Annotated in this window: 59 protein-coding genes (1 of these 59 cut by a window edge); 46 read left to right on the plus strand and 13 right to left on the minus strand. The window is 43.2% G+C overall.

Annotated features, from left to right (window positions below; all coding sequences use genetic code 11):
• The 3 genes from BSG1_RS08785 to gndA form a co-directional block, all read left to right on the plus strand.
• Nucleotides 1-411: chemotaxis protein CheW (locus BSG1_RS08785; protein ID WP_006836647.1), on the plus strand; the 411-nt coding region annotated here is incomplete at its 5' end.
• Between the two features lie 137 nt (nt 412-548).
• The gene (locus BSG1_RS08790; RefSeq protein WP_006836648.1) at nt 549-1,802 is read left to right on the plus strand and encodes a DNA polymerase IV; all 1,254 of its coding nucleotides are present in this window, start codon (nt 549-551) and stop codon (nt 1,800-1,802) included.
• A gap of 137 nt (nt 1,803-1,939) precedes the next feature.
• Nucleotides 1,940-3,352, plus strand: a complete 1,413-nt coding sequence (gene gndA, locus BSG1_RS08795) for an NADP-dependent phosphogluconate dehydrogenase (RefSeq protein WP_006836649.1) — start codon at nt 1,940-1,942, stop codon at nt 3,350-3,352.
• Between the two features lie 63 nt (nt 3,353-3,415).
• On the opposite strand, the gene BSG1_RS08800 is transcribed toward gndA, so the two are convergent.
• Nucleotides 3,416-3,976, minus strand: a complete 561-nt coding sequence (locus BSG1_RS08800; protein ID WP_006836650.1) for a winged helix-turn-helix domain-containing protein — start codon at nt 3,974-3,976, stop codon at nt 3,416-3,418.
• Nucleotides 3,977-4,133: 157 nt separating this feature from the next.
• On the opposite strand from BSG1_RS08800, the gene BSG1_RS08805 reads away from it, so the two are divergent.
• A complete protein-coding gene (locus BSG1_RS08805; RefSeq protein WP_044022650.1) occupies nt 4,134-5,384 on the plus strand; it encodes an MFS transporter in 1,251 nt (416 codons plus the stop codon).
• A 654-nt stretch (nt 5,385-6,038) separates the two neighbouring features.
• The gene (locus BSG1_RS08810; protein ID WP_044022531.1) at nt 6,039-7,490 is read left to right on the plus strand and encodes an IS1182-like element ISBsp4 family transposase; all 1,452 of its coding nucleotides are present in this window, start codon (nt 6,039-6,041) and stop codon (nt 7,488-7,490) included.
• Between the two features lie 152 nt (nt 7,491-7,642).
• Here BSG1_RS08810 and BSG1_RS08815 read toward each other — a convergent pair whose 3' ends face one another.
• Nucleotides 7,643-8,263, minus strand: coding sequence for a cyclase family protein (locus BSG1_RS08815; RefSeq protein ID WP_006836652.1), 621 nt, complete (start codon nt 8,261-8,263; stop codon nt 7,643-7,645).
• A gap of 20 nt (nt 8,264-8,283) precedes the next feature.
• Nucleotides 8,284-9,753, minus strand: coding sequence for a glucose-6-phosphate dehydrogenase (gene zwf / locus BSG1_RS08820; protein WP_006836653.1), 1,470 nt, complete (start codon nt 9,751-9,753; stop codon nt 8,284-8,286).
• A gap of 737 nt (nt 9,754-10,490) precedes the next feature.
• On the opposite strand from zwf, the gene rnz reads away from it, so the two are divergent.
• Both rnz and BSG1_RS08830 read left to right on the plus strand, forming a co-directional pair.
• On the plus strand, nt 10,491-11,414 hold the full coding sequence (gene rnz / locus BSG1_RS08825; RefSeq protein WP_006836654.1) for a ribonuclease Z: 924 nt from the start codon (nt 10,491-10,493) through the stop codon (nt 11,412-11,414).
• Nucleotides 11,415-11,465: 51 nt separating this feature from the next.
• Complete coding sequence (locus tag BSG1_RS08830) at nt 11,466-12,011, plus strand: histidine phosphatase family protein (protein WP_006836655.1); 546 nt, start codon at nt 11,466-11,468, stop codon at nt 12,009-12,011.
• Between the two features lie 595 nt (nt 12,012-12,606).
• On the opposite strand, the gene namA is transcribed toward BSG1_RS08830, so the two are convergent.
• Both namA and BSG1_RS08840 read right to left on the minus strand, forming a co-directional pair.
• Complete coding sequence (gene namA / locus BSG1_RS08835; RefSeq protein ID WP_044022662.1) at nt 12,607-13,623, minus strand: NADPH dehydrogenase NamA; 1,017 nt, start codon at nt 13,621-13,623, stop codon at nt 12,607-12,609.
• 139 nt (nt 13,624-13,762) lie between these two features.
• Nucleotides 13,763-14,065 carry a glycosyltransferase gene (locus BSG1_RS08840; RefSeq protein WP_006836658.1) on the minus strand — a complete coding sequence of 101 codons (303 nt, stop codon included), beginning with the start codon at nt 14,063-14,065 and terminating at the stop codon, nt 13,763-13,765.
• 180 nt (nt 14,066-14,245) lie between these two features.
• On the opposite strand from BSG1_RS08840, the gene BSG1_RS08845 reads away from it, so the two are divergent.
• The 4 genes from BSG1_RS08845 to BSG1_RS08860 all read left to right on the plus strand — a co-directional run bounded on the left by BSG1_RS08845 (nt 14,246) and on the right by BSG1_RS08860 (nt 19,023).
• Nucleotides 14,246-15,208: an MBL fold metallo-hydrolase gene (locus tag BSG1_RS08845; RefSeq protein ID WP_006836659.1), complete on the plus strand. Its 963-nt coding sequence runs from the start codon at nt 14,246-14,248 to the stop codon at nt 15,206-15,208.
• 12 nt (nt 15,209-15,220) lie between these two features.
• The gene (locus BSG1_RS08850; RefSeq protein ID WP_006836660.1) at nt 15,221-16,015 is read left to right on the plus strand and encodes an SDR family NAD(P)-dependent oxidoreductase; all 795 of its coding nucleotides are present in this window, start codon (nt 15,221-15,223) and stop codon (nt 16,013-16,015) included.
• A 1,261-nt stretch (nt 16,016-17,276) separates the two neighbouring features.
• On the plus strand, nt 17,277-18,539 hold the full coding sequence (locus BSG1_RS08855; protein WP_006836661.1) for a Y-family DNA polymerase: 1,263 nt from the start codon (nt 17,277-17,279) through the stop codon (nt 18,537-18,539).
• 145 nt (nt 18,540-18,684) lie between these two features.
• Complete coding sequence (locus BSG1_RS08860) at nt 18,685-19,023, plus strand: YolD-like family protein (protein WP_006836662.1); 339 nt, start codon at nt 18,685-18,687, stop codon at nt 19,021-19,023.
• Nucleotides 19,024-19,081: 58 nt separating this feature from the next.
• Here the strand turns inward: BSG1_RS08860 and BSG1_RS08865 are convergent, their stop codons facing one another.
• The gene (locus tag BSG1_RS08865; RefSeq protein ID WP_044022653.1) at nt 19,082-19,300 is read right to left on the minus strand and encodes a CDGSH iron-sulfur domain-containing protein; all 219 of its coding nucleotides are present in this window, start codon (nt 19,298-19,300) and stop codon (nt 19,082-19,084) included.
• A gap of 209 nt (nt 19,301-19,509) precedes the next feature.
• Between BSG1_RS08865 and BSG1_RS08870 the strand changes: the two genes are divergently transcribed.
• A complete protein-coding gene (locus BSG1_RS08870; protein ID WP_006836664.1) occupies nt 19,510-19,833 on the plus strand; it encodes an iron-sulfur cluster biosynthesis family protein in 324 nt (107 codons plus the stop codon).
• 42 nt (nt 19,834-19,875) lie between these two features.
• On the opposite strand, the gene BSG1_RS08875 is transcribed toward BSG1_RS08870, so the two are convergent.
• The 3 genes from BSG1_RS08875 to BSG1_RS08880 form a co-directional block, all read right to left on the minus strand.
• On the minus strand, nt 19,876-20,799 hold the full coding sequence (locus BSG1_RS08875; protein WP_006836665.1) for an alpha/beta hydrolase: 924 nt from the start codon (nt 20,797-20,799) through the stop codon (nt 19,876-19,878).
• Between the two features lie 193 nt (nt 20,800-20,992).
• On the minus strand, nt 20,993-21,124 hold the full coding sequence (locus BSG1_RS21560) for a hypothetical protein (RefSeq protein ID WP_006836667.1): 132 nt from the start codon (nt 21,122-21,124) through the stop codon (nt 20,993-20,995).
• 64 nt (nt 21,125-21,188) lie between these two features.
• Nucleotides 21,189-22,085, minus strand: a complete 897-nt coding sequence (locus tag BSG1_RS08880; RefSeq protein WP_198008220.1) for a hydroxymethylglutaryl-CoA lyase — start codon at nt 22,083-22,085, stop codon at nt 21,189-21,191.
• Nucleotides 22,086-22,277: 192 nt separating this feature from the next.
• Between BSG1_RS08880 and BSG1_RS08885 the strand changes: the two genes are divergently transcribed.
• The 5 genes from BSG1_RS08885 (at nt 22,278) to BSG1_RS08905 (ending at nt 26,151) form a co-directional block, all read left to right on the plus strand.
• Nucleotides 22,278-23,462: an acetyl-CoA C-acetyltransferase gene (locus tag BSG1_RS08885; protein ID WP_006836669.1), complete on the plus strand. Its 1,185-nt coding sequence runs from the start codon at nt 22,278-22,280 to the stop codon at nt 23,460-23,462.
• Between the two features lie 26 nt (nt 23,463-23,488).
• Nucleotides 23,489-24,178 carry a CoA transferase subunit A gene (locus BSG1_RS08890; protein WP_006836670.1) on the plus strand — a complete coding sequence of 230 codons (690 nt, stop codon included), beginning with the start codon at nt 23,489-23,491 and terminating at the stop codon, nt 24,176-24,178.
• 28 nt (nt 24,179-24,206) lie between these two features.
• Nucleotides 24,207-24,869, plus strand: a complete 663-nt coding sequence (locus tag BSG1_RS08895) for a CoA transferase subunit B (RefSeq protein ID WP_006836671.1) — start codon at nt 24,207-24,209, stop codon at nt 24,867-24,869.
• A gap of 503 nt (nt 24,870-25,372) precedes the next feature.
• Nucleotides 25,373-25,624, plus strand: a complete 252-nt coding sequence (locus BSG1_RS21650) for a YqkE family protein (RefSeq protein ID WP_044022654.1) — start codon at nt 25,373-25,375, stop codon at nt 25,622-25,624.
• Nucleotides 25,624-26,151 carry a GrpB family protein gene (locus tag BSG1_RS08905; RefSeq protein WP_006836673.1) on the plus strand — a complete coding sequence of 176 codons (528 nt, stop codon included), beginning with the start codon at nt 25,624-25,626 and terminating at the stop codon, nt 26,149-26,151. The genes BSG1_RS21650 and BSG1_RS08905 overlap by 1 nt, the downstream gene beginning before the upstream one ends.
• A gap of 119 nt (nt 26,152-26,270) precedes the next feature.
• On the opposite strand, the gene BSG1_RS08910 is transcribed toward BSG1_RS08905, so the two are convergent.
• Together BSG1_RS08910 and mciZ are read right to left on the minus strand one after the other, a co-directional pair.
• Complete coding sequence (locus BSG1_RS08910) at nt 26,271-27,194, minus strand: aldo/keto reductase (RefSeq protein ID WP_006836675.1); 924 nt, start codon at nt 27,192-27,194, stop codon at nt 26,271-26,273.
• Between the two features lie 67 nt (nt 27,195-27,261).
• Complete coding sequence (gene mciZ, locus BSG1_RS08915) at nt 27,262-27,399, minus strand: Z-ring formation inhibitor MciZ (RefSeq protein WP_006836676.1); 138 nt, start codon at nt 27,397-27,399, stop codon at nt 27,262-27,264.
• 185 nt (nt 27,400-27,584) lie between these two features.
• Between mciZ and BSG1_RS08920 the strand changes: the two genes are divergently transcribed.
• Together BSG1_RS08920 and BSG1_RS08925 are read left to right on the plus strand one after the other, a co-directional pair.
• Nucleotides 27,585-28,139 (plus strand): NUDIX hydrolase, encoded by a 555-nt coding sequence (locus BSG1_RS08920; protein WP_006836677.1) that lies wholly within the window; start codon nt 27,585-27,587, stop codon nt 28,137-28,139.
• Nucleotides 28,136-29,302, plus strand: coding sequence for an endonuclease Q family protein (locus BSG1_RS08925; protein WP_006836678.1), 1,167 nt, complete (start codon nt 28,136-28,138; stop codon nt 29,300-29,302). Before BSG1_RS08920 ends, BSG1_RS08925 begins: the two co-directional genes overlap by 4 nt.
• A gap of 433 nt (nt 29,303-29,735) precedes the next feature.
• On the opposite strand, the gene BSG1_RS08930 is transcribed toward BSG1_RS08925, so the two are convergent.
• Nucleotides 29,736-30,323, minus strand: coding sequence for a GNAT family N-acetyltransferase (locus tag BSG1_RS08930; protein ID WP_006836680.1), 588 nt, complete (start codon nt 30,321-30,323; stop codon nt 29,736-29,738).
• A gap of 156 nt (nt 30,324-30,479) precedes the next feature.
• Here BSG1_RS08930 and spoIIM point away from each other — a divergent pair, with 156 nt between their 5' ends.
• The 17 genes from spoIIM (at nt 30,480) to BSG1_RS09020 (ending at nt 47,250) form a co-directional block, all read left to right on the plus strand.
• Nucleotides 30,480-31,136 carry a stage II sporulation protein M gene (spoIIM, locus tag BSG1_RS08935; protein WP_156791449.1) on the plus strand — a complete coding sequence of 219 codons (657 nt, stop codon included), beginning with the start codon at nt 30,480-30,482 and terminating at the stop codon, nt 31,134-31,136.
• A gap of 114 nt (nt 31,137-31,250) precedes the next feature.
• Nucleotides 31,251-31,715, plus strand: coding sequence for a ferric iron uptake transcriptional regulator (fur, locus tag BSG1_RS08940; RefSeq protein ID WP_044022656.1), 465 nt, complete (start codon nt 31,251-31,253; stop codon nt 31,713-31,715).
• Between the two features lie 532 nt (nt 31,716-32,247).
• On the plus strand, nt 32,248-32,478 hold the full coding sequence (locus BSG1_RS08950; RefSeq protein ID WP_442852155.1) for a YqzK family protein: 231 nt from the start codon (nt 32,248-32,250) through the stop codon (nt 32,476-32,478).
• 6 nt (nt 32,479-32,484) lie between these two features.
• Complete coding sequence (gene xerD / locus BSG1_RS08955; protein WP_006836684.1) at nt 32,485-33,378, plus strand: site-specific tyrosine recombinase XerD; 894 nt, start codon at nt 32,485-32,487, stop codon at nt 33,376-33,378.
• A 246-nt stretch (nt 33,379-33,624) separates the two neighbouring features.
• Nucleotides 33,625-34,818, plus strand: coding sequence for a phosphopentomutase (deoB, locus tag BSG1_RS08960; protein WP_006836685.1), 1,194 nt, complete (start codon nt 33,625-33,627; stop codon nt 34,816-34,818).
• A gap of 1 nt (nt 34,819) precedes the next feature.
• Nucleotides 34,820-35,635: a purine-nucleoside phosphorylase gene (locus BSG1_RS08965; protein WP_006836686.1), complete on the plus strand. Its 816-nt coding sequence runs from the start codon at nt 34,820-34,822 to the stop codon at nt 35,633-35,635.
• 59 nt (nt 35,636-35,694) lie between these two features.
• On the plus strand, nt 35,695-37,005 hold the full coding sequence (locus BSG1_RS08970; RefSeq protein WP_006836687.1) for a pyrimidine-nucleoside phosphorylase: 1,311 nt from the start codon (nt 35,695-35,697) through the stop codon (nt 37,003-37,005).
• Between the two features lie 411 nt (nt 37,006-37,416).
• Nucleotides 37,417-38,580, plus strand: coding sequence for a D-alanyl-D-alanine carboxypeptidase family protein (locus BSG1_RS08975; protein WP_006836688.1), 1,164 nt, complete (start codon nt 37,417-37,419; stop codon nt 38,578-38,580).
• Nucleotides 38,581-39,295: 715 nt separating this feature from the next.
• Complete coding sequence (spoIIAA, locus tag BSG1_RS08980; RefSeq protein WP_006836689.1) at nt 39,296-39,646, plus strand: anti-sigma F factor antagonist; 351 nt, start codon at nt 39,296-39,298, stop codon at nt 39,644-39,646.
• Between the two features lie 2 nt (nt 39,647-39,648).
• Nucleotides 39,649-40,089, plus strand: coding sequence for an anti-sigma F factor (gene spoIIAB, locus BSG1_RS08985; RefSeq protein WP_006836690.1), 441 nt, complete (start codon nt 39,649-39,651; stop codon nt 40,087-40,089).
• Nucleotides 40,090-40,101: 12 nt separating this feature from the next.
• Nucleotides 40,102-40,863, plus strand: a complete 762-nt coding sequence (gene sigF, locus BSG1_RS08990) for an RNA polymerase sporulation sigma factor SigF (RefSeq protein ID WP_006836691.1) — start codon at nt 40,102-40,104, stop codon at nt 40,861-40,863.
• A gap of 946 nt (nt 40,864-41,809) precedes the next feature.
• Nucleotides 41,810-42,430, plus strand: coding sequence for a stage V sporulation protein AA (locus tag BSG1_RS08995; RefSeq protein ID WP_006836692.1), 621 nt, complete (start codon nt 41,810-41,812; stop codon nt 42,428-42,430).
• Entirely contained in the window at nt 42,420-42,842 is a 423-nt protein-coding gene (locus BSG1_RS09000; protein WP_006836693.1) for a stage V sporulation protein AB, read from the plus strand. Before BSG1_RS08995 ends, BSG1_RS09000 begins: the two co-directional genes overlap by 11 nt.
• A 20-nt stretch (nt 42,843-42,862) precedes the next feature.
• Complete coding sequence (locus BSG1_RS09005) at nt 42,863-43,435, plus strand: stage V sporulation protein AE (protein ID WP_006836694.1); 573 nt, start codon at nt 42,863-42,865, stop codon at nt 43,433-43,435.
• Entirely contained in the window at nt 43,425-44,909 is a 1,485-nt protein-coding gene (locus tag BSG1_RS09010; RefSeq protein WP_006836695.1) for a spore germination protein, read from the plus strand. The genes BSG1_RS09005 and BSG1_RS09010 overlap by 11 nt, the downstream gene beginning before the upstream one ends.
• Before the next feature lie 77 nt (nt 44,910-44,986).
• Entirely contained in the window at nt 44,987-46,294 is a 1,308-nt protein-coding gene (gene lysA, locus BSG1_RS09015) for a diaminopimelate decarboxylase (protein ID WP_006836696.1), read from the plus strand.
• 590 nt (nt 46,295-46,884) lie between these two features.
• Nucleotides 46,885-47,250 (plus strand): GNAT family N-acetyltransferase, encoded by a 366-nt coding sequence (locus BSG1_RS09020; RefSeq protein WP_006836697.1) that lies wholly within the window; start codon nt 46,885-46,887, stop codon nt 47,248-47,250.
• A gap of 41 nt (nt 47,251-47,291) precedes the next feature.
• On the opposite strand, the gene BSG1_RS09025 is transcribed toward BSG1_RS09020, so the two are convergent.
• Nucleotides 47,292-47,801, minus strand: coding sequence for a DUF309 domain-containing protein (locus tag BSG1_RS09025; RefSeq protein WP_044022658.1), 510 nt, complete (start codon nt 47,799-47,801; stop codon nt 47,292-47,294).
• A gap of 152 nt (nt 47,802-47,953) precedes the next feature.
• Between BSG1_RS09025 and BSG1_RS09030 the strand changes: the two genes are divergently transcribed.
• From BSG1_RS09030 to ccsB, 10 genes are all read left to right on the plus strand, one after another.
• Nucleotides 47,954-48,715 (plus strand): segregation/condensation protein A, encoded by a 762-nt coding sequence (locus BSG1_RS09030; protein ID WP_006836699.1) that lies wholly within the window; start codon nt 47,954-47,956, stop codon nt 48,713-48,715.
• Nucleotides 48,702-49,295 (plus strand): SMC-Scp complex subunit ScpB, encoded by a 594-nt coding sequence (gene scpB / locus BSG1_RS09035; protein WP_006836700.1) that lies wholly within the window; start codon nt 48,702-48,704, stop codon nt 49,293-49,295. The genes BSG1_RS09030 and scpB overlap by 14 nt, the downstream gene beginning before the upstream one ends.
• Nucleotides 49,296-49,499: 204 nt before the next feature.
• Nucleotides 49,500-49,991 carry a YpuI family protein gene (locus tag BSG1_RS09040; protein ID WP_044022659.1) on the plus strand — a complete coding sequence of 164 codons (492 nt, stop codon included), beginning with the start codon at nt 49,500-49,502 and terminating at the stop codon, nt 49,989-49,991.
• Between the two features lie 614 nt (nt 49,992-50,605).
• Nucleotides 50,606-51,760: a D-alanyl-D-alanine carboxypeptidase family protein gene (locus tag BSG1_RS09045; RefSeq protein ID WP_006836703.1), complete on the plus strand. Its 1,155-nt coding sequence runs from the start codon at nt 50,606-50,608 to the stop codon at nt 51,758-51,760.
• Complete coding sequence (locus BSG1_RS09050) at nt 51,753-52,346, plus strand: nucleoside recognition domain-containing protein (protein WP_006836704.1); 594 nt, start codon at nt 51,753-51,755, stop codon at nt 52,344-52,346. Before BSG1_RS09045 ends, BSG1_RS09050 begins: the two co-directional genes overlap by 8 nt.
• Nucleotide 52,347: 1 nt before the next feature.
• Complete coding sequence (locus BSG1_RS09055) at nt 52,348-52,878, plus strand: spore maturation protein (protein WP_044022661.1); 531 nt, start codon at nt 52,348-52,350, stop codon at nt 52,876-52,878.
• Nucleotides 52,879-54,043: 1,165 nt separating this feature from the next.
• Nucleotides 54,044-54,775, plus strand: coding sequence for a pseudouridine synthase (locus BSG1_RS09060; protein WP_006836708.1), 732 nt, complete (start codon nt 54,044-54,046; stop codon nt 54,773-54,775).
• Nucleotides 54,776-54,944: 169 nt separating this feature from the next.
• A complete protein-coding gene (gene resA, locus BSG1_RS09065) occupies nt 54,945-55,478 on the plus strand; it encodes a thiol-disulfide oxidoreductase ResA (protein WP_006836709.1) in 534 nt (177 codons plus the stop codon).
• A 57-nt stretch (nt 55,479-55,535) separates the two neighbouring features.
• Entirely contained in the window at nt 55,536-57,170 is a 1,635-nt protein-coding gene (gene resB, locus BSG1_RS09070; RefSeq protein ID WP_006836710.1) for a cytochrome c biogenesis protein ResB, read from the plus strand.
• Between the two features lie 77 nt (nt 57,171-57,247).
• On the plus strand, nt 57,248-57,472 hold the beginning of the coding sequence (ccsB, locus tag BSG1_RS09075; protein ID WP_006836711.1) for a c-type cytochrome biogenesis protein CcsB. 951 nt of this gene lie beyond the right edge of the window; only the first 225 of its 1,176 coding nucleotides appear in the window; it begins with the start codon at nt 57,248-57,250; the stop codon falls past the right edge of the window.

The following is a 57,472-nucleotide window of genomic DNA, read 5'->3' on the forward strand; positions in this document are numbered from 1 at the left end:
ATCCCGGTCGGCCATGTGATTTCAATTGAGAAGCCCGAAAATATCACCTCCATTCCCCAGCTGCCTGATTATGTATTGGGCATTACAAAGGTAAGGGGTGAGCTTGTTCCCATCATTGATTTTGCGAACATTCTATATGGCCAACAAGAATCCACAGAGGATAAGAAATTGATTGTCTTAAAATCGGAAGTACTTTCGCTGGGAATCGTTGTCCATGAAGCGAAAGAAATATTAGATATTCCTGAAGGGGCGCTTACTCAGGTAGGATTGATGGCTTATTCACGAACAAAGTTTTTCTCTGGTGTGATCAATCTGGAAGACAGACTGATCACCATGATCGATCCAGATGTTCTTGTAGAAAGCCTGGACGGAATCAGAGAGATTCAGGATTATATGAAGACTTATCAATAAGGAAAAAAGTGCATGTCATGCGGCGTGCACTTTTTTCAGGCTCGAACAAGTGTGCTTGCGTGCTGGTTGTAGTACACTTAGAGAAAGGGGAAAGCTGCTTTCTCCCACAGAGTATTCGGAAAAAGGGCTGGTTTATCATGCATCCTCACTATCCTAAAAATGGAAGAGTTATTCTTCATGTTGATATGAACAGCTTTTACGCTTCAGTCGAAGCCGCATATAACCCTGAACTGAAAGGGAAGCCCCTGGCCATTGCAGGAAACCCTGATGAAAGGCGTGGGATCATTGTGACCTGCAGTTACGAAGCGAGAGGGTATGGAGTCAAGACCACCATGCCATTATGGGAAGCGAAAAAGCTTTGTCCCCAGCTGATTATCATGCGGCCTAATTTTGATCGATACCGTGCCGCATCACAGGGAATGTTCGAGATCTTAAGGCAGTACTCCCAGCTCGTGGAACCGGTCTCCATTGATGAGGGATATGTTGATATAACAGACAGTTATTCTTTGGGAAGCCCATTATTTATCGCAGAATCAATCCAAAACCAAATTCTCTCCCAGCAGGATTTGCCTTCAAGTATCGGCATTGCTCCAAATAAGTTCCTTGCCAAGACGGCTTCCGATATGAAAAAGCCGATGGGAATCACCGTATTGCGAAAGAGGGATTTGCCGGAAAGGATTTGGCCTCTCGATGTCAAAGAAATGCACGGAATCGGGGAAAAGACTGCCCAAAAGTTGTATTCCATGGAGATCCATACAATAGGAGAACTGGCAAAAGCCAATGAAATAGTTCTGAAATCTCAACTCGGAATCAACGGTCTGCGGTTAAAAGCAAGAGCAAACGGCACAGATGACAGACCTGTGGATCCTGACTCCGTATACGATTTTAAAAGTGTAGGGAACTCTACTACGCTTCCAAGGGATACGGCCAATCAAAAAGAATTGTTAAATACCTTGAACCAGCTTTCAGGAAAAGTCGCTTCCCGGATGAAATCAAAAGATATCCTGGCCTTAACGGTGATGCTGACGATGAGATTTAAGGACCGCAAGACCATTACCAGGAGCAAAAAGTTAAAGAATCCTGTCGGTTCACAGGATGATATTTTTGCAGCAGCCAAAGCGCTGTTCCTCCAACACTGGAACGGTAATTCGATTCGGCTTCTGGGAGTGACGGGCCAGGATCTCGTTGAACGGGATGATGCTGCCTTGCAGCTCGACATCTTTTCATACGAGGAGCATGCCAAGAAAGAACCTTTGTACCAGACAATCGAAAAGCTGCAGGATAAATTCGGTAAACAGATGATTCAAAGAGGAATTTCCGCGAAGCAAGACAAAAGGGACCCTCACCAGGATACGAGCTTTAACAAAGATTTTCTGCGGGAAGATAAATAGAGTATTTTCCCCGGTTATTTTCCCCGCGGCAATGTCACAATAAGATAAGGTGTATTGTTTGCACTTCAGACGAAAACTTTGTTAAATTTATAAGGATTGTTTACTTAACTAAATACAATAGGAAAGGACGTTTGAACATGTCGAAACAACAAATCGGTGTGATCGGCCTTGCTGTAATGGGTAAAAACCTGGCATGGAATATCGAAAGCAGAGGATATTCAGTGTCTGTTTATAATCGTTCACGTGAAAAAACGGATGAAATGCTTCAAGAATCCGAAGGAAAAAATGTAGTTGGTACATATAGCATTGAAGAATTTGTTCAGTCTCTTGAAAGTCCCCGTAAGATTCTTCTTATGGTGAAAGCTGGAGGACCTACTGATGCTACAATTGAGCAGCTTAAGCCTCACCTTGATAAAGGGGATATCCTGATTGATGGAGGAAATACTTTCTTCGAGGACACTCGCAGAAGAAATCATGAGCTTAGCGAATCGGGTATCCACTTCATCGGTACCGGCGTTTCAGGCGGGGAAGAGGGTGCCCTTACAGGTCCATCCATCATGCCTGGCGGACAAAAGGAAGCTTATGAGCTTGTAGCGCCAATCTTCAAAGATATCGCTGCAAAAGTAAACGGCGACGCTTGTACGACTTACATCGGTCCGGACGGTGCCGGTCACTATGTGAAAATGGTGCACAATGGGATTGAATACGGTGACATGCAGTTGATTGCCGAGTCATATTTCCTGCTGAAGAATGTATTAGGATTCAACGCAGAAGAACTGCATGAAACATTTGCTGAGTGGAACAAAGGAGAGCTTGACAGCTACCTGATTGAAATCACGGCTGATATCTTTACTAAAAAAGATGATGAAACAGGCAAGCCGATGGTTGATGTCATCCTTGATAAAGCAGGACAGAAAGGAACAGGGAAATGGACGAGCCAAAGCGCGCTTGACCTTGGCGTGTCCCTTCCGATCATTACTGAATCCGTATTTGCACGCTTCATCTCCAGCATCAAGGATGAACGCGTGAAGGCAAGTAAAATCCTTTCAGGACCAGAAGCAAAACCATTTGATGGTGACAAAGAAGCTTTGGTTGAGTCCATCCGAAAAGCTCTGTATATGAGCAAAATTTGTTCTTATGCTCAAGGTTTTGCGCAAATGCGTGCAGCTTCCGAGGAATACGGCTGGGATCTTAGCTACGGAGAAATCGCCATGATCTTCCGTGGTGGTTGCATCATCCGTGCCCAATTCCTGCAAAAGATTAAAGAAGCTTACGACAAGGAGCCTGGCCTTTCCAACCTGCTGCTTGATGATTACTTCAAAGAAATTGTTGAGAGTTACCAATACGCTCTCCGCGATGTAATCTCGACTGCCGTTCAAAATGGTGTTCCTGTACCAGGCTTCTCAGCAGCACTTTCATACTATGACAGCTACCGCACGGAAACTCTGCCTGCGAACCTTATCCAGGCGCAGAGAGATTACTTCGGTGCCCATACGTATGAGCGTACTGATAAAGAAGGAGTCTTCCACACTGAGTGGATGTCTGAATAAAAATCTAAAAGCTCTCCGGCCGAGGCTGGAGAGCTTTTTGTTATTGAGTAATAGTAAATTACATTAACCTTCTTCATCTTTATAAGAAAAGAAAATCATTTTGTAAGGTTTCACTCCGTCTTCTTTTACGTTCTTCATCTCCCGCTTGTCCACCAGCTTCCTTACCTCTTCATTCAGGTGCTGCCATTCTTCAGGGGTTAGCTCTAAACCGTATTCTGTAAACATTGCGTTGTTCTCCTGCCTTGATGGGTCCCCCTCCAAATCGTTTTTTAATACATTTAAACCCTTATTCAAACTGAACATAACCTTGGAGATCAGAAACTCCTTGTGTTCTATGGCGAATTCACCTTCGAAATTGAAGGTGATGTCATCCTCATAAAGATGCTTGGATGAATAATATTTTTCAATGATATTTCCTGTTTTTCTTTCTTCTGTAACCATAACTAAACCGAGATTTTGGAGCTTTTGTATCGGATAGTACAGGCGGGATTGTTTTTCACCCAGCTCTGAAGAAATTTCTTTGACGGTCTTGCTGCTGAATTTGATACTTGTGATAATCTTCTCCAGCTTTGGATCAAAAATGGCTTTTGCCACTTCCAGATTATCAATCTTCAAGCCAATCACCTCTCACTTTAATTACCTATATTTATTTTAACAGATTGTGATGCTAAAAAATAATGAATCGTTAAAAAAATTTTTAATGGTTCGTTTTACAAAATATATTTTATCGTTTAAAATTATTTTAACGATAAAATATATTTAATTAATGGAGGTAAATATATTGATTAATCTGCTTAAAAATCGGTCTTATCGTCGTTTATGGTTTGCTCAGGTAATATCTGAATTAGGAGACGGAATTTCACATTTACTGATTTTGTTTCTTGCTTCCCAGTTAACTACCAATCCCATGATTTTTGGTTATATCCTTATTGCCCGCCATCTTCCGGGTATGTTGTTTGGAACGTTAGTAGGCCCATTGGTCGATCAATTTTCTAAAAAGTGGATAATGATCGCATCCGATTTATACCGGTTTTTGATCGTTTTATTAATGATTGCCGGCCAGTCATCCATCGAGCTTCTGCTTATCCTGATTTTTCTCCAGGGAATCGGGGCAGTTTTCTTTGAACCAGCGAAATCCGCCGTCATTCCAAAGATTATGAAAAAAGACGAGATACCAGCAGCGGTGAGTCTTTCACAATCAACTTACATGATGATGATGGTCATCGCTCCTTCCATTGGAGGTTTTCTCTTGCTGATGGAAAATATTTCATTAATTTTCTTGATAGATGGAGCTAGTTTTTTCCTTTCAGGGTTAATCTTGTTTAGGTTGAAGCTTAAGAAGGGGGAAGGAGAGAAGCAGCATGAAAAGTCCGATGAATCCTACCTCATGGCTCTGAAGCAGGGCTTTCACTCAGTATCCAACAATAGGTTCATCACAGGAATATTCATCCTTCTTACCTCTGCAGTTTTTGTGCTAAGTATTGTAAGTGCAAATGCGTACGCTATTATCCTGAATGTTTTTGAGGTCAATCAGGTTCATTTCGGCATGCTGGAATCTCTTGAGGGTGTTTTCGGCATCCTTGGTGCTCTCGTCGTTCCATTATTCATGAAAAAGGTAAACAATAAAACCCTTATCATGTATTCTTTTGGCTTGTCCGGACTATTAGCGGCTTTAGTCATTCCGGTGTTTGACTTACATAGAATGGTCCCGCTGGTTTCCCTATATATATGGATGAGTGTTATTGGGGCCACTAATCCATTCATTAACATTCCTTTGAACAGCATGCTGATGCAGGGCGTTCCGGAAGAACTTCTCGGAAGGATATCTGGGATACTGACTGCTAGTATTAACGGAAGCCTTCTTGGAGGTCTCCTGCTTGGTGGCTGGCTCGCCTCTCTCGTGGGTCCATTATTGACGGTAACCGCAGGCGGCCTGAGTCTGGTTGCTGTCAGTCTAATCTTTCCACTCTCCAAATATTATGGTTATCTTACGGTAGCGGTCTCTGCTGAAAATGCTGAAAAAGTGGGGTGAAGAGAGGAAAATTTAAATAGCGAAACATGAATGACTTGGTGGCTCAGTTATTGATTGGAAGATTCTATTGTGAATCTATGTTGATTTAGCTTCAAATTTCCACTAAATGGTGCAAAGACAGTGAAATTGATTATGTTCAATAAACAAGAGTTAAATTGCTGTAATGAGTTCATATATTAAAACATAAGAAGAGGCGATATTCGCTCAATTTCGTCCTCTTCCTATGTTTTTAGAATTTAACTACATACATTTTACTAATAACATGGAGTTAGGTACCTAAAGCGGAAATTCTTTACATATCATCAGACAGCAATATCTACGAAAAGAGCTTAACAAAAAAACAGCCTCCACAAAAGGAGGCCACTGAAAAAGTCCAAAAAAATAGGAAAAGGCAGAGTCGTTCACTAAAAAGAGCAACCCTGCCTTTTTTACTACCGATTTTACGAAAAAAGTGTTGATTTCCGTTCCAGGTGCACGACTCCGCGGGGCGGGCGTTGAGCCTCCTCGGCTTCGCCTGCGGGGTCTCACCTGTCCCGCTAGTCCCGCAGGAGGTCGCGCACCTTCCACTCCAATCAACGTTGAGAAAAAAGAATACTATCCGCTAATAAAGCCTTACTTTATAATAGAATCATTAATATGAGTGGGTGGCTACCAATGATACAACAACAACAATCAATAACGTTTAGTAAATATATGGATCTTTATGATATTGTCGTTCCTCAGGACAATATGTTACGGAGAATAGTCGATTTAATCGACTTCACCTTCATTTTTGAAGAGTTAAAGGATAAATATTGTCATGATAATGGACGGAATGCGATTGACCCTATCCGGATGTTCAAATACTTATTTTTGAAAACCATTCACGATGTATCAGATGTTGATATTGTTGAACGTTCGAAATATGATATGTCTTTCAAGTATTTCTTAAATATGGCTCCAGAAGAAGCGGTTATTGATTCAAGTTCATTGACTAAATTTCGTAAACTTAGGTTAAAGGACATGAACTTTTTAGACATGCTTGTCAACAAGACGGTGGAGATTGCCATAGAGAAAGAAATCATAAAAAGTAAGTCCATTATTGTCGATGCCACCCATACTAAGGCCCGCTATAATCAAATGAAACCAAAGGAAATCCTCATGGAGCGCTCCAAGAATCTTCGGAAATCGATTTATAAGGTTAACGACGGTATGAAGGATAAATTCCCTGTGAAGCCCAACAATGATGTGTTGGAAGATGAGATCGCCTATTCACAGGAGCTCATTGAGGTAATAGAAAAGGAAGAAACCCTTTTAGAATATCCCAAAGTTAAGGAACAGCTTAATCTTCTGAAAGAAACGGTCGCCGATGATATTGAGCAGCTACAGTCCATGAACGATCAGGATGCCAAAGTGGGACACAAAACAGCAGATTCCTCTTTCTTCGGCTACAAAACCCATCTTGCGATGAGTGAAGAACGTATTATTACAGCCGCAACCATCACCACCGGAGAAAAAAGTGACGGGAAAGAACTGCAGACACTTATTGAGAAAAGTAAAACTGCGGGCATGAAAATTGAGACGGTTATTGGGGATGCGGCATATTCCGAGAAAGACAACATTGAATATAGCAAGGGAAATGGAATCAAATTGGTTTCAAGATTGAATCCTCTAATCACTCAGGGTGCTCGAAAAAAAGAGGATGAATTCGAGTTCAATAAGGATGCGGGTATGTATGTTTGCAAGGCAGGACATATGGCTATACGGAAAGCTAGACAAGGTAAAAAAGGATTAGGTAGAAACCAGGTTGACACCTACTATTTTGACGTGGATAAATGTAAGAGATGCCCTCTCAGAGAGGGGTGCTACAAGGGAGGAGCCAAAAGTAAGACGTATTCCGTTTCCATAAAGTCCGACCAGCATTCCGACCAGGCAAAATTCCAGGAAAGCGATTTCTTTAAGGAAAAAGCAAAAGAACGTTATAAAATAGAAGCAAAAAATAGTGAGTTAAAACACAGACACGGGTATAATGTGGCAGAATCCTCGGGTCTAATTGGCATGGAATTACAAGGTGCGATGGCAATATTTGCGGTAAACATTAAAAGGATTCTAAAGCTAATGGGATAGAAAGAGCATTATGGACGAAGCTTACCAAGAAAAAAGCCGACCCTCCTTCCTTTTTTAGGGAGTAGAGTCGGCTTTTTCTTTATTAATCAACACTATGTTCTAGAAATCGGAAGATTTTCAGTGCCGTCCACAAAAGGGAGGCTGTCTGAGCATTAACCAATCAATTCGTCCATTAGGATAACGCGTGCAGGAGATGCATCCGTTCCCTGAATCTTTAACGGTGCAGCTACCATGAAGTAGGTTCCTTCTTCAATATCTTTCAACTGAAGGCCTTCCATGATGATGATTCCGCTGCCCATTAGTGCTCTGTGTGTCGGATGTCCTTCCTGGGCTCTTTCGATACCAAGCGAGTCAATTCCCGTACCTGCAATTTTCTTCTCTTTGAGATACTCGGCAGCATCTTCTGCTACATAGATGAACTCAAAGTTGAACTCGGTATCCCATGAGTTCTTTGTTTTGAAAAGAAGGAAATCATTTTCCTGGATATCTTGGTTCTCGATATCCTTCTTTGTGATTTTTTCTTCTACAGACGTTAAATCCAGTACTTTTACAGGGCGGACAAGTTGTTGAATATCGATGCTTTCAATTGTTTCGCCGTCATTGATCATGTGCAGGGGTGCATCCACATGAGTTCCTGTATGAACATCCATGGAGATTCTGGACTCTGTCACATGACCGTTTGTATTCGTGTTGATTTCCGGCTGTTTTTCCGGTTTGTTTTTATACACCGGCATACCGTTATAAATCGGCGCAGTAATATCATAGATTTTCACAAGAAATCATCCTTTCTGAATTAGCATTCGTCAACTTCAAGTTCAGAGAATGGCCACCAGAAGAAACCGTCTTGTGCAAGCAGTTTATCTGCTGCCAATGGTCCCATCGTTCCCGCTTGATAATTAGGGAACTCCTCTTCTGTTGTGTTTTCCCATACGTTGGAGATTGTATCCGTAAATGCCCAGGAAAGTTTCACTTCATCCCAGTGAGTGAAATTCGTTGCATCTCCACGCATACAGTCATGCAGGAGTTTTTCGTAGGCTTCAGGTGTATTCATTCCATCCACACCGTTATTGACATAGTTGAGTTTCACCGGTGTCGTTTCGATGTTTTGTCCTGTCTTCTTCGCATTCAGGTGAAGCGTAATTCCTTCTTCCGGCTGGATGTGGATGACCAGAAGGTTCGGTGACAGCTGCTTATCTGTATTGTAATAGAGGTTCATCGGAATATCCTTGAACTGAATGACAATCTTGGTGGACTTGGCTTTCATTCTTTTTCCTGTACGGATATAGAATGGTGTGCCGGCCCAGCGGAAATTATCGATCATCAGTTTTCCGGCAACGAAAGTTTCTGTATTGGAATCAGGATCAACATTACTGCCTTCACGGTAACCTGGAACATCAGTCCCTTTCATTGATCCGGCATCATACTGGCCGCGGACGAAATAGTCCTTGACCTCTTCCTGTTTCATCGGACGGAGGGCTCTTAGCACCTTGACCTTTTCGCTTCTGATTTCATCCGTCGTCAGCTTGATCGGCGGCTCCATGGCGAGAAGGGCAACCATCTGCATCATATGGTTTTGGACCATGTCTCTTAATGCGCCGCTCTTCTCGTAGTATCGGCCGCGGTCCTCTACACCTAGTTCTTCACTGGAAGTCACTTGGATGTTGGAAATGTAACGGTTGTTCCATAAAGGCTCAAACAGGGCATTAGCAAATCGGATAACTTCGATATTTTGCACCATTTCTTTTCCAAGATAATGGTCGATACGATAGATCTCTTCTTCAGAGAAAGAAGCACGGATTTGGTTGTTCAGAACCTCTGCTGATTCTAGGTCGTGTCCAAATGGTTTTTCAATGACTAGGCGTTGGAATCCTTCCGTGTCAGTCAGGCCATCTTGTTTAAGATGATCAGTGATTGTTCCGAAAAATTCCGGAGCCATGGCAAGGTAAAAAATCCTGTTGCCTTCCAGCTTATATTTTTCATCCAATTGTGCTGCCAATTGGTTTAACTCTATGTATGAATCACTGTCGGAAACATCGTTGGACTTATAATAGAAATGAGAGATGAACTCTTCAATGTTTTCATCTCTGCCGATGGATGTCAGGACGGAATCCTTTACATGTGCCTGGAATTCTTCATTTGACAGTTCACGGCGGGCAACTCCTATAACGGCAAAGTTTTTCGCGATTTTCCCTTTGCGGAAGAGATGATACAGAGAAGGGAAAAGCTTACGTTTGGCCAAATCGCCGGTTGCACCGAAGATCATTAGTAAAGTAGATGGTGTATCATTATGTTTCACATTAAGACCTCACTTTTTTCCTATAGACTAGCTGTTTGTAAAATTGATATCCCTCTAAGCAGTTTCCCGGATAACAATCATTACTCAAAGCTTTTAGTTAAATGTTTTGCTCGTACCTATCCTGAAATGAACTCCATACAAGTACTTAATTTTAAAGACTTAAGCGTCATTTAGCAAATCATATGCTGTAGGTTTTCCGGACAGGCCCTACTATATATTACACAATAATTCATTTTAGTGACATACTATTTTAAAAATAGGCTCTGTTAAAGAAAGGTGTTGTTAAAAAAAGTATGTTGATTTCCGTTCCAGGCGTGCGACTCCGCGGGGCGGGCGGTGAGCCTCCTCAGCTTCGCTTCCGGGGTCTCACCTGTCCCGCTGCTCCCGCAGGAGATCGCACACCCTATACTCCAATCAACGCTGCGATAGGAAGAACCAAATGAAAACACGATCCGGTTCTCTTTATAATTGGTATATCCTCTTCAAAACCCAAACAAATAACCACAATAATCACTAACAAAGCGTAAAAATAAGTTACTTTTTATAGGGATGTCTGCCTGTCTATTCATTATATTGTCTCCAAATAGTGTTCTTATTACTTGTTGAACGACATTTTAATGAGTCACTATCACTCATTACGTACGTCGACATTCGTGTTTATGCTATTATGGAATGGATAAAAAGTCAGGAGAGGAGTGAAGATAATGGACCTGCTTTTTCTGGGAACGGGTGCGGGAGTGCCTGCTAAATCAAGAAACGTGACATCAATTGCTTTAAAACTCTTAGAGGAAAGAGGTTCTGTCTGGCTGTTTGATTGCGGGGAAGCGACACAGCATCAAATTCTACATACATCTTTAAAACCGAGAAAAATAGAGAAAATTTTCATTACCCATCTCCATGGAGATCATATCTTTGGTTTGCCGGGATTATTGGGGAGCCGTTCCTTCCAAGGGGGAGAGACGGCATTGACGGTTTATGGGCCTCCGGGCATCAGGGAGTTTATTGAAGTTTCATTATCTGTCAGCGGAACCCGTCTTCTTTATCCTTTGCATATAGAAGAGATAGAGGAAGGATCCATCTTTGAAGACGATCAGTTTTCCGTAGAAGCCTGCAAACTGGATCATGCCCTTCCTTGCTTTGGCTATCGAATTGTGGAAAAGGACAAGCCGGGGGTTCTTCAGGCGGGCAAATTGAAAGAGCTGGGGATAAAACCGGGACCAATCTTCAAAAAGCTTAAAGAAGGGGAGAGAGTCACGCTTGAAGATGGCAGAATGATTGACGGTACCGAATTTCTGGGACCTCCTATCAAAGGAAGAATCGTCACCATCCTTGGTGATACAAGGCCTTCAGCAGCGGGTGTCAAGCTAGCTGAAAATGCTGATGCCCTTATTCATGAAGCCACTTTCAGCAAAGAACAGGAAAGAATGGCGCATGATTATTTTCACTCAACAACTAAGCAGGCTGCTGAAACAGCCGTGGCGGCGAATGCCCGAAAGCTGTTTTTGACCCATATCAGTTCCCGCTTTACAGAGGAAGAGTGGCCTGAACTGGAAGGGGAAGCACGCGAAACATTTCCCGAAAGCTACATAACCAGTGATTTTTTTGAGGTGTCGATAACGAGAGAATAGATTTCCTTGCTTACCTGAGCGCTTATTGTGTAAAAGGAGAGGACGGTTACATTGAAACATTTATATATCGTGCGTCATGCGAAAGCAGGAGGGCAGCCCCCCGAAGCAAAACTTACTGAGCTTGGTAAAAAACAGGCAGAGTCCCTGGTAACATTTTTTCAAGGGCGGGAAATCAATGCAATTTACAGCAGCCCATTTTTACGCGCTGTCAAGACGATTCAACCTCTTGCACTTGAGAGAGGGCTTCCTGTCATTCAAGATGAACGTTTAAGTGAGAGGGTATTGAGTGAGACGGCACTTGAGGATTGGATGATGCACCTTGAAAAAAGCTTTGAGGATTTTGACTATTTCCTTGAGGGGGGAGAGTCTAATCGATCAGCTTTCGAAAGGGCATCCTCCTTTATTGAAGATATCATGACCAGCCCTGATGACCACATCATTGCTGTCAGTCATGGTAATCTGACAACGTTGCTTCTAAACTATTTCGATGATCGATTTGGCTATAAAGAGCTTATGGAATTGTCCAATCCTGATGTTTATCATATTATCCTTGAAGACGAAAAGAATGATGTAAATAGGATTTGGAAGGAAGAATAGTGTAGGGAGGGGAAGTTCCATAGTACGTCAAAAACCGTTTAATGATGCATTGAAATATCAGCAGACAATTGGAGGCGGCGGTGGTGGCAGGGTGAACTATAAGCGCCTGCCATTAGGAATCAGGATCATCGGATATTTTATCCGGTTTTGTGTGATTACCGCTGTCGTGATGCTGCTGTTTAATTGGGTAATCAGCTATTTTTAAATATTGTAGAGGAGGCTGGGCTAATAGGTCCGGTCTCTTTATCTATGGCTTCGTGAATTCCGAGCGCCATGCTTGTTGTTCCAGGCTGTCAGGTCTTTGGGGGATTGGTCTATCACGGCGGTTCTATAGAGCTCTTCAAGCAATTTAATAGGCTCTTTTCTTAAACTTTGTTGCTATTTAATATGAATTTCGAAAAATATAGACATCATTCACACGAAATATCCTAGTATGGCAGGAAGAAAAGAGCTAATCTCCCTGTTCAGAGAGAAGAAACCTTGTACCAGGGGAAAAATCCGGCACTAGGGATTTTTCCGTCCGAAAGCAACAATCTATACGAAAACAGCCATTTAATAAGAGTGCAGACATTGTGTCTGCACTCTTGCAAAGGTTTTACCAGGCTCTGTCATATTGTTTCGGAGGTTGTATTTCAACACCGAGTTCCAGCGCCGCTGTTCTTGGCCAATAAGGATTTCTCAGGAGCTCCCTTGCGAGCAGGATGAGGTCCGCCCGTTCGTTTTGCAGAATCTCCTCAGCTTGAATTCCTGTTGTGATCAGGCCTACTGCACCGGTAGGAATATCTGCCTTATTCCTGATTGTTTCACCCAATTTAACTTGATATCCGGGGTAAACATCGATTTTTGCCGGGACGACTGCTCCGGAACTGACATCGATCAGGTCGACTCCCTGTTCTTTCATCCAGGATGAAAAGACTGCATAATCTTCCGCATCCAAGCCGCCATCCGCATAATCTTTAGCGGAAACACGTACAAAAAGCGGTCCATCCCAGACACTGTTAACTGCTTCAATGACTTCCTTGAGGAAGCGGTAGCGGTTCTCGGCAGATCCGCCATATTCATCAGTGCGTTTATTTGAAAGAGGGGAGAGGAACTCATTGATCAAGTATCCGTGTGCTGCATGGATTTCAATAAGATCGTAGCCGGCTTTCTTTGCTCTGACCGCTCCTTGTTTAAAGGCTTCGACTGTTTCTTTTATATCTTGCAGGCTCATTTCCAGTGGAGTCTTCATCTTTTCGTTGAAGGGAATGGCTGATGGGGCGATGATGTCCCCTTCAAGCACAGCCTTTCTTCCTGCATGAGCCAGCTGAATGCCTGCATGTGCCCCTTGTTCCTTCATAAGGGATACCAACCCGCTTAAACCTTCAATATGATCATCGCTCCAGATGCCCAGGTCCTGAGGTGAAATCCTGCCTTGAGCAGTGACAGCGGTTGCTTCCTGGATGATAAGGCCGACACCGCCGACTGCTCTGCTTGTATAGTGGGTTCTATGCCAATTCTCCACCTTGCCGTCTTCATTGTGGGAAGAGTACATGCACATAGGTGCCATGACAATTCTGTTCTTTAAAGTGATATCTTTGATTTTGTATGGCTCAAATAATTTGGCTGACATGGAATCCGCTCCTTTCAATATTTCGCCTTCCTAAATACATGCTTATTATATCAGCAGCGAATTCTCCGAAAAAGGATTTTGACTTACTCCTCGATTCTGCTGCGAAGTTCCTTTAAGGAGTACTTGGTGCCTCGCCAGACTACACCTCCGCGTACAAATGTAAGCATGCGGCGATCTGTTCAATCTCGTCCCCCGTTTTATCCGTCGAGCGGTCATTCACGATGATCCATTCAACATTCTCATAGTTCAGGTCAAGCTGTGACTGAATGCTTTTCCGGATTGTATGAGCTTCATTCCGGGCAGGTACAATAATAGAAATAAGGGGCCCTTTATGATCGCCGTCAGCATCCTCCAAGGCTTCTATCTTTCGTAATCCCCAAAATATATTAAAACTTATAATGAGCCATCCAATTATATTGATCGTCAATAATATGAAAAGCATAGGTCAGTTCTCCTGTACACTTGCGATTTTTATCTATTGTAGCAATTCATGTTTTAATATGCAGTTTTCGGTGTTTATTTACTTTTTAAAACGGTTTCCCATGACATCCTTTGAGAAAAGAAGTAAAATAATAGAATGAATGATCATTCATTTTAAATACATAAAAAGTGGTGAATATGTATGAATGCCAATTGGGCTGGAGATATAGCGAAAATAGTGCTGCCGACTCCTTTTGCGGTGGGGGATGTCAATGTCTATCTTGTAAAAGGGGAGGCGTTGAGTCTGATCGATGTCGGTCCGCAAACCACAGAGGCGAAGGAAGTCTTGGATTTAAGTCTCGCGGAATTGGGGTATTCCATAGAAGATATAGAACAGGTCATTTTGACTCATCATCATCCTGATCACGCAGGGATGCTTGACTGGATGCCTGATCATATAGAGATTATAGGCCACCCTGCTAATGAAAGATGGCTGGTAAGGTCAGAGGAGTTTTTTGAAGAACATGATCGATTTTTTGTGAATTTATTTCTGCAGGCGGGATTACCCCAGGAATACTTTCCTTTTATCAAAAAGCTCAGATATCCTCTGAAATTCATGGGAGACAGAGGGTTATCCCGCACAATACAAGAAGGGGACATGATTCCCGGGATGCAGGAGTGGACGGTACTGGACACTCCGGGGCATGCCCAAAGTCATCTTTCTTTTTGGCGGGAAAAGGACGGAGTGATGATTGCCGGGGACCATATTCTGGCTGAAATCTCTCCAAATCCGCTGATTGAACCTCCAGAAAAAGAAGGAGGGGAGAGACCGCACCCACAGCTGCAGTACAATCAATCCCTGGAGAAACTTTTGCCATTGGATATCAGCCTTGCGTATACAGGCCATGGGGAAGAAATATCCGGTGTTCAGCCACTTATCCATAAGCGGCTGAAAAAGCAGCATGAGCGGGCCATGCATGTAAAAGAATTAGTGAAAAATGATCCACAATCTCTTTTTTCACTTTGTCAAAAGCTGTTTCCAGCTGTTTACCGGAAAGAACTGGGCCTGACATTGTCTGAAACACAAGCTCAAATTGATTATTTAACAGCGAGACAGGAGATCGTCCATGAAGAACGGGACGGAGTTTTATATTATTACTGTTAAGAAGGTGAAACCGTGTACCAGCGTCTAAAGAATAAAAACATCGTCATTACAGGAGCTTCCGGGGGCATAGGAGAAAAAATCGCTCTTAAAGCGGCAGAACGGGGAGCAAATGTCGTGCTGCTTGCCCGCAATGAGGAACGCCTTAAAGAACTACAGAATAAAATTCAGGAAGAATATAAGGTGAAAGCCTTCATTCACAGTGTGGATGTGTCCGACTTTGAATCCCTTCCTTCCGTATTTCAGTCAATTTACAGGGAGATTGAGAATGTCGACATCCTCGTCAACAATGCCGGCTACGGGATTTTTGATGAGGCAGACCAGGCAAGCTTCGAGGACATCAAAGGAATGTTCGACGTCAATGTCTTGGGGCTTATCGCCTGTACAAAGCATGTCCTGCCGATCATGAAAAAGAGAAACTCTGGCCATATCATCAACATCGCCTCTCAGGCCGGCAAGCTCGCGACCCCGAAATCAAGTGCTTACTCTGCATCTAAGCATGCAGTGCTTGGATTCACAAACAGCCTCCGGATGGAAGCGGCCTCTTCCGACATCCTCGTCACGGCTGTCAACCCTGGACCGATTGCTACGAATTTCTTCAATGTTGCAGACCGGTCCGGCACATATGCAAAAAACGTTGAACGGTTCATGCTTGATCCAGATGCGGTCGCCGAAAAAATAGTGGACAAGATGCTGACCAATACGCGGGAAATCAACCTGCCCCGCTGGATGAATGCCGGCAGTGTCCTGTATACCCTTTTTCCAGGAGTCATCGAGCGTCTCGGGAAAAATGCATTCTTCAAGAAATAGACTGTAAACCCAGCCGGGAGTCCTCGGCTGGGTTTGTTTTGGAGGTCCCCGCCCTTCTGGAGGGAGGAACATCTGCACGTCGATAAAATTTTATTGCCGGGTCCATTATAGAGGACGTTATAATCGTGACTAGTGAGTTAACGTACCTCTACAGAGTAGAACGGAGTCGTCAAATGGTGCGATTAATGAGTAAACGTACCTCTACAGAGGAAATCGGGTCCGTAATGGTACGAATAGCTTGTAAACGTACCACTCTAGAAGGGGAATCGGGCTTCTAATGGTGCGAATAGCTTGTAAACGTACCACTCCAGAAGGGGAATCGGGCTTTTAATGGTGCGAATAGCTTGTAAACGTACCCCTACAGAAGGCAAATCGGGCTTCTGATGGTACGGTTAGCGAGTAAACGTACCACTCCAGAAGGGGAATCGGGCTTCTAATGGTGCGAATAGCTTGTAAACGTACCCCTACAGAAGGCAAATCGGGCTTCTGATGGTACGATTAGCTTGTAAACGTACCCCTACAGAAGGAGAATCAGGCTTCTAATGGTACGATTAGCAAGTAAACGTACCACTACAGAAGGAGAATCGGGCTTCTAATGGTATGATTAGCAAGTAAACGTACCCCTACAGAAGGGAAATCAGGCTACCACTACAGAAGGAGAATCAGGCTTCTAATGGTACGATTAGCAAGTAAACGCACCCCTACAAAAGGGGAATCGGGCTTCTAATGGTACGATTAGCGAGTAAACGTCCCCCTACAGAGCAGAACCGAATCGTCAAATGGTACGATTAGCGAAAAAACGTGCTCCTACAGAGTAGAACCGAGTCGTATAGTATGATTAGCCAAACACAATCCCCGCCTAGGCAGCTTCATTACAACGAAATATATTTTCATCGTAATGAAGCTACGCCCACCTTTCGCAAGTAAATTCCCCCGCGAATTACCGCATTGAATGTCGCTAATATCAGTCAGCTGCAAGGAATAATAGCCTTCTCCCGCCCAGCTGTCCTTTTTACATACTTTTAAATAGTAATAATACTGAGGCACAATATCCTGGAATCAAATTCCAAGCAGTATCGTTTTTTAACCCAATTTCACTTTTCACCACTACTGTTCATTTTTTGCTAATTCTCCTTTTTTGTCCAAAACCTCATAAATTTTCTCGACGTACCAACAAAAAATAATTGTAAACGAACGTATATTCGTATACAATTTTAGATAAAATAGAACGAATGTTCCCTTTGAGAAAGGAGTGAAAAGAATGACTGTCGACTACGGTGAGCTTCCCGACCAGAAGATTTTATGCATCGATATGAAGAGTTTTTATGCGAGCTGTTCGGCTGTCATGCTGGGACTCGATCCATTGGAATGCTACTTGGCAGTGGCGGGAAAGTTGGATCGGCCCGGGAGCGTCATTCTGGCTGCTTCCCCAAAATTGAAAAAGGAATTCGGTGTCAAAACCGGTTCCCGTCTGTTCGAAGTGCCAAAGGACCCCAAGATCCAGGTGGTTGAACCCGCTATGGCTACCTACATCCGGATTTCCACAGAAATTACCCGCTTATTTCACAGGTATGTTCCCAAGGATGCAATCCATACTTACAGTGTTGATGAAAGCTTTTTAAAAATAGATGGAACTTCAAACCTTTGGGGTGACGCCCATACGATAGCATGGAAGATCAAACAGGATATCGAAAGGGAATTCCAGCTCCCTTGTGCCATCGGAATCGGCCCCAATATGCTTATGTCGAAGCTGTGCCTCGACTTGGAAGCGAAAAAGCATGGGGTTGCAGAGTGGACCTATGAAGATGTCCCTGAAAAATTATGGCGGGTTTCCCCGTTAAGCGAAATGTGGGGAATCGGCAGACGACTTGAGAAAACCCTCAACCGGATGGGGATTTTCAATGTCGGCCAACTTGCTAAATATGATTTGGAGAAGCTGGAAAAAAAGTTCGGCATCATGGGCAACCAGCTTTACTATCATGCCTGGGGAGTCGACCTGTCGGAAATTGGAGCACCGATCATGGAAGGGCAGGTCAGCTTCGGAAAGAGCCAGGTCCTTCTTCGCGACTACAAAGAGGAAGAAGAGATCAAAAGCGTCATTCTTGAAATATGTGAAGAAGTAGCACGGAGAACACGCAATCACCGGCAGGCAGGCCGGACAATCAGTTTGGGCATCGGTTACAGCCAGGAGGAATTCGGCGGAGGATTCCATCGGTCACGATCCATAGAAGAGCCTACGAACATCACAATGGACTTGTATAAAGTCTGCCTCGAGCTTTTTAAAGAAAACTACAACGGCAAAACCGTCCGCAATATCTCCATCAGCATCAGCAATCTCTTTCCGGATGAAAGCATGCAGGTCAGCTTGTTTGAACCTGACCGCTGGAAGAAAAGGGAGCTCGGCTATGTCGTAGATCAAATCCGTCACAAATATGGATCGGGTGCACTGCTCCGGGCCATTTCCTACACTGCTGCCGGGACTGCGAAACACCGTGCGACCTTGGTGGGTGGGCATAAGGCATAGGACCCCGGCTGGCTGATGTGTAAGCGTACCAATCGAATCTGATTTTGAGGGGGATTTTAAACCACACACAAATTCAGGCTGAGCAGATATTCCCAACATGCACAACCTGAAATAAATCAAATGCAAGAGAAAGAAGGGGATAAACATGAACCGCGACCGTGGGAGAATTAAGTGGACCTCCATGATGCTTCCGGAGCACGTGAAAGTGCTGCGGGATTGGGCGAAGGAAGACAGTTATGAACAGCGGAAGGAGATCGATGAACAGCATCTCGAGGAGCTGAGTGAAATTACGGCGGAAGCCATGGAGTACGGCCGGCTGGTCACCATTACGCATTATGTAGGCCGGCGCCATGAATTACTCATCGGCCGGATTCATTACTACGATGGATTAAACAGCAAGCTTCATGTCGTTGACCGCTTTGAAAACCCTTCCTATCTGTCAATTCGGGATATTGTTGATGTTCGTTTTACGGAAGAGTACTGAATAGTAAAAAAGCCTGAAACAAGAGGAGCACGACTCCTGTTGTTTCAAGCTTTTTCACTTATTCTTTATCATCGAGGACTTTTTCTGCACGAACGCAAGATTCGAACTTCCCTTTATGAGAAGCGTCGCAGAAAGGCATTCTGGAAGACAATCCGCAGCGGCAAAGAGAAAATACGCTCTTCGTCGGAACGACGTTGCCTTCTGCGTCTACAAGTTCTACATCGCCTGTAACTTTTAATGATCCATTATCGTTTACTTTTATTTGTGCTTTTGCCATAGAAAACCATCCTTTCCAAATGTAACAAAGATTCCCCACTTTGATAGTAAGTGGAAGGGCAGAAAATTGCAACCGTTTCAATGGATTTTAAAGGATGGTGAGCGGGAGTAACTACCATTCATCTTGTGTAACAGTATCAATCCGAAAAAAATGAAATGACTCTTCCGCTATGATAAACTCAAGTCATAGCAGAACATCAGGGAGGTTTAATGTTGAACATCACGATAACGAGTGAAGCACAAGAAGTTTTGAAAACAAAAATAGGCGATAAAAAAGGCTGTTTAAAAATAAAATACGAAACAGAAGGATGCGGATGTGTAATGAGCGGCATCCCTGTTTTAGAATATGTAGATGAAACTGGATTTGATGATATCAAAATCGATACAGGTTCCATGCCGGTATTAGTGGAAAAGTCGAAACAGGTTTTTTACGATAAAGAGTTGAAAATCGATTTTTCGACATCATCTAAAATGTTTCAATTAAAAAGTCCCGGTCAAATTATTAACGGGAGGATGAATTTCATCATCCGCTAGCTAAAGAGGGATGACTCCATAAACAGAGTCATCCTTTTTGCTCTAAGAAACATGATGAACCGCAGAAACTTCCTCCAAAAATTCATCTATCGCTTTTTCATATTCTTCCTTATTTTCATTATAGGACTGGGCATGAAGTCCGTTCACTGCAAAAAATAATTTCTTTCTTCCGTTTTTTTTATCAAATAGTTCCTGCGTCATGGAAGCAAGGATGTAATCATCCGGAATGCTGTGAATAAAAAGCACCGGCTTTTCAATGTTTTCAATGACAGAGCGCGGTGAGATATCCCTCAAGTTGTAGCCTTCGCGAAGCTTAAGAAATAAATCGGCCAGCGGAAGAAGCACCTTTCCGACCGGAAGTTTAACCTCTTTCGACATCCGGTATAAAAGCTGTTCGCCGAAGTCGGAGTAAGGACAATCCGCAATATAGAAATCGGCACGGTCTTCCACAGAGCCGGCATATAGCAGCATGGTCGCGGCTCCCATCGATTCGCCGTGAATGCCAAAATAAACATCTTCTCCCTGGCGTCTGATCAGCTCATCCACAACCGCCTTCAAATCCTGTTTTTCAAAGAATCCATAGCTGGAGGTTTTGCCTCCTGATTCTCCGTGGCGCCGATGGTCATAAACTACTGCGTTAAATCCCCTTTTCAGAAAAAGATTCATATATTTTAAAGAATTGAGCTTATTCTCTGTTACCCCGTGACAAAAGATCATATATTTATTCCCAGGATTGGGGTGAACAAACACCGCCTTGATATCGTAACCAAAAGGAGAAGGGATGCTGACTTCTTCCTTTGGAAGGGCATTATACTCTTCAAGCTTCAGGCGTCCTGCTGATATTTCCCGTTGAAGTATAACGTGTTCGTCTTTCTTTTTCAGATACATAAACTGGTTGGTTAAAAAAACACCGAGTCCCGCGGCAGCTGCAAGAGCTCCGCCGACGGCCGGCAGCCACTTTTTCATATGAAATCCTCCACAAATAAGTTAACAATATTTTATCATCACTTTCGTAGTCAGGCATAAAAAAACTTATTTAATTAGCTCAAAGAGAGAGGAAGGGTCAAGTCAGCACAGCCAGATCCGTCCTCACCATCCTCTAAAAAAGAAACACCGGCCTGCAAAAAGCTGGCCGGTACAAGAAGATTCATTTCAGTATTCACTGTTCGGAATTCTGGCGTTTTGTCGGGTGAACGGCTTTTTCAAGCTCTTCCTTTGAAATCACATTCTGTACACTGTCGGCATGGGGCTTCCCTTTTTGGCTGTATCCCTTTTCGCGCTTTTGGCTCATGCTACTCTTCCTTTCCTAATAGGGTATAGGATTAGGATGCTCAAGGGATTGCAGCCTATTCAGGTTACTGGGCAGATGTTTGCAGCTTGTAATAACCGGTGTCGATGGTACGGGAAAGATGAGGTGCGACAAGGTTGACTGCCGCTGTCAGGCTGTCAAGATCGACTCCTGTTTCAATTCCCATTTGGTGCAGCATAAAGACAACATCTTCTGTGGCTGCATTGCCCGATGCTCCGGGCGCGAAGGGACAGCCGCCGAGTCCGCCGGCAGATGTGTCGAAACGGTCGACTCCCGCCTGCAGGGAAGCCAGGATATTAGCCAAGGCCATTTTGCGGGTATCATGGAAATGGGCGGTCATCAAAACCTCAGGAAGCGTCTTCTTCAGCAAGGAAAACAGCTCGAAGGACTCCTTGGGATTTGCCATGCCGATTGTATCGGCCACGCTTAACTCATCCACCCCCATGTCAACAAATTCCCTGCATAGTTGAAGGGTTTCCTGAGGAGGAATTTTACCTTCATAGGGGCAATAGAAAGAAGTAGAGATGCAGGCCCGGACAAAATAGCCTTTTTCCTTCAGTTCACCGACAATCGGTTTTAGCTCTTCAAGGCTTTCGGCTGTCGTTTTGTTGATATTTTTCTTGTTAAAACTGTTGCTGACACCGACAAAAACGGCCACGGCTTTTCCTTTGGTTTCAAGAACGCGGTCCACACCTTTACGGTTCGGCGCAAGCACAATATCACGTTCGCTGTTCAAACAGGATTCAACAATTTCACTTGCATCCTTCATTTGAGGCACCCATTTTGGAGAGACAAATGAAGTCAGCTCCATTTCTTTCAAACCGGCTTCCTTAAGTGCGCGGATGAATTGGATTTTTATATCCGTAGGAACAAAGTTTTTTTCATTTTGCAGGCCGTCCCGTGGGCCGACTTCAATCATCGTGACTTTTTTAGGTAAGTCCATTGAAATTCCTCCAGATCCAAAAATAAGTTCTATTACCATTGTAGAAAGATTCAGATTTAAAAATCAACTATAAAATTTTTGACGAAATAAGAGGATTTCAAGCGCTTACATAGAAAGCAATATAAGTAGATGAAAAATAGATAGGCGGCTTGCTGTATATCTTGCAAGCCAGGCATAAGGAGGACAAACGACATGACGAAAGAAGTAGTAATTGTAAGTGCAGTCCGTACTGCAATAGGCAGCTTCAACGGATCTTTAAAGGATATCTCAGCGCCTGAACTGGGAGCGATAGTGATCAAAAACGCACTGGAAAAGGCGGGAGTGTCGGCGAACGACGTAGATGAGGTCATCATGGGGAATGTCCTGCAGGCAGGTCTCGGACAAAATCCTGCAAGACAGGCGGCATTGAAAGCCGGCATGCCGGAGACGGTTCCGGCGCTGACAATAAATAAAGTATGCGGATCCGGTTTGAAGACTGTCCACTTAGCTGCACAGGCTATCATTGCAGGAGATGCCGACATCATTGTAGCAGGTGGAATGGAGAACATGAGCCAGGCACCGTACTTACTTAAGAATGCAAGAAACGGATATAGAATGGGAGACGGTAAAGTGGTCGACAGCATGATCTCGGATGGATTATGGTGTGCGTTCAATGATTACCATATGGGAATGACGGCGGAAAATCTTTGTGACCGCTACTCGATTTCAAGAGAAGAACAAGATGAGTTTGCGGCCTGGAGCCAGGAAAAGGCTGCAGCAGCTATGGAAAATGGAAAGTTTGACAGTGAAATTGTTCCTGTCGAAATTCCTCAGAGAAAAGGAGATCCAATTGTCTTCAAAACAGATGAATTTCCGCGTAAGTCTTCCACAGCGGAAAAATTGGGCGGCTTGAGAGCGGCATTTAGAAAAGAGGGAAGTGTAACAGCTGGGAATGCTTCCGGAATCAATGACGGAGCTGCTGCGGTCGTGGTAATGTCAAAAGAGAAGGCTGAAGAGCTGGGCATCACACCGTTGGTCACGATCAGAGGCAATGCCAATGCTGCGGTAGATCCTGCAGTGATGGGAATCGGGCCTGTATCTGCTGTGAAGAATGTATTGGAGAAAACAAGCCTTTCACTGGCAGACATGGATCTTGTGGAAGCGAATGAGGCTTTTGCTGCCCAATCGCTTGCAGTGGACCGTGAGTTAACATTCAATAAAGAAAAGCTGAATGTTAACGGCGGCGCCATCGCACTTGGTCATCCAATCGGTGCGAGCGGTACACGCATCCTTGTGACCCTGATTCATGAGATGGGCCGCAGAGATGCAAAGCTTGGATTGGCAACACTATGCATCGGCGGCGGACAGGGAGTCGCTACAGTAGTAGAGAGGGCATAAACTTTTTTTGCAGAGGAGGAAAAGGGATGAAACAAGTAAATACTTCTTTTGAAGAAGCGATTGCAGATATTCAAGATGGAGCGACGTTGATGGTCGGCGGATTCGGATTGTGCGGAATCCCGGAAAACCTTATTCTTGCACTTGTTGATAAAGGGGTAAAAGACTTAACCGTCATTTCGAATAACTGCGGAGTGGATGACTGGGGTCTTGGACTGCTTTTGCGAAATAAGCAGATTAAGAAGATGGTAGGCTCCTATGTTGGTGAAAATAAAGAGTTTGAACGGCAGGTTCTTTCAGGAGAAATTGAAGTTGAATTAGTGCCTCAAGGGACACTTGCCGAAAAAATCCGTGCAGGCGGTGCGGGAATCCCGGCTTTTTACACACCTGCAGGAGTAGGCACACCGATTGCAGAAGGTAAAGAAACCCGTATGTTCAATGGCAAAGAGTATTTGCTTGAAGAAGCCTATACGGCTGATTTCAGTCTTGTCCGTGCATGGAAAGGCGATAAGATGGGGAACTTGATTTACAACAAAACGGCCAGAAACTTTAACCCAATGATTGCTGCTGCGGGAAAAGTGACAATTGCTGAAATAGAAGAGCTGGTTGAAACTGGTGAATTGAATCCCAATGAGATCCATACACCGAGCATTTATGTTCAGCGTATTATTCAGGCCCAACAGGAAAAACGGATCGAAAGAAGAACGGTCAGCAAATAACTGGGATTCCCGGAAAGGAGAGAAGAGAATGGATCGCGCAAAAATGAGAGAAAAAATCGCCAGAAGAGCTGAAAAAGAAATACAGGATGGGTTTTACGTCAATCTTGGCATTGGTATGCCGACACTGGTTGCCAATTATATTTCTGACAACAAGCAAGTTGTCCTTCAATCAGAGAATGGACTGCTTGGAATCGGCCCTTATCCTTCTGAAGAAGAGGTGGACGCCGATTTGATCAATGCCGGTAAAGAAACCGTAACGGCTATCCCTGGATCAGCGTATTTTGACAGTGCGGAATCTTTTTCCATGATTCGCGGAGGCCATATAAATGTGGCCATCTTGGGCGGAATGGAAGTTTCCGAGAAAGGTAATCTTGCCAACTGGATGATTCCGGGGAAGATGATCAAGGGAATGGGCGGAGCCATGGACCTCGTGCATGGAGCAAGGAAAATAATCGTCATCATGGAACATGTGAACAAAAACGGCGAGGGTAAAATCCTTAAAGAATGCAGCCTGCCGCTGACAGGGGAAGGGGTTGTGGACAGGATCATCACAGACCGGGCCGTCATTGATGTTACGGAGAACGGCTTGGTATTGAGAGAAGTATCCAAGGGCTATACAGTAGAAGATGTGACGTCCACTACAGAACCCGAGCTGATCATTGATGACAATTTAATAATGGATGCATTTTAAGAGTTATTCAAGAGAGAAGCGATATGCTTCTCTTTTTTAATTTTTTTGATAAAATCATCTTTAACGGCAGGGGTTTTTTAGTGATCTCTATTTTCATAATAAAGAATTACCGTGCAAGATAGTGTGAAGGTTCCGCAGACCTCTTCGAATCAGTAAAAAAGCAAATCGGCACCGTTAGAAAGAGTTGACTTCCTGGTACATGGTCTCTAATTTCGACAGCGAAGACTGAGAATAGTCTGCTAATATTCAAGGGTTTTCATAAAGTTGGTGGCTGTTGGAAAGTTTAGATCGTCCTTTTTATATATCGAGTTGATTGGAGCGGAAGGTGTGTGAGCTTCTGCGGGATGAGCGGGACGTCTAGTTCCAGCACCAAGGAGAACGTAACCCAGCCCCTCGGGATCGCACACCGGGAGCGGAAATCAGCATACTACCTATCAATAGCAGCAATGTTTAAGAAAAGAGAGATATTCACTAAACGAAACCAGACAAAGGAGGAAAATAATATGAAGAAAAAACAAAAGCAGCAAAAGCGTCCATCTTCTAAAAACAATGAAGAACTGACACTGAAAGATACACTGCAGTCTGATATGTTTCAAGCCCTAAAGGATAAAAAGAAAGAGCTTGAAAAGGCAGAAAGCATACGAAAAGAAGAGGAAGAGAAACGTAAACGGGAAGAAATGAGGCAGCGCGAGAAAAATAAATCGTTTGAGGAACTGCTTGGCGAAAGCAGCATGAACTGGAAGGACTTCAAGTAGTGGACAGGAGAGTGGAGGTAGTACCCCATAATCCACAATGGAAAGAGCAGTTCTTCTATGAAAAAGAAAGACTGGATAAAGTATTTGATGGACTTGCCGCAATTCATCATATTGGTTCAACTTCTGTTGAAGGACTTGCAGCAAAGCCAATCATCGACTTCCTGATTGAGGTACCCCATATCCGAATTGCGGATGACAAGACTGCCGAGTTAGAGGACTTGGGTTACATAGGCAAAGGAGAAAATGGAATACCCGGACGCCGGTACTTCTTCTATGAAACTGGAGAGGGAGAAAGGCTGTACCATATTCATGTTTTTCCAAGCGGCAGCAAAGAAATTGAACGGCACCTGGTCTTTAGGGACTACTTGAGGGCTTTTAAGAACGAAGCAGAGAAATATGGCAAGTTGAAAACGGAATTGGCTGCCCTGTATCCAATCGATATGGATGCGTACATAGACGGGAAAAATGATTTTGTTCAGGAGATGGAACAGAAAGCCATGGAATGGGGAAGAAACACGACTAATTAAGAGTAGTCGTGTTTTTTTATTGTAAAATAAAATGAACTTTGCTTGTTTCCAGAATTCAAGTCCAGAGGGTCAAGAAATGACAAAACCATCCCTGCATGGAGGAATGGCCGGGTATTTGATCAGATGCGGTGCTGTTCATAAACACTATTCTTTGTTACTTCCTTCAGGAACTGTACTTCTTCGCTTGTTAAAGGTTCTGCCTTGACTGCACGTGCATTTTCCCGAACTTGCTCCGCAGAGCTTGCGCCCGGAACAACAGCGGATACTTCCTTGTGGCTCAGGATATACTGCAGTGCTGTTTGAGTCATGGACCTCTGGGAGCCCAGCTTTTCATGGATACTTCCAAGGACATCTTCAAGCTCGGAATAAGAGTAATCAAGATACCCATTCTCCTTGATTTTACCAGAAGCTTTTTCAAGCATTTGCTCACTGAGCAAGCCTTTTGCCACGGGTCCTCTTGTCACGACGCTGATGTTTTTTTCCTTCAGCCGTGGAAACACTTCTTCAGGGCGCCTGTCCAATAAGCTGTACTGCATCATGACCGATACAATATTGGAAGACTCGGAGAATCGCTTTATGACGTTCGGGCGGATGGAAGAGATTCCGTAATAGCGGATTATTCCTTCCTGTTTTAGTTCTTCAAATGCTTCAATGGTCTCTTCTGCATGGTCTTCCATAGTACCGCCGTGCAGCTGGTACAAGTCGATGTAGTCAGTTCCCAGCCTTTTTAAGCTGCGTTTCGCCGCTTCCTTGATATAGTGCTTCGAAGGGTCCCAGTGCCATCCATCCTCCACATCATCCCAGCGGTTGCCCGCCTTTGTGGCAATGATCACCTTATCTCTTACTGAGTGAAGTGCTTTTCCGACAATCTGTTCGTTTTCCCCAAAATCGTACAGGTCAGCCGTATCGAAGTAGTTAATGCCTTCTTCCAAAGCTGCTTCAATGATAGGCTGAGCCTTCTTCAAATCTTTACCGAGAGACATGCACCCCAGTCCCATTCTGCTTACATGTAAGTCCGAATTGCCTAAACGCCGTTTTTCCATGATTTACTCCGTCCTTTCCTCACGATGGTTAAGGCTATTGTATCGAATCAGGACAGAAGAAACCAATTTACTGTTTGGCATCGTTCGCGGCTTTAACCCAGTCCTCAACATAAGTGAATTTATTGCTGTATTCTTTCAGTTTGGCCTTGATTTCCCAGGCTTTCCCCTGAAGAATGAATCCTTTTGGGTGAACTATCACTTTCATCTAAAAAACCTCCACAAGAGAATTTAATATCTGAAACAGAGAAGGATAAAATGGTCAAAGTCCGAATGTGATTAATCTATATTCAAAAAAGGTAATAGTATGAGTGAAAGCAGGGATAATGGGAATGGAAAGAAATTTTGATATAATACTTTTATCAATGAGGCTCTAAGAAGAGGAGTGTAAATATGAAGAAATTTGAAGAAAAAACATTGAAAACAGAAAAAATCTACCAGGGGAAAATTATTGACTTGCAAGTAGATGAAGTAAGTCTCCCTGATGGCAAAACGTCTAAACGCGAATTGATTAAACATCCCGGAGCGGTGGCGGTCATTGCCTTGACGCCGGAAGGGAAAATCGTGATGGTCGAACAATACCGTAAAGCATTGGAACAATCGATAGTGGAAATTCCTGCAGGAAAATTGGAAAAGGGTGAGGAGCCAATGAAAACGGCGGAAAGAGAGTTGGAAGAAGAGACAGGTTACGCCTGTAAGAAAATGAAGCCTCTCATTTCCTTCTATACATCTCCCGGGTTTGCAGATGAATTGGTTCATCTGTTCATTGCAGAGGATATCTATCAATTGGAAAATGCAAGTGAGGCGGATGAAGACGAGTTTGTAGAACTACTGGAGGTAAGCCTTGAGGAAGCTCAAACAATGATTGAAGAGAAGCGGATTTATGATGCAAAAACAGCTTATGCTGTACAATACCTTCAATTGAAAGAAGCATTGAAAGGACAATGAGACAATACTTCGCAGACTTGCATGTTCATATAGGAAGGACTGCAAGCGGACGGGCGGTAAAAATCACCGGTTCACGGACATTGACCCTCAGTAATATTCTGCGATACTCAAGTTATCCAAAAGGTCTTCATATGACTGGAATCATTGATTGTCATTCACCGGAAGTCATACAGGAAATCGAGCTGCTGATTGAAAAAGGAGAGCTGACGGAGTTGGACGACGGTGGCTTTCAGCATGAAAGCGGACTGGTTCTTATTCCCGGAAGTGAACTGGAAATAAACGATGAGACCTGTAAGGGGCCAATTCATGTACTTGCTTATTTTCCGGATCTAAAGGCGCTGAAATCTTTCTCTGTTTGGCTGGGAGACAGGGTGACAAACGTTCACCTTAGTTCACAAAGGATTTATGCAGAAGGAAAAGAATTGCAGGAAAAGGTGAAAGCATTAGGGGGACTTTTTATTCCCGCCCATATTTTTACGCCCTTTAAGAGTCTTTATGGAAAGGGCGTAAGCACATCCTTAAGCGAAGTGTTTTATCCTGAAATGATAGATGCAGTTGAGCTTGGGCTGAGCAGTAATACGGCAATGGCTAATAATATTGCTGAGCTGCACGGCTACCCGTTCTTGACTAATTCGGATGCCCATTCCCTCGCGAAAATGGCGAGGGAGTACAATTCGATTACAATGGCCTCTCCTTCATTCAACGAACTGGCGAAGGCATTGAAGAATCAGGAGGGACGAAAGATTGCAGCCAATTATGGTCTGGACCCTCTCTTGGGAAAATACTATGAAACAACCTGCAACAGCTGCGAAATGATTATACCTGATAAAGCTGGAGAGTGTCCCGAGTGCGGTCACACCAGGAAAATCAGGGGAGTAAAGCATCGTATTGCCGAATTATCCGGAGACGCACCACCGCCAGTGAGACCGCCTTATATTCCGCAAATCCCGCTGGAGTACATTCCGGGTCTGGGGCCGAAGACATTAGAAAAATTACTGAATCACTTCGGTACCGAAATGGACATATTGCATTTTGTCCCACGGGAAAAAATTGCAGAAGTAACGACAATTCAACTTGCGGAAAGCATCCATAAAGCCAGGATAGGAGAACTGGTCATTAACGCGGGCGGCGGGGGAAGATATGGAAGAGTTTCTAAAACGTAAGTGATTTGGTGCATAACGAGGACAATGGCTGTATGAGCCATTGTCCTTTTTGGAGGAAAGCCTTGTATAAAGCATTACGGTGCGGTTGGGGTTGTTATAGTAAGCCGTACGTTAAACATTTTTCCAGTATGGCACCACCGTGATTTTAGCTTCTTTTTCTCAGTATCTCGCTGTACTGATCACTTTTTCAGTGTAAATGTGCTTTGGCAGAAGGACATTCTTTTTTAAACGCTGTTTTCGTATATATTGTTGCCCTCGGAAAAATCCAAAGAGCCGGATTTTTCCCCTTGGAGACAAGGGCTTTTTTCTCTGAACAAGGTGAATTAGCTCTTTTCTTCTTGTTTATCAGCTATTTTTAGTTAATTAAGTAAGTATTTTTTATAGTTCGTATTAAATAGCAACAAAGTTTACGAAAAGAGCCTTTTTAAAAGCTTTAATGATGATGGTAGTTCCATTCGGCTGCTAGGACCGAGTAAACACACGTATTTCTGAATTCTTTTCCATCTGCACTCAAGGCGTTGCGGCGCAGCACTCCATCGAGGGTGAAGCCAAGCCGTTCAGGGATCCGGCGCGAAGCCAGGTTCAACTCATCACAACGAATCTCCACCCTGTTAAAGGCGAACTGTTCAAAAGCAAAGCGGGTCAACTCCTTAACAGCTTCGGTAATATATCCTCTGCCGCCAAAGGAAGAGACGCCCCAATAACCGATTTCCACACTGCCTGTCTTCCAGTCAATACGATGATATCCGGTTGATCCGGCCAGTTCACCACTATCTTTCTTGTAAATATGCAGTCTGAAATCTTTTCTCAGAATAAATTGGGCGTATGACTCGCGTAAGCCTGTCTCTATTTCTTCAATCGTCTGTTCTTTTTGGGCAAAAGGCATCCATTCTGCCAGGGATTTAATAGAAGAATTGATAGCTTCATGAACGATTTTCCCGTCCCCTGGCTTACAGGGTTTAATGTAAAGTCGGTTTGTTTCAATGACGTCCGGAAAGTCAAATAATATAGGGGTTTCCATCGTATCTCCTCCAGAGTTTTCAGAAGATTATATCGAATATAACTGCGCACCGCAACTCCTGAGTATAAAAAAATAACCGGTATTTACCCCTTCTTCGCAACATAATTGATAGATTCCCAACATAGTATCTAGTAATAAGCAATGAGGAGGAAAACAATGCGAAAGGGAATCTCAGCAAAAAATCCAATAATTGATCATGTACAATCACATTCCTCTATCTATTTATTTATACTGACTTTATTCTTAATGGGGGTTATTTTCGGGGCAGTGGTCGTAAACAGTCTGTCGTTTACCCAAAAAGAAGACCTGTACTTTTACCTGGGGCAGTTTTTTGGAGAAATTGCTGACGGACAATTTACTTCTGCAGAAGACTTGTTTCGCCAGAGTTTTCTTCATAATGTGAAATATTTAGGCTTGATGTGGATTCTTGGAATATCCATCATAGGCCTTCCGCTTATTTTTATTCTATTGTTTATGAAGGGGGTCGTGATCGGCTTTACGGTCGGATTCTTAGTGAATCAAATGGGGTGGAGCGGATTTCTGCTTTCATTTGCTACTGTCCTGCCGCAAAATATTGTCATCATCCCGGCCTTCATTTATATAGGAGTGATAAGTGTCAGCTTCTCTCTGACGCTCATACGCAAAATCTTCATGAAGCTTTCTCCGCATCTGCAAGTGCAGATGGTGCCGTTACTCTCGAGATATGTCATTGCCTTTGTTCTGGCGATAGCCGTTATAACAGTAGCAGCCGGTATTGAAGCATATATCTCTCCAAGCTTGATGAAGACAATGGTTAACCTTTCTAACAAATGATAATTACTATTATATGATAACGATTATAATCCCTACTTTATAATGATTTTATTTTGCATATCCGTCCCTTTTTGTTATAATAATGGAGACATTGACGGGGGAGGGAGCCGGATTATGGAAAGCAGAATAGACCGTATAAAGAAACAGCTTTCTTCTGCCAGCTATAAGCTGACACCACAGCGAGAAGCGACAGTAAGAGTTTTATTGGAAAATGAAGAAGATCATCTTAGTGCAGAAGATGTATACCTCCTCGTTAAAGAAAAATCTCCCGAAATTGGATTGGCCACTGTCTATCGGACATTAGAGCTTTTGACAGAGTTGAAAATTGTAGACAAAATAAATTTCGGCGATGGTGTATCGAGGTATGATCTCCGTCAAGAAGGAGCCGCTCATTTTCACCATCACCTGGTGTGTATAGAATGCGGAGCTGTAGATGAAATTCAAGAAGATTTACTTGAAGATGTCGAAGCGATTGTAGAAAGAGATTGGAAGTTTAAAATAAAAGACCACCGTCTGACGTTTCATGGCATTTGCTATAGATGCCAGGAAAAAACAGAAGACGGAAATGAAAATGAATAAAACCGCAGAACTGGCCGTCGTGATGTCAGTTCTTTTTTTTGAGTTTTTTTAGAAAGTTTTTTGTAGACATTGAAAAATTCCCGCCAAAAGTGTCATGAGGGAGTTCAAGGACACGAACCGAGTGAATCTCCGTTATCATGAGGGGGTTTCTCAAGGACATAAACCGAGGCAAATCTCGTCAAAAGTGTCATGAGGGAGCTTCTCAAGGACATGAACCGGGGCAAATTCCCCCACAAGTGTCATGAGGGGGTTCCTCAAGGACATGAACCCAGCAAATTCGCGTCAAAAGTGTCATGAGGTCTTTTTCGAGGCCATGCAGAAATAGCCCTAATGTTGAATCATCAAGAGCACTTAACATATGAGAGAAGCCAGCCCCTTGAATCTCACCGCCCGTCACACGAAGTCGTCCACCTGCAACTGAAGCAATGCTTACGGTACCGCATATGAATATAGGATTTTTACTGAGTTGTGGTATAAATCACGCCTTTTTCGTCATAGCTTGTTAGAAAGAACGTTTATGGAGGACAGGCGTATGTTTCAAACAGGCATGAAGACAATTTGGCACACAATTAAGGTATTTATATTGTTTACAGGCTCTACGATTCTTTTTTACTATGGTATTATGTGTATAAGTGAAGAATATGAAAACTATCACAGATACGATGAGCCGGAAGGTGCGGCTGTAAAGGTATTCCAGACTGTATCAGAGGAGGACCGCAGCTGGACTGACCGGCTATTACTTTTTTATATGAATGGGGAGTAATGAAGCTTGGAGAGCCGACTACAAGATTATATCCATTTTTTGATTGTTGAAAAGGGTCTGGCAAAGAATTCGGTAGATTCCTATCAGCGTGACTTGAAAAATTATATGAAATTCATTCAAAACGTGGATTCAGCAGAAAGCTGGAATGATGTTCAGAGAGTCAATATTACCGGATTTCTTGGCCATTTGAAAAATGAAGGAAAGTCTGCCAAAACAGTTGCCAGGCATGTAGCTTCCATTCGGTCTTTTCACCAGTTCCTTCTGCGTGAGAAGGTAACGGATCAAGATCCTTCTATACATATTGAGTCACCCAAAATGGAACGTTCACTCCCGAAGGTACTCAGTATAGATGAAGTGGAAGCTCTCCTGGAAGCTCCGCAGGAAAGCTCTGCCCTTGGAATCAGGGATAAAGCGATGCTTGAGGTGCTTTATGCAACGGGAATCCGTGTATCTGAATTGATCAGGCTTAAGATGGATGATGTCCACCTGAAAATGGGCTTTGTCCGCTGTATAGGAAAAGGCAATAAGGAACGGATCATCCCTATTGGAAAGGCCGCCATTACTGTGCTGGAAAAGTACCTTTTGGAAGGACGGCCGAAATTGGTCAGTAAAAAGCATAAAGACGATTCACTCTTTTTGAATCACCATGGAAAAGGATTATCAAGGCAGGGCTTCTGGAAAATTTTAAAGGGACTGGCTGCCGAAGCGAAGATTACTAAAGAACTGACACCTCATACCCTCAGGCATTCATTTGCTACACATCTGCTAGAGAATGGGGCTGACCTGCGTGCTGTGCAGGAAATGCTCGGACATGTGGATATTTCTACAACTCAAATTTATACACATGTGACAAAGACGAGAATGAAAGACGTTTATTCAAAATTTCACCCGCGGGCTTAACTTTGCCGGCGGTTTTTCTTTTTCGGCAGCGAATAATGGAGCAGATGCAATATGGATGAAAACGCTTGTATTTTAAAAGTATCACCTTTAAAATAAGGTTGTCTGACTTCTGACGAATCTTCTTTTGGTTACAACCCGGTAATCGGGGTAATATAAACGTATTAATGACCAAATATAATAAGTGGAGGAATGGACTCCATAAAACAGTTAAAAGAGGGAACAAATTATTAAAGGAGGAAGAGACAAATGAGCAATTATACATACAAAAGAATTCACCTGGTTGTCATGGACTCTGTTGGAATCGGCGAAGCGCCTGATGCTAAAGATTTCAATGATGAAGGGGCAGATACATTAGGGCATATTGCTGAGCATATGAATGGGTTGAATATGCCAAATATGGCGAAGCTCGGTTTATCAAATATCCGAGAAATAAAAGGGATCGAAAAACAGGAAACTCCTTTGGCTTACTACACAAAGATGGAAGAAGCTTCTGTAGGGAAAGACACGATGACAGGCCACTGGGAGATCATGGGGCTGAATATCAGCCAGCCATTCAAAGTATATCCGGATGGGTTCCCTGAAGAATTATTGAAAGAACTTCAAGAAAAAACGGGTAGGGGAATCATAGGCAATAAGCCGGCAAGCGGAACAGCCATTCTAGAGGAACTTGGCAAGGAGCATATGGAAACAGGTGCATTGATCGTTTATACATCAGCTGACCCTGTGCTTCAGATTGCGGCTCATGAAGACATTGTTCCAATTGAGGAATTATATAAAATTTGTGAAATCGCCCGCGAACTGACAAAAGACGAAAAATATCTTGTTGGCCGGGTTATCGCAAGACCATTTGTTGGTGAACCGGGGAATTTCAAACGTACTTCAAACAGGCATGATTATGCATTGAAGCCGTTTGAACGAACAGTCATGAACGAACTGAAAGATTCAGGATACGATGTCATTGCCCTGGGGAAAATCTCTGATATTTACAATGGGGAAGGTGTGACGGAATCTGTTCGAACCAAGCATAATATGGACGGAATGGATCAAATGGTCAAGTCTTTCGAGCAGGATTTCACCGGACTGAGCTTCTTGAATCTCGTGGATTTCGATGCATTGTTCGGTCATCGCCGCGATCCTGAAGGTTATGGTAAAGCCCTTGAGGAATTTGATGCCCGTCTTCCGGAAGTATTTGAAAGGATGACTGAAGATGATTTATTGATCATTACAGCAGACCACGGTAATGATCCAGTACATCCTGGAACAGACCATACAAGAGAGTACGTACCTTTGCTGGTTTACTCTAAACGAATGAATGGCGGAAAAGAAATCCCTGTTCGCAAAACATTTGCAGACGTTGGAGCAACTGTTGCAGATAATTTTAATGTGAAGATGCCGAAATACGGCGAAAGTTTCTTGAAAGAAATTACTAAGGAGTCTTGAGATGAAATTTGAACAAATTGAAAATGCAGCTAACTTTTTAAAAAATAAATATACAGGGAAACCGGCAATCGGCCTCATTCTTGGGTCCGGCTTAGGCGTTCTCGCCGACGAAATTGAAAACCCGGTAGTTGTACCGTACAAAGAAATACCAGACTTTCCGGTCTCAACAGTAGCCGGGCATGCAGGACAATTAGTATTCGGAAGGCTGTCAGGAAAAGAAGTCGTAGCCATGCAAGGCAGGTTTCATTTTTATGAAGGCTACGGGTTTGATAAAGTGACCTTCCCTGTACGTGTGATGAAGGAATTGGGCGTGGAAACTCTTATTGTTACAAACGCAGCAGGTGGGGTGAATGAATCCTTTGAGCCTGGTGACTTAATGATCATTTCCGACCATATCAACAATATGGGAGGGAACCCGCTGATTGGACCGAATGATGACCGTCTTGGCGTTCGATTCCCGGACATGTCAGAAGCCTATAGTAAATCACTTCGTGAGCTGGCAAGATCGACAGCTGAAAAGATCTCTCTCAAAGTAAGAGAAGGTGTGTATGTCGGCAACACTGGCCCGGTGTATGAAACACCTGCCGAGGTGCGTATGATCAGGACGCTTGGCGGAGATGCAGTGGGAATGTCGACTGTTCCGGAAGTGATTGTGGCAAGGCACTCAGGAATGAATGTGCTCGGAATTTCTTGTATTTCAAACATGGCAGCAGGAATTCTCGATCAGCCCCTTACTCACGATGAAGTAATTGAGACAACTGAGAAGGTCAGGGCAGACTTCCTCAACTATGTAAAAACCATCGTTAAATCGATGTAACAAACTGAGATTACAGGAAATAAATCTGTAAGATGACTATGTTTTTGAGGTGATTGGAAATGAGAATGGTTGATGTGATCGAAAAGAAACGGGATGGCCAGGAGCTTACCTCGGAAGAAATCAATTATTTTGTTGAAGGATATACAGATGGAAGCATACCGGATTATCAAGCAAGTGCTTTGACTATGGCAATTTTCTTTCAGGGAATGACTGAAAGGGAACGAGCAGACCTTACAATGGCAATGGTCAAATCCGGCGACCAAATCGATTTATCGGCGATTGAAGGGGTTAAAGTCGATAAGCATTCCACAGGCGGTGTCGGCGATACGACCACTTTGGTCCTTGGACCGCTAGTAGCAGCTGTTGGCGTTCCTGTAGCTAAGATGAGCGGAAGAGGTCTTGGCCATACCGGCGGAACGATTGATAAATTGGAAGCAGTACCTGGGTTTCATGTGGAAATAGATAACGATGAATTTATTCGTCTTGTGAATGAAAACAAAATTGCCGTCATCGGACAAAGTGGAAACCTGACACCGGCAGACAAGAAATTGTATTCACTTCGGGACGTAACGGCAACGGTTAACAGCATTCCGTTAATTGCGTCTTCCATTATGAGCAAAAAAATTGCAGCTGGTGCAGATGCAATCGTTCTTGATGTTAAAACAGGAGCAGGCGCCTTCATGAAAGATCTGGAAGATTCACAGAAACTGGCACAGGCGATGGTCAACATCGGCAACAATGTCGGCCGCAGAACTATGGCTGTCATTTCTGACATGAGCCAGCCTCTTGGATTTGCAATCGGAAATGCCCTTGAAGTCAAAGAAGCGATTGACACTTTAAGAGGTGAAGGTCCTGAAGACTTGACACAATTGTGTTTAACTCTTGGAAGTCATATGGTTTATCTTGCAGGAAAAGCGGAGTCCCTGGAGGAAGCACGTGAAAAACTGGTTGCTGTTATGAAGGATGGATCCGCTTTGAACAACTTTAAGCTTTTCTTGAAATCTCAAGGGGGCGACGAGTCGGTAGTGGATGATCCTGAAAGACTCCCGAAAGCAGCTCATATTTTCGAACTGGAAGCTAAACAGGACGGCTATGTATCGGAAATCATTGCCGATGCCGTTGGAACTGCTGCCATGTGGCTAGGTGCAGGAAGGGCCACTAAAGAATCTGACATCGACCTCGCTGTAGGGCTGGAACTACGAAAGAAAATTGGTGACAAAGTTCAAAAAGGTGAATCTCTTGTAACCATCCACAGCAATACTGGTACTATAGATGACGTTAAGGACAAACTTTACGAAAGCATCAAAGTGACAGAAAGCAAAGTGGAAGCTCCAATTCTCATCCATGGAGAAATCAAAGAAACTGAATAATTACGGACATTAACGGTGCAAGGTACAAATGCATATAAATGTTCCTTAAATCACCTAAAGGCAGATGGTCAACATGACCATCTGCCTTTTTTGACGTTCAAATAGCGGCTGCAACGACTAAGTTTTTTGTATTTAGAAAGTGTAAATCGTCCTTTTGTTTAAATGAGTTGAATGGAGCGGAAGGTGCGTGACCTCCTGCGGAACTAGCGGGACAGCCGAGGAGGCTCAACGCCCGCCCCGCGGAGTCTTGCACCTGGAGCGGAAATCTGCATACTACTTATCATTAGCATAATGTTTAAGAAAAGAGCGATTTTACAAAATGATTGGTAAACCTTGTATAAAAAAGATAAGGATGGAAAAAATGGGGCTATGTATGTTATGAAATTTTTCACATTGAATGGAGGACCAGTAATGAGACGAATTATATCGGCCATCCTTATGTTAGTATTGATCACTTCTGCCTTTGCGCCGTTTGCTTCGGCAGAGGAGAAAAAGACAGAATTGGCTGCGGGGGCTAAATCTGCTATTTTGATTGAAAGAGATACGGGAACGGTGCTATATGATAAAAATAGTCATGAGAAACTTCCGCCGGCATCCATGACAAAAATCATGACCATGATCTTGATTATGGAAGCCCTCGATAAGGGCCAAATTAAATGGGAAGATGAAGTAAGAACAAGTGAATACGCTGCATCCATGGGCGGTTCACAAATTTTCCTTGAGCCTGGAGAAGTGATGACGGTTAAAGAGATGCTGCTTGGCATTTCAATCGGTTCTGCAAATGATGCGTCAGTTGCGATGGCAGAACACATTGCAGGCAGTGAAGAGGGCTTCGTAGAAAAAATGAATAACAAAGTGAAAGACCTTGGGCTTAAAGATACAAATTTTAAAAATCCAACAGGCCTTCCAGCAAGCGAACATTATAGTTCCGCACACGATATGGCAATGATGGCCAAGGAATTATTAAAATATCAGGAAATCACCAAGTATACGGGAACTTATGAGTCCTACTTGCGTGAAGATACAGATAAAAAATTCTGGCTGGTGAATACGAATAAGCTGGTCCGTTTTTATCCGGGCGTGGACGGACTGAAAACCGGATTTACAAACGAGGCGAAATACTGTCTGACAGCTACTGCGAAGAAAGACAATATGAGGGTCATTGCCGTTGTATTCGGAGAGCCGACACCGAAGGACCGCAATGCAGAAATAAGCAAGATGTTCGATTATGCATTCAGTCAGTATCAAACACAGCCTTTGTTTGAAAAAGGGGCAAGTGTCGGAAAAGCTGAAATATCAAAAGGGAAAGCAAAAGAAGTTGAAGCGATGACGAATGAGCCGATTTCCCTTTTAGCGAAAAAAGGTGAAAAGCTTGACGGTATCGAGAAAAAAGTGAAACTCCAGAAGTTGAAAGCTCCTGTTAAAAAAGGTGATACAATCGGGAAACTTGTCGTTGAAAAGGATGGGAAAACACTTTCCGAAACACCGCTGATAGCGAAAGAAGATGTTCCACAGGCAAGCTTTTGGCAGTTGTATAAGCGTGCATTCGGCATGTTTACGAAGAGCGGAAATTAAGATATCTGCCTCCTAAATAAAAGGCTTTGTTAATTGATAGTGATGTTATTTAGAAAAAAGATAAATTATATAACTTCAAAGGTACTATCTTGTTCGAGTGAAGCGGAAGGTGTGCGACCTCCTGCGGGACTAGCGGGACGTCTAGCTCCAGCGCCAAGCCCCTCGGGGTCAAATAACCCTAAGAGAATAAAAGGAAGATCGCCTTTTTTTCTCTTAGGAACATTTGCCTGTCGGGGCTAATCATGGCGCTTCCACTTTTGATGACAGGTGCGACCAAGGTTACGTACCCACCGGAACGTAACCCCACAGGGGCAGCCGAGGGAGGCCAATCTAGCTCCAGCGGCCGAGGGTCCGTACCCACTGAAACGGACTTAGTGACTAGCAGGTTTCGGTCTCTCTCTCCTTACGATAAGTCATTATCGAATCGCTAACGCTCTTCGTGATTCCTTTATCTCATACAAGAGCCCTGAAATCTGTACGTCACTGAACGGCCGCTTCCGCTTTTTAGTTCACCGCCCGCCCCGCTGAGTCGTGCGCCTGTAGCGGAAATCTAACCATTATTATGCTTAAGAAATCAACATTACACTTTTAACACAGCCAAATAAGAAAAACAGCATAAAATGTCTAAATTCTTCTAGTTTTGTCTTCTAGAAGGATATTGGCTATACAGAGTAGAATTGACTCACTATACGACAGAGAAGGAGGCCTGTGAATAGTGAGTCTTACTATTGGTCTAGAAGTAAAAAGTGATGTTCTTTGCATTCGTCTTAGCGGAGAACTGGATCATCACACAGCAGAACAGTTGAGGCAGCAAGCCTCTCAGTTGATTGAAGAGTATGGAATCAAGCACATCGTACTGAACTTGGAAGCCCTTGGATTTATGGACAGCTCGGGACTTGGTGTGATTTTAGGGAGATATAAACAAATTAAGCAAAAGCATGGAGAGATGGTTGTTTGTGCAATTTCCCCGGCAGTCAAACGATTATTTGAAATGTCAGGTCTTTTCAAAATCATTCGTTTAGAGCCGTCTGAAGAAAACGCATTACAAAGTTTGGGGGTTGCATAAACATGAAAAATGAAATGAACATTCAATTCAGTGCTGTGAGCCAAAATGAATCGTTTGCACGTGTTACTGTGGCTTCATTTATCGCGCAGCTTGATCCAACGATGGACGAATTAACGGAAATCAAAACCGTGGTTTCAGAGGCAGTGACGAATGCCATTATCCATGGCTATGATAACAATCCCAATTGTTTTGTCTATATCTCGGTCAAGATGGAAGATGGGTTTATCGACTTGGAGATCAGAGATGATGGGGTCGGCATCCAGGATGTAGAGGAAGCGCGGCAGCCGTTATTTACAACCAAACCTGAACTGGAACGTTCGGGAATGGGCTTTACGATAATGGAAAACTTTATGGATGAAATTGAAGTGAATTCGCAACCGGGAGCAGGCACAACCGTTCGTTTAAAAAAGCATTTAGCTAACAGTAAAGCGCTATGCAATTAAGGAGCCATGCTTATGGATGTGGAAGTTAAGAAGGACAAAGAGCAGAGCTTTTTAAAAGATACAGAAGTTAAAGAGCTCATAAAACGAAGCCAGGAAGGTGACCAGTCAGCCAGGGATACCATCGTTCAAAAAAATATGAGGCTGGTATGGTCGGTCGTTCAGCGGTTTTTGAACCGAGGGTATGAACCTGACGACCTGTTTCAGATCGGATGTATCGGACTGCTGAAATCAGTTGACAAATTTGACTTGTCGTACGACGTTAAGTTTTCAACTTATGCGGTGCCCATGATCATCGGCGAAATCCAAAGATTTATCAGGGACGACGGGACTGTGAAAGTAAGCAGATCTTTAAAGGAAATGGGCAATCGGATCCGAAGGGCAAAAGACGAATTGTCAAAAACCTTTGGAAGAGTCCCGACCGTTAATGAAATTGCAGCCCATCTTGAACTGTCACCAGAGGAAGTCGTGATGGCACAGGAAGCGAGCAGGTCACCGTCCTCGATTCACGAAACCGTATATGAAAATGACGGTGATCCAATTACACTTCTTGACCAGATTTCCGACACTTCAGACCAGAAATGGTTTGACAAAATCGCTTTGAAGGAAGCCATCAGGGAACTGGACGAAAGAGAGCGGCTGATTGTCTACCTCCGCTACTACAAGGACCAGACCCAGTCGGAAGTCGCCGACAGGCTTGGAATATCCCAAGTTCAGGTCTCGAGGCTCGAAAAAAAGATCCTTCATAACATGAAAGAAAAACTGAATCTGACTTAGAAAAAGCAAACCGCGCTGGCGGTTTGCTTTTTGATTGTGTAAGAAATATGGATGGGCCTCTAAGGTGCTAGGCCAGAATTCGTTGGTGTGTTTTTTAGAGGTAGGAATCCAGGGTCATTAGATCATCAAATCGAAGAAGTGTAGGAATGATGTAGGAGTGCAGGGGTAATTAGAGCATCAAATCGGAGAAGTGAAGGAATGATGTAGGAATCCAGGGTAATTAGAGCATCAAATCGGAGAAGTGAAGGAATGATGTAGAAATCCAGGGTAATTAGATCATCAAATCGGAGAAGTGAAGGAATGATGTAGGAATGCAGGGGTAATTAGAGCATCAAATCGGGGAAGTGAAGGAATGATGTAGGAATCCAGGCGTAATTAGAGCATCAAATCGGGGAAGTGAAGGAATGATGTAGGAATCCAGGCGTAATTAGAGCATCAAATCGGGGAAGTGAAGGAATGATGTAGGAATGCAGGGGTAATTAGAGCATCACATCGAAGAAGTGTAGGAATGATGTAGTAGTGCAGGGGTAATTAGAGCATCAAATCGGAGAAGTGAAGGAATGATGTAGGAATCCAGGGTAATTAGAGCATCAAATCGGAGAAGTCTAGGAATGATGTATGAAACAAGGTTAGGACACCAAAGTTGAACTGACTAGGAAATGATTTGTTGCACCTCGCCCCTTTTTTTGATATTGAACATACAGACTCTGCCAAAACTGCCTTCCAGTGTTTCTCAAACTCTCCCCCATATAAGTGATCCTTTATTGGTTGTTAAAATCTCTCCTCTAACAATTTTATATCTCCCCCAATTAAGGCCATTTGCGCTGAAACCCAGCTAATCCACATCTTTCAATTAGTTAGCAATTATTGGCTTCATGAAATTTTTGTCTGAAATCCATACTATTTATACAAGCAGGAAAATAATGTTGACCAGGAAGTGAGTAGGATGGAAGGTTCAGTATATATTCGGCTTAGGCACAGTCTGCAAGTAAGACCGGAAAGCAGTATCCTGCTTGAAAATACTGCCCAGATTATCGCCCCTGAACATTATCTTCAGGCCATTAGAAAGATTGTTCTCCATAAGGTTACCAAAGAGGATAAGAACATTATCATTCTGGATCTTATGAGAGTGATTTCGCAGATAAAGGCTGTGCTTCCTGATGCAGATGTTCAGACGATTGGCCCTTCTCAGACGATCGTAGAAGTGGTGTATAAGCGAAAGAAAGTTTCACCCGCGCTTTTTGCAGGTGTCTGGCTCCTTTTGTTTATTGGTGCTGCTTTGGCCATCATGAATTTTCATGAAGATGTCAGCATGCGGGAGGTACATCAGCGGCTGTACCTCATGGTGACAGGGAAGGAAGATCCTCACCCGTTATTGTTTCAGGTTCCTTATTCCTTTGGTTTGGGATTAGGGATGATCTTATTTTTCAACCATGTATTCCGGAAGCGGATCAATGAAGAGCCCAGCCCTCTTGAAGTAGAAATGTTCAACTATCAGCAGGACCTCGATCGCTATGTGACGATGCATGAAAATAAAGAAAGCATGAAGCACCTGGATGACGATTAACATCCTATGGTTATGTTTTGTTGGGTTAGCGGGGGGACTTGCGGTTGGTTCGGGTTTTGTGGCTTTCTTGACGGTACTGGGGATCATTCCCCGTTTAACACAGTTAACCAAGACGATGAAGATGATTCATTATTACGAGTGGGCGATAGTATTGGGGGCAACTGTTGGAAGCATCTTCAGTCTAAATGAATTTTCTCTTGGGTTTTCACCGTATCTTCTTGTTCCAGTCGGCTTGATGAGCGGGATCTTTGTCGGGATGCTTGCGGCAGGCTTGACCGAAGTGTTAAATGTTTTGCCCATTCTCACTAAAAGGATTGGAATTAATGACCGAATCATCACTCTTTTGATGGCTATTGTTTTTGGGAAAGTGCTTGGTTCGTTATTTCACTGGATCTACTTTGTTCGCCTATAAACCTTGAAAGGAGAACTCTTATGGCAGACAAGAAAAATGTAATACTCATTACAGATGGAGATGAATATGCCAGAAGAGCAGTCGAGGCGGCGGCAAAGGGATACGGCGCGAGGTGCATTTCCAGATCCCAGGGTAACCCTTCGGTTCTTAAAGGCAGGGAACTTGTGGAGTTGATTAAAAAGGCCAAGGGAGATTTGGTATTTGTGATGTTCGATGACAGCGGCTTCCTGGGAGAAGGCAGCGGAGAGACTGCTATGAAATATGTTGCCGGATGTAAAGAATTCAAGATTCTAGGGGCTATTGCTGTAGCTTCCAAGACGCGACAGGCTGAATGGACAAAGGTTGATGTTTGTGTAGATAAGTTCGGTGAGCTGACTCCCTATGGGGTGGATAAGTTTGGTGTTCCTGAAAATGAAGTGGGGCGGCTTAATGGTGATACAGTGTACTGCCTGGACCAATTAAACCTGCCGATTGTGGTCGGAATTGGAGATATTGGGAAAATGGCAAAAAAAGACCATTTTTCTCGGGGAGCTCCTATAACAAAAAAGGCAATTGAAATCATACTTGAAAGGAGCGGTTACCATGCCAAGTAATGAAAGAGAAAAGACACCTATCCCGGAAGACCTTGGTAAACTTGAAAAATTAATGATTGAAACAACGGGATTGAATACCAGCTTTGATCTTGGTGTGAGAAAGCTGAAAATCCTGAAGAAAGATGTCCATTTCTATTATGTTAACGGCCTGTGTGATACCCAGTTTATCATGAGGATCGTTGAGGATCTTGTTGAGGTCAATGATCATGAACGCCTGTCCTCAAAGCTTTATGAGATTGTGCAAAATCGAATCCCTCACCAGTCGGTCCAGCCTGTCACAACGGTTGAAGAAATGGTGGATGAGGTTTTGTCCGGTTTGATTGCGTTTGTGGTCGAAGGTACACAAGAAGCGCTGATCGTGGATGTTCGAAGCTATCCTGGCAGACAACCGCAAGAACCGGATACAGAAAAAGTTGTCCGGGGTTCACGTGATGGCTATGTGGAAAATATCATTGTCAACACCGCATTGACCAGAAGAAGAATCAGAGATCCGCGCCTGAGGTTCGAAATATTCAGGATAGGCGAACGGTCCAAAACGGATATATCGATAGCCTACATTGAGGATGTAGCTAATCCCTCACTCATTAAAGTCATCAAAAAGGAACTGAAGAGTATTAAAATCGATGGCTTGACAATGGCGGATAAAACGGTGGAAGAGTTTCTTGTTAAGCAGGGGTACAATCCATACCCTCTTGTTCGTTACACAGAAAGGGCGGATATCGGCGCAACTCATTTACTTGAAGGGCATGTACTCATATTTGTCGATACATCCCCAAGTGTCATCATAACGCCGACAACTTTCTTTCATCATATGCAGCATGCTGAAGAATACCGGCAGTCTCCTGCAGTCGGTACATTCGTCAGATGGGCAAGGTATTTCGGATTGCTTGCCAGCTTATTTTTACTGCCGCTCTGGTATTTATTTGTTCTCGACCCTTCATTGCTGCCTCCGCAGCTGGAGTTTATCGGGCCAAATGAGGAGACCAATATCCCAGTCATCGTACAGTTGTTAATGGCCGATCTGGGTATAGAATTTCTAAGGCTTGCCGCCATACATACCCCGACACCGCTGTCCACGGCAATGGGGTTAATCGCAGCAGTATTGATTGGACAAATCGCCATAGATGTCGGACTCTTTGTCCCTGAAGTCATTTTGTATGTCTCCGTAGCGGCTATAGGGACATTCTCTACACCGAGTTATGAATTGAGCGTAGCCAATAAGCTCTTCAGAGTTGGGCTGCTCCTATCAGTTGCATTGTTCCATATCCCGGGACTCATGGTTGGAACGACCGTGCTGCTTCTGCTTCTAATCAGTATTCGGTCTCTGAATACGCCGTATCTGTGGCCGTTTATCCCGTTCAGTCCAGCGGCCTTTATACAAATCATTATCAGACGCTCAATGCCTGGGTCTAAAATCAGACCGAGTATTGTCCAGCCCAGAAACAAATATAAACAGCCCGTTAAGTCCCGTTAGGATTGCAACAGGCCTCATTCTGTGATAAATTTACTTTAAATTACTAAAGCGATAAAGTTGTCAAAGGGATGAGAAGAATGCATTTAAATGGAACAGCCAGAATCAACGGCCTGGATCACCTTGAAATCGGGGGAGTCGATACTGTTGAATTGGCGAAAGAATACGGAACACCTCTGTATATTTATGATGTTGAATTAATCAGGGAAAGAGCGAGAGGCTTTAAGAATACATTTGAAAACCTGGGGATCAAGGCACAGGTGGCCTATGCGAGCAAAGCCTTCTCATCTGTTGCGATTTTTCAGCTTATGAACGAAGAAGGACTGTCATTGGATGTCGTATCAGGGGGAGAACTTTTCACGGCTGTGAAAGCAGGTTTCCCGGCAGAGCGAATCCATTTTCATGGAAACAATAAGAGTGAAGAAGAGCTTCGAATGGCTCTGGAACATAATATCGGCTGTATCGTTGTCGATAACTTCTATGAATTACAGCTATTGGAAGATGTCTGTAAGGATATGGGACAAAGTATGGATATCCTGATCAGGGTGACGCCTGGAATCGAGGCCCATACACATGACTATATTCTGACAGGGCAAGAGGACTCTAAATTTGGATTTGGCCTGGAAAACGGACAGACTGAGGAGGCCCTATTGAGAGGCGTGAAATCTGCCCATCTGAACGTACTGGGACTGCATTGCCATATTGGTTCACAGATCTTTGAAACAACTGGGTTTGTACTCGCTGCAAGCAAGATCATCGGGAAACTTGCAGACTGGAAAGATAAACATGGGTATGTTGCTGAGGTGTTGAACCTTGGCGGAGGCTTTGGAATCCGGTACACTGCTGAAGATGATCCGATTGCTCCGTCTCAATATGTCGAGGAGATTATTTCGGAAGTGAAAAAGAAAGCGGAAGAATTTAACCTGGATATGCCGGAGATCTGGATTGAACCTGGCCGTTCCCTTGTTGGTGATGCCGGGACAACTCTATACAGCGTTGGGTCAGCCAAAGAGGTGCCGAACATCAGGAAATACCTCGCTGTTGACGGAGGAATGAGTGATAATATCCGTCCCGCGCTTTATGAAGCCAAGTATGAAGCAATATTGGCAAATAAAGCTGGTCAGCCGGTTCATGAAACGGTCTCTATTGCAGGCAAATGCTGTGAATCCGGAGATATGTTAATCTGGGACCTTCCGCTGCCTGAATCTTCACAGGGAGATATCCTGGCTGTATTCTGTACAGGTGCATATGGTTATTCGATGGCGAATAATTATAACAGGATTCCAAGACCGCCCGTGGTTTTCGTGGAGAACGGGAAAACTAAGCTTGTTGTGAGAAGAGAGAGCTTTGAAGATCTACTCAAACTGGACTTGTCACTTAATGATTAATATTTTATAGTAGAGGCGGACACTAAGTGTGTCTGTCTTTTTTAATCCTTTTTACATAAGGTTGTTTTCATATAGATTGTTGTTTTCAGAAAAATCCCTAGTGCCGGATTTTTCCCCTGGTTACAAGGTGTTTTCTCTCTGAACAGGGAGAGTAGCTCTTTTCTTCCTGGCTTACGGGGATATTATAGCAACAAAGTTTACGAAAAGAGCCTTACATAAAAACATTTTGGGAGTAGAAAGTCGGATTTCCCGCACCTTCCTGTGTTGTAGTGAGGTTGATTAAAGTGGAATCAAACCTACTTTTCCGGGCGAAACCACTTATCGAACAGATGCCATCTGACAAAGGAGCTGCACGATTATGAGAAACAAAAATATACTGTTATTCATCCTGCTTTTAATTCTGTCAATGGGGTGGGGCGTGATTTATTGGATGTTTTTCGCAAGTTAGTGGCGAGGCTGTTTTGCCGCATAGATGCGAATAATGTTGAATCTTTCGCTCAATTTTAGTAAGATAATAACGGTTAACATGATTACGGAAAGAATATAAAACATTGTGCAGGTAAGGCACAAATTATAACGAGGGGTCTTTTATGCTTATACGTTACAAAAAAGCTTTTGAGAAAATTGCTATGGGGTTGCTGTCTTTTATGCCGCAGGAAAAGGAATTGAAAAAGCTGCAGCAGACAATGCTGAATTATGAGCAGGAAGATGACTGGCAGTTATTTCTGTGGAAAGACGAAGATATTGTCGGCTTAATTGGTGTCGTGATTGAAGAAGATGCGATTGAAGTAAGACATATATCAGTTAATCCTTCGCACCGCCATGAGGGGATAGGGAAAGCGATGCTTAGAACCTTAAGTGATATTTATTCGAATAAAGTATTAAAGCCGAATGACCATACCGCAGCATTTTTTGAAAAATGCGATTTGGATAATAAGGAAGAAGAAATTAAATAGTATAGATCATAACAAAAGACTGACATTTTCTGCTGAATCTGTCAGTCTTTTTGCTTTTGCCTCAAGAGTAACGCTTCCTCCCTCGATCTGATCACTTCTGTGCGGTCTCGAAGGGAATGGCGATGAATGATTGAAGGGGGAATGATTTCCTGTTTTTCAATATTCATGCATGAGGAATCAAGGTATGCCTGGAGCTCCTTGTTAAGAGGAAGGTTGACACTTTGATACTCACTTCCGGAATGAATGTTCTCAAGCGTTTCCTCTAGGATTAATTGGAGGTTAGCTGGAGCAATCCCTAAGTCTTCCAACGCCTGAGAGTGCTGTTTAAGAATTCTTTTTCCTTTGTTAAGAATCCTTTCAGCTCCTTTTCGATTGCCCCTTCTATAATGATAAAATCCCACAGCCATTTGTATAAGACCTACCCATACAGAATTTCGGTTTCCAGGGTCTGTCTCCTTCCAATACTCTTCCAGTACTTCATGGCATTCAAAATAGTCCCGGTCGCAATGAAAGTGTGTAATGAAATCGAGATAATCTTTCGGGTATTTCATCGTCATGTATCACCCTTTCTTCATGATTTTATCATATTCTGCCTTTAGGAAGAAAACGATAATCCTAAATTTACTATTGGAGAATGTCTTATTATCTACTATACTAATAGTTAGTCTAAAAATGCGCACTTAAAAGAATTGGTGATATTATTATGGAATATAACGTGAAAATTGATGCCTTTGAAGGTCCTTTGGATCTGCTTTTGCATTTGATTCATTCATTGGAAATAGATATTTATGACATTCCGATGGCTCAAATTACAGAGCAATACTTGCTTTATATACATACAATGAAAGAATTGGAGCTTGATGTGGCAAGTGAATATCTTGTCATGGCAGCTACTCTGCTGGCAATCAAGAGTAAGATGCTCCTGCCCAAGCATGAAGAAATTGAAGATGAAGCGGATTTTGAAATAGAAGAGGATCCCAGGGATGAACTGGTAGACCGCTTGATAGAGTATAAAAAGTATAAGGAAGCGGCTGAAGAGTTGAAAAGCCGGGAAGAAGAAAGAGGGCAAATGTACACAAAGCCGCCGAGTGATTTATCTCAATTTGCAGATGAGAAGGTAACAGGACAACTGGATCATGATGTGACGATTTATGATATGCTCGGTGCTTTTAATAAATTGCTGCGCCGGAAAAAATTGCAAAAACCTGTCACAACAAAAATATCGAGACAGGAAATTCCGATTGAAAAAAGAATGGATGAAATTATGGTCCATTTAAAAGGAACACGGAAGAAGCAAAGATTTTTCTCTTTGTTCGACTATGAAGACAGGGAACATCTTGTAGTAACATTCCTGGCTGTCCTGGAGCTCATGAAAAGAAAGCAGATCATCGTCAGACAGGACCAAAACTTTGACGACTTTACTGTTCAGTCAGCAGAGGAGGCAGAACTTGTTGGAAATCATTAATTGGAAGGGCATACTGGAAAGCTTACTGTTTGCAGCAGGAGATGAAGGGCTTTCTCTGAAACAAGTCTGCGCAGTGTTAGATGTTGAAGAACATCAGGCATTGGAAATAATAGAAGGCCTTTTTGCTGAATATCACAATGATAAAAGCAGGGGGATTTCGCTCATTGAGCTGGCAGGTACTTACCAGTTAGTAACGAAAAAAGAGCATGCCCCGTACTTAAAGAAGCTTGTTGAGTCCCCAAATGTTAACTCTTTGTCGCAGGCTGCGCTGGAGACTCTTGCGATCGTTGCATATAAACAGCCGATTACAAGAGCCGATATAGAGGAAATCAGGGGAGTCAAAACCGAGAGACCTCTAAGTACCCTTGCTTCCAAAGGGCTGATAAAGGCAGTTGGCAGGGCAGAAGGAACAGGAAGAGCCATATTATATGGAACAACAAAGGAGTTCCTGGATTATTTCGGCCTGAAAGATATTAGCGAGCTTCCACCGCTGCCGGATAATATTGACGAGGAGTTTATGTCGGAGGATGCCGATTTGTTTTTTGAAAAATTTCAGGAAACATTGGATTCTCAGTCCTGACTTTGTGTTAATATTAATATAAGCTGATCAATGGAGACAGCTGTTTTTCTCCCAGATCAGCTTTTTCTACAATGTTTGTTTTCTGAAAGTTCAAAAATTACTTCCCCTGAAGTAATCGAAATCACTTTTCGTCATAGAAATGATAGGGGAAGGAAAAAACACGGTTGGCAATGAAAAACTGAATAAATGGTATGGAGGGATTCTATGAGCAACCCTATCGTCAAATCACAAGTCGAAGAAGTACATACGTTTCTTGAAAAAACAGTTACAAACCTGGAAAGCTACTTGAACAACATTACCATTGAACAGCTGCTTCAAGAAAAGAATGGGGATAGAGCGTACTACGAAGGTGTTCTCTCAAATCTAAGAAGGCTCCTTGTTTATTGCGAAGAAGGCTTGGATTCATGCCTTGTCGTTATGCAAAATGAACCATTCATCAAGGGTGCAGCAGAAAAAACCCTTTATAAAGTCTATCATCAGTGTATAGAAGAGTTTTTTTCTCCCCGTTATGACTTGTGGTATGAAGACAGCCGGTCAGCATATACTGGGAAGAACTCAATCTTGTTTCGCCAGGAATTGCCGGAGAGTATAGTTAAACTGATGGCTGCAGCCGAGAGCGGCTTTCAGCAAGTCAGAGAAGAGCTGGAATATTACGAAACAGATTTTCGAACCAAAATTACACAATCACGGGGCTGAAGCCCGGAAAACAGTAAATGACCTTGTCATTTGCTGTTTTTTTGTTGGGTCTGAGATACACGGTCTCTTTCTGTTGGGTGGTTATAAAAAGAGATTGATAGAGCCTGATTTTCAGTAGTATAAAAATGAACCGTTCCTTGAAATAGAACTGAATGATCATAACGGCATTAAAGTTGGTTGTACTTAGATTATGAGGGAAAGAAGCTCTTTTAAGACATCAAAAGTTGTCTGTGGTCGAAATGATGTAGGAAAAGGAGTGCTTTTAGGACATCAAAAGTGTTGGACTTGAAATGAAGCAGGAAAAGAATCTTTTTTGAGACATCTGAAGTTGTCGCTAGTTGAAATGACGTAAGAATAGACGCCCGGCCATAAAAATGAAGTTGCTCAAGTTAATATATCGAACAAGAGGGATGTCTGCAGTGAGGGAGAACAGGAAACCTTCCCCAAATATTGCTGAAGGCTCTCCGCTTTCAACATGATTGTTTACCTGAAGACTGGTATTATCCAAAAGCAGAACATACTACAAACGAAATCAACGGTTTTAAATCATAATTAGTCCTGCCCTGCATAGACTTGTACAAACACCTTTGGACAAGGAAAGGGAGTAGATGTCTATGAAGAAAAGGAGAATAAGAGCCTACATATATACGGTGTTCATATTTTCGGTCATTTTTTCTTCTTTAAGTGGAACAGCCGAAGCGGCGCCTTCAGTCAGTGCTCAGAGGGCGATTGTCATAGATCAGGATACGGGAAGGGTCCTGTATGAAAAAGATGCACATACCCCAAGCAGGATCGCCAGTATTACAAAGATCATGACAGCAATCTTAGCCATTGAAAGTGGAAAGCTGGAAGAAACGGTTAAAGTCAGCAATAATGCTGTAAAAGCAGAAGGTTCTTCGATTTACTTAAAGCCAGGCGAGAAGATCAAGCTTGAAGACCTTGTATACGGTTTGATGCTTCGATCAGGAAATGACTCGGCAGTTGCTATTGCCGAACACGTCGGCGGCAGCCTGGACGGTTTTATCTTTCTGATGAATAAGAAAGCGGAAGAGATCGGGATGCGAAATACACATTTTGCCAACCCGCATGGCCTGGATGATCATGAGGATCATTATTCGACTGCCTTCGATATGGCATTGTTGACAAAGTACGCTATGCAAAACGAAAAATATAAGGAAGTGGCCGGAACAAAAGTGCATACATCACCTGATCCCGAACATGATTGGGACAGGAAATGGAAAAACAAGAATCGACTTTTGACCGAACTATATAAGTACTGCACTGGCGGTAAGACAGGTTATACCAAGCGAGCAAAGAGAACATTGGTCACGACAGCTACCAAAGGGGAGCAAAATCTGATTGCCGTTACTCTCAATGGGCCTGATGACTGGAATGACCATATTCAGATGTTTGAATTCGGCTTTAAAAACTTTGATACCGTAATAGCAGTACCCGAAGGAAACGTAAAAAAAATCGAGGATGAATTTTACAAAAATAAAGTTTATATCAAAAGAGATGTTTTGCTGACATTAACAAAAGAGGAAGAAGAAAGTGTACGGGTTGAATATAAACTCATGAAGCCTGAGGATTCCTGGAGAGATGGAGCGGTTCCCGACGTGGTTGGTAAGGCTGTAATTTATATGAATGAAAAAGAAGCCGATGCCGTCCCGCTGTTTTATAGCCAGGAAAAAGTGACAAAGAAGAAAAGCTGGTGGATGTTCTGGAAACAATCTTTCATTTCGGTGCTCGGAGTGAAAACGGATGGTTAACTATATTTGGGTGGGCATGACAATCATTGGCCTGATTTTTGCAGCAGTTAACGGCAAAATGCAGGAAGTGAATGAAGCGATTTTTCAGTCTGCTAATGAAGCAGTCACCCTATGTATCGGGCTTGTCAGTATCCTCGTCTTCTGGCTTGGAATCATGAGGATTGCCCAGGATTCAGGGCTCCTTGACAAGCTTTCCTACTTGTTCCGCCCGATTGTCAAAAGACTGTTTCCTGAAGTTCCTGCAGACCACCCTGCCATGGGGTACATTCTTTCAAATATGATGGCGAATATGTTCGGGCTTGGAAATGCGGCAACCCCTTTAGGAATCAAAGCGATGGAACAGCTTAAAGAATTGAATGGCGGGAGGGATTATGCGAGCCGGTCAATGATAACCTTCCTGGCTATCAACACATCCAGTTTGACCATTATCCCAACTACCGTCATAGCCATCAGGATGAATTATGATTCTGTCTCACCTACAGAAATTGTTGGCCCGACTCTTGTGGCGACTTTTCTTTCAACCGTGGGGGCAATTCTGATTGACCGTTATTTTTATCACAGAAGAATCCGCAATGGAGTGAAGTGATATGCAGGTAATATCGACTATTTCGTTATGGCTGATTCCAATGCTGATTGGGGTCATTCTGATTTATGGAACATATAAAAAGGTTCCCACCTATGAGAGCTTCGTTGATGGGGGGAAAGAGGGGATAAAGATTGCAGTATCGATCATTCCTTTCTTGATCGGGATGCTGGTTGCCATCACCGTCTTCAGGGCATCTGGAGCATTGGAATTCTTCGTTTCGTTGATGGAGCCGGTGCTGCATGCAGTAGGTATACCTGCCGACATCGTACCATTGGCGGTCATAAGGCCAATTTCCGGTACCGCAGCCCTTGGAATGGTGAGTGATCTACTGGCAACACATGGTCCTGATTCTTTTATCGGAAGACTGGCTTCCGTCCTGCAAGGAAGCACCGATACCACCTTTTATGTATTAACAGTATATTTTGGTGCTGTCGGAATCAAAAAAATGGGGGATGCCCTGAAAGTAGGACTGCTTGCAGACCTGATCGGAATCATTTCCGCCATCGTCATCGTGACCCTTATGTTTTCGTAAGGCGGATTTTTTTGGAATAATGGGGAGAGTTGCGTTATCTGGAGCAGGGTACAATGAAGCATACGTTTAGCGGTTTGGGGGACTTGGATAGTTGTCTCCACATCAGCCCCGCTGCACTTACCATGTTTCCTCAATTTAATGATGGAAGCGGTACACGCTGAAGTTCCACTATTCACTTTAAGATGTCTTTGGTATTACCAATAATTAACCATGTAGTTAGAGATATTCATATATTAGTGATAGAATGCCAGGGGGTAAGTCCCCTGGTATTTTTGTTGTTGGGCTGATTGGCTGGTGAACTGGAGAGGGGAACCTACAGTACATATTTGACTAATACTACAAAGTTTCTCATGTTATCTTAATAACTGGTACTTCCTTCGATAGTAGAGATTGAAGCGGAAGGTGTGTGACCTCCTGCGGGATGAGCGTGGCGTCTAGTTCCAGCGCCCAGCCCCTCGGGGTCAAATAACCCTGAGAGAATAAAAGGGAAGATCGCCTTTTTTTCTCTCAGGAACATTTGCCTGTCGGGTCTGACCAGGACGCTTCCACTTTTGATGACAGGTGAGACCCCCAATCCAGTTGCAGCGCCCAGCCCCTCGGGGTCAAATAACCCTCAGCGAATAAAAGGAAAGTCACCTTTTTTTCGCTGAGGAACATTTGCCTGTCGGGGCTGAACAGGGCGCTTCCACTTTTTATACAGGCGAAGCCGAGGAGGCCAATCTAGCTCCAGCGGCCAGCGACTAGCAGATTTCGGTCTCTCTCCTTCCGATAAGTCATCATCGAATCGCTCCGCTCTTCGTGATTCCTTTATCTCATGCAAGAGCCCTAAAATCTGTACGTCGCTGAACGGCCGCTTCTGCTTTTTAATTCACCGTCCGCTCCGCGGAGTCACGCACCTGGAGCGGAAATTAATTCTACCACCTTTCTATAGTAACAAGACTAGGCGACACTTCTTATAAATATATCAATAAAATGTTTTTAAAAACCCTTGAGTTACCAATACTAATAAAGGACAATCCCTTTGCATTTTCGAGTCTTTATGTAATAATTCATTCATGTGAAAGAATTTCAACTGAATGATTGTATTAACGGACTTTTAAATTATAGAACTCTGGATAGCATCATATTGGAATGAAACACGTACTTACTTAAGAGGTGAAATAATATGGAACGATTACAGAAAGTTATTGCTCACGCAGGTGTAGCTTCAAGAAGAAAAGCGGAAGAACTGATTTTAGAAGGAAAAGTAAAAGTAAACGGGAAAACAGAAAAAGAATTAGGAACAAAAGTATCGGGCACGGATAAAATCGAAGTGAACGGCATCCAAATTGAAAGAGAAAACAAAGTATACTATCTCCTCTATAAACCAAGAGGTGTCATTTCAGCGGTAACAGATGACAAGGATCGTAAAGTGGTGACAGACTTCTTCCCGTATATCCAGGAAAGGATTTATCCTGTAGGAAGACTTGACTATGATACATCGGGCCTTATCCTCCTGACAAATGACGGAGAATTCGCCAACCTTTTGACTCATCCTCGTTACAATATTGACAAAACATATGTGGCGCGGTTGAAAGGCATTCCTCCAAAGTTCAAACTGAAGGAACTGGAGAAAGGCATCATGCTTGAAGACGGAAAAACGGCTCCTGCGAAAGTGAAGGTCCTGAAGATAGAGAAAAAACAGGACAAATCCATTGTAGAAATCACGATTCACGAAGGTAAAAACAGACAGGTGAAAAGGATGTTTGAAGCAATTGGCTATCAGGTGCAAAAACTGAAGCGTGAACGATTTGCATTTTTGGATCTTCACGGCTTGAATGCCGGTGAATCAAGAGAACTTTCTCCTCATGAAGTAAAGCAGCTGAGGGCTCTTGCTGAAACGGGCAACTTGTTATAGGGCTGCATGCAGATTTGGAAAAAGTGTCACACTTCATTCAAAATCAGCCTCATGAAGAAAAAACAAAAATGCTATAATAGATGAGAATATATAAACCAAACAAAGGGACAATCACATTGTCCCCTTTCGTTTGCAGTAAAAACTGTTATATGCAAGGAGGCAATAAAGAATGGATAAAAAGAAGCGCCGCTTGCTTATCAGGACGATCATTCTGATTGTGCTGGCTGCAGCAGTCATTTATACCTTATATGCAAATTTTACGAAGGATGACAGAGGAGTCCTGAAAGCCGGAGACATGGCACCTGATTTTGTCCTGCAGGATATGGAAGGCAACACACACCGATTGTCAGACTACAGAGGGCAAGGGGTTTTCCTCAACTTCTGGGGTACGTGGTGCAAGCCTTGCGAAAAAGAAATGCCTTATATGGAAAATCAGTATCAAGCCTTTAAGGATAGGGGTGTACAAATTTTAGCTGTAAATGTGGGCGAATCAGATTTTCTGGTTAACAAGTTCATTGAAGAACATAGCCTGACTTTTCCTGTTGTAGTAGATTCCGAGAAGGATGTTCAAAACGCATACGGAATTAAACCCTTGCCTGCTACATTCCTTGTCAATCCAGAAGGAAAGATAGAGCAAATCATTACAGGTGAGATGAAAGAAGCAGATATTAAACTGCATATGGAAAGCATCCAACCTAATTAACAGTGAGCCGGCATAACAAATAATAGATTACCGGCCTAATGAATGAGGAGTTTTAGCATGAAGGAAATCAAATGTGAATGTGGTCATGTAAATCCGCATGGAACGATCCTTTGTGAATCATGTGGAAGGGCTTTGACAGAAGAAGCGAAACAAGACAAGCTCCATGATATGAGATATGAAGGAAGTGCCCGGCGTTCACAAACCTATAATAAATCAATAGTGGATAAAATCTGGAATTTCTTTTCATCGGTAAAAGTGGGAATCTGGCTGATACTGATTACTTTGATTTCTTCGGCAGTGGGGACAATCCTGCCCCAGGAATTTTACATTCCAAATACAATGCCTGCAGAAGAATACTATGGAGAGGTATACGGGTGGTTCGGCGAACTCTATTATACTCTTGGGTTTCATAATCTTTATGGTTCCTGGTGGTTCTTGCTGATGATCGCTTCTATAGGGATTTCACTTGTGATTGCAAGTTTGGACAGGTTTATCCCGCTTTATAGAGCATTGAAAAAGCAAAGAGTATCAAGGCATGAAGGGTTCCTTAAAAGACAAAGGCTTTACAGTGAAACTGAAGTTCCAGAAACCGGAACCACGCTGCAGCAAATCAGAAAAAATATGGAAGAAAAAAGATACAAGGTACGTGAAGAAAACGGCAGTCTGCTCGCAGAAAAAGGAAGATTTTCGCGATGGGGTCCATATGTTAACCATGTAGGCTTGATTATCTTCTTGATCGGTGCGATGCTTAGATTTGTTCCGGGCATGTATGTTGATGAGGTGCTGTGGATAAGAGAAGGAGAAACCAAGGCGATTCCTGGTACCAATAAGGAGTATTATCTGGAAAACAAAAACTTCACCCTCGAGATGTATGATAAAAACAAAGATAAAGAGGTTTTTAGCGAAGCATTGGACAATGCTGGTCAAGTTGCTAAAAATTATCAGACAGACGTTGTACTTTATCATGCAGAGCAGTCAGATATTCCTGGTCAAAAGGTTGAAATGCAAAAAGAAAAAGAAAAAGCGATCCAGGTTAACCAGCCTTTAAAATTCGATAATTATGCGATATATCAGACGAGTTATCAATTAGATGAGTTTAAAGCAATGTCTTTCACACTCTCGAATAAATCGACTGAAGAAAAATTCGGACAATTCACTGTAGATCTTTTCGACCCTAAGGAAATATATGAGCTTGAAGATGGCAGAAAGGTAGAATTGATGGGTTACTACCCGGACTTTTCAGGGTTTGATGAAAAAGGAGAACCGCAGACCAAATCTCCGCTGCCGAATAACCCTGCGTTCCTCTTTAAAATGTTTTCACCTGAAAAGCCAGATGGAGAAATCAGCTTTGTAGGCATCCAGCAGAATCTGGAGCCTCTGGGAGAGAACATCTACAAGATGAATTTTGCCGGATTGGAAACACGTGATGTGTCAGCATTGACGGTCAGAAAGGACTTGACCCTTTGGGTGATAGGAATTGGCGGTGCTATATTCATGATCGGAGTGGTTCAAGGCGCATATTGGAATCATAGAAGGATCTGGGTCCGCAAATCGAACAGCGGCAGGTTGATTGTTGCCGGTCATACCAATAAAAACTGGCATGGATTGAAAAAAGAAATCAATTTCGTCCTTGATGGAACGGGTATTGATGAACCGAAAGATCAGCAGGAAATTGATGGGAAAGAAACTTGAATTAAATTTAAAAACTAAAGCGGCTGCCGGTGAAATAGGAGCCGCTGCTTGTAAAAGGAGGAATTCCTGATATGGATTTGGCACAATGGAGTAGTAATCTGTTATATATATCTTTTATTCTTTACCTAATTGCCACTCTCTTCTTTGGCGGTTCAATTCGTGATAAAAATAATAAAAATAAAGGTGTAAACCGCTGGGGCAAAATTGGTATGGGACTTACATTGATCGGTTTTGCTGCACAGTTGGGATACTTCTTCACCCGCTGGATTGCTGCCGGACATGCACCGGTCAGCAACTTGTTC

Source organism: Bacillus sp. SG-1 (assembly GCF_000181495.1).
GTDB lineage: Bacteria > Bacillota > Bacilli > Bacillales > Bacillaceae_B > Rossellomorea.

What these genes read in the sequence shown, in the direction of transcription:
- BSG1_RS09050 (WP_006836704.1), top strand. Translation starts at nt 51,753, where the DNA reads ATGGTTAACTATATTTGGGTGGGCATGACAATCATTGGCCTGATTTTT.
- namA (WP_044022662.1), bottom strand. Translation starts at nt 13,623, where the DNA reads ATGTCAGCCAAATTATTTGAGCCATACAAAATCAAAGATATCACTTTA.
- zwf (WP_006836653.1), bottom strand. Translation starts at nt 9,753, where the DNA reads ATGATCTTCGGTGCAACCGGCGATTTGGCCAAACGTAAGCTTTTCCCT.
- BSG1_RS09055 (WP_044022661.1), top strand. Translation starts at nt 52,348, where the DNA reads ATGCAGGTAATATCGACTATTTCGTTATGGCTGATTCCAATGCTGATT.
- BSG1_RS08880 (WP_198008220.1), bottom strand. Translation starts at nt 22,085, where the DNA reads ATGGACTTACCTAAAAAAGTCACGATGATTGAAGTCGGCCCACGGGAC.
- BSG1_RS08975 (WP_006836688.1), top strand. Translation starts at nt 37,417, where the DNA reads ATGAGACGAATTATATCGGCCATCCTTATGTTAGTATTGATCACTTCT.
- deoB (WP_006836685.1), top strand. Translation starts at nt 33,625, where the DNA reads ATGAGCAATTATACATACAAAAGAATTCACCTGGTTGTCATGGACTCT.
- BSG1_RS08885 (WP_006836669.1), top strand. Translation starts at nt 22,278, where the DNA reads ATGACGAAAGAAGTAGTAATTGTAAGTGCAGTCCGTACTGCAATAGGC.
- BSG1_RS08970 (WP_006836687.1), top strand. Translation starts at nt 35,695, where the DNA reads ATGAGAATGGTTGATGTGATCGAAAAGAAACGGGATGGCCAGGAGCTT.
- BSG1_RS21650 (WP_044022654.1), top strand. Translation starts at nt 25,373, where the DNA reads ATGAAGAAAAAACAAAAGCAGCAAAAGCGTCCATCTTCTAAAAACAAT.
- BSG1_RS09010 (WP_006836695.1), top strand. Translation starts at nt 43,425, where the DNA reads ATGCCAAGTAATGAAAGAGAAAAGACACCTATCCCGGAAGACCTTGGT.
- mciZ (WP_006836676.1), bottom strand. Translation starts at nt 27,399, where the DNA reads ATGAAAGTGATAGTTCACCCAAAAGGATTCATTCTTCAGGGGAAAGCC.
- sigF (WP_006836691.1), top strand. Translation starts at nt 40,102, where the DNA reads ATGGATGTGGAAGTTAAGAAGGACAAAGAGCAGAGCTTTTTAAAAGAT.
- gndA (WP_006836649.1), top strand. Translation starts at nt 1,940, where the DNA reads ATGTCGAAACAACAAATCGGTGTGATCGGCCTTGCTGTAATGGGTAAA.
- BSG1_RS21560 (WP_006836667.1), bottom strand. Translation starts at nt 21,124, where the DNA reads ATGAGCCAAAAGCGCGAAAAGGGATACAGCCAAAAAGGGAAGCCCCAT.
- BSG1_RS09060 (WP_006836708.1), top strand. Translation starts at nt 54,044, where the DNA reads ATGGAACGATTACAGAAAGTTATTGCTCACGCAGGTGTAGCTTCAAGA.
- rnz (WP_006836654.1), top strand. Translation starts at nt 10,491, where the DNA reads ATGGACCTGCTTTTTCTGGGAACGGGTGCGGGAGTGCCTGCTAAATCA.
- BSG1_RS08930 (WP_006836680.1), bottom strand. Translation starts at nt 30,323, where the DNA reads ATGGAAACCCCTATATTATTTGACTTTCCGGACGTCATTGAAACAAAC.
- BSG1_RS08875 (WP_006836665.1), bottom strand. Translation starts at nt 20,799, where the DNA reads ATGAAAAAGTGGCTGCCGGCCGTCGGCGGAGCTCTTGCAGCTGCCGCG.
- fur (WP_044022656.1), top strand. Translation starts at nt 31,251, where the DNA reads ATGGAAAGCAGAATAGACCGTATAAAGAAACAGCTTTCTTCTGCCAGC.
- BSG1_RS09025 (WP_044022658.1), bottom strand. Translation starts at nt 47,801, where the DNA reads ATGAAATACCCGAAAGATTATCTCGATTTCATTACACACTTTCATTGC.
- BSG1_RS08920 (WP_006836677.1), top strand. Translation starts at nt 27,585, where the DNA reads ATGAAGAAATTTGAAGAAAAAACATTGAAAACAGAAAAAATCTACCAG.
- BSG1_RS08895 (WP_006836671.1), top strand. Translation starts at nt 24,207, where the DNA reads ATGGATCGCGCAAAAATGAGAGAAAAAATCGCCAGAAGAGCTGAAAAA.
- BSG1_RS09040 (WP_044022659.1), top strand. Translation starts at nt 49,500, where the DNA reads ATGAGCAACCCTATCGTCAAATCACAAGTCGAAGAAGTACATACGTTT.
- spoIIAB (WP_006836690.1), top strand. Translation starts at nt 39,649, where the DNA reads ATGAAAAATGAAATGAACATTCAATTCAGTGCTGTGAGCCAAAATGAA.
- lysA (WP_006836696.1), top strand. Translation starts at nt 44,987, where the DNA reads ATGCATTTAAATGGAACAGCCAGAATCAACGGCCTGGATCACCTTGAA.
- BSG1_RS08790 (WP_006836648.1), top strand. Translation starts at nt 549, where the DNA reads ATGCATCCTCACTATCCTAAAAATGGAAGAGTTATTCTTCATGTTGAT.
- BSG1_RS09045 (WP_006836703.1), top strand. Translation starts at nt 50,606, where the DNA reads ATGAAGAAAAGGAGAATAAGAGCCTACATATATACGGTGTTCATATTT.
- BSG1_RS09030 (WP_006836699.1), top strand. Translation starts at nt 47,954, where the DNA reads ATGGAATATAACGTGAAAATTGATGCCTTTGAAGGTCCTTTGGATCTG.
- BSG1_RS08810 (WP_044022531.1), top strand. Translation starts at nt 6,039, where the DNA reads ATGATACAACAACAACAATCAATAACGTTTAGTAAATATATGGATCTT.
- BSG1_RS08840 (WP_006836658.1), bottom strand. Translation starts at nt 14,065, where the DNA reads ATGCTTTTCATATTATTGACGATCAATATAATTGGATGGCTCATTATA.
- BSG1_RS08865 (WP_044022653.1), bottom strand. Translation starts at nt 19,300, where the DNA reads ATGGCAAAAGCACAAATAAAAGTAAACGATAATGGATCATTAAAAGTT.
- resA (WP_006836709.1), top strand. Translation starts at nt 54,945, where the DNA reads ATGGATAAAAAGAAGCGCCGCTTGCTTATCAGGACGATCATTCTGATT.
- BSG1_RS08890 (WP_006836670.1), top strand. Translation starts at nt 23,489, where the DNA reads ATGAAACAAGTAAATACTTCTTTTGAAGAAGCGATTGCAGATATTCAA.
- BSG1_RS09000 (WP_006836693.1), top strand. Translation starts at nt 42,420, where the DNA reads ATGACGATTAACATCCTATGGTTATGTTTTGTTGGGTTAGCGGGGGGA.
- spoIIM (WP_156791449.1), top strand. Translation starts at nt 30,480, where the DNA reads ATGCGAAAGGGAATCTCAGCAAAAAATCCAATAATTGATCATGTACAA.
- BSG1_RS08855 (WP_006836661.1), top strand. Translation starts at nt 17,277, where the DNA reads ATGACTGTCGACTACGGTGAGCTTCCCGACCAGAAGATTTTATGCATC.
- BSG1_RS08950 (WP_442852155.1), top strand. Translation starts at nt 32,248, where the DNA reads ATGTTTCAAACAGGCATGAAGACAATTTGGCACACAATTAAGGTATTT.
- BSG1_RS08860 (WP_006836662.1), top strand. Translation starts at nt 18,685, where the DNA reads ATGAACCGCGACCGTGGGAGAATTAAGTGGACCTCCATGATGCTTCCG.
- BSG1_RS08925 (WP_006836678.1), top strand. Translation starts at nt 28,136, where the DNA reads ATGAGACAATACTTCGCAGACTTGCATGTTCATATAGGAAGGACTGCA.
- BSG1_RS08995 (WP_006836692.1), top strand. Translation starts at nt 41,810, where the DNA reads ATGGAAGGTTCAGTATATATTCGGCTTAGGCACAGTCTGCAAGTAAGA.
- BSG1_RS08965 (WP_006836686.1), top strand. Translation starts at nt 34,820, where the DNA reads ATGAAATTTGAACAAATTGAAAATGCAGCTAACTTTTTAAAAAATAAA.
- resB (WP_006836710.1), top strand. Translation starts at nt 55,536, where the DNA reads ATGAAGGAAATCAAATGTGAATGTGGTCATGTAAATCCGCATGGAACG.
- BSG1_RS09005 (WP_006836694.1), top strand. Translation starts at nt 42,863, where the DNA reads ATGGCAGACAAGAAAAATGTAATACTCATTACAGATGGAGATGAATAT.
- BSG1_RS09020 (WP_006836697.1), top strand. Translation starts at nt 46,885, where the DNA reads ATGCTTATACGTTACAAAAAAGCTTTTGAGAAAATTGCTATGGGGTTG.
- BSG1_RS08910 (WP_006836675.1), bottom strand. Translation starts at nt 27,194, where the DNA reads ATGGAAAAACGGCGTTTAGGCAATTCGGACTTACATGTAAGCAGAATG.
- BSG1_RS08845 (WP_006836659.1), top strand. Translation starts at nt 14,246, where the DNA reads ATGAATGCCAATTGGGCTGGAGATATAGCGAAAATAGTGCTGCCGACT.
- BSG1_RS08870 (WP_006836664.1), top strand. Translation starts at nt 19,510, where the DNA reads ATGTTGAACATCACGATAACGAGTGAAGCACAAGAAGTTTTGAAAACA.